Origin of the sequence: Streptomyces sp. PA03-3a, assembly GCF_033792735.1 — a bacterium.
Taxonomy (GTDB): Bacteria; Actinomycetota; Actinomycetes; order Streptomycetales; family Streptomycetaceae; genus Actinacidiphila.
The window spans coordinates 1-45250 of record NZ_JARAVM010000048.1; the positions used below are offsets into that span (position 1 = coordinate 1).

The 45250-nt window shown below is 72.9% G+C and carries 42 protein-coding genes; 30 read left to right on the forward strand and 12 right to left on the reverse strand.

Annotated elements, in window-relative coordinates; genetic code table 11:
• The 3 genes from PV342_RS36535 to truA form a co-directional block, all read left to right on the forward strand.
• A partial coding sequence (locus PV342_RS36535) for a DNA-directed RNA polymerase subunit alpha C-terminal domain-containing protein (protein WP_500320464.1) occupies positions 1–454 on the forward strand: 454 nt, incomplete at its 5' end.
• 81 nt (positions 455–535) lie between these two features.
• Positions 536–1039 (forward strand): 50S ribosomal protein L17, encoded by a 504-nt coding sequence (rplQ, locus tag PV342_RS36540; protein ID WP_018562760.1) that lies wholly within the window; start codon positions 536–538, stop codon positions 1037–1039.
• Positions 1040–1111: 72 nt separating this feature from the next.
• Positions 1112–1969 carry a tRNA pseudouridine(38-40) synthase TruA gene (gene truA / locus PV342_RS36545; protein ID WP_018562761.1) on the forward strand — a complete coding sequence of 286 codons (858 nt, stop codon included), beginning with the start codon at positions 1112–1114 and terminating at the stop codon, positions 1967–1969.
• A 28-nt stretch (positions 1970–1997) separates the two neighbouring features.
• Here the strand turns inward: truA and PV342_RS36550 are convergent, their stop codons facing one another.
• Positions 1998–3848, reverse strand: a complete 1851-nt coding sequence (locus tag PV342_RS36550) for a hypothetical protein (protein WP_500320466.1) — start codon at positions 3846–3848, stop codon at positions 1998–2000.
• Positions 3849–3874: 26 nt separating this feature from the next.
• A complete protein-coding gene (locus tag PV342_RS36555; RefSeq protein WP_400809616.1) occupies positions 3875–4915 on the reverse strand; it encodes a hypothetical protein in 1041 nt (346 codons plus the stop codon).
• A gap of 66 nt (positions 4916–4981) precedes the next feature.
• Here PV342_RS36555 and PV342_RS36560 point away from each other — a divergent pair, with 66 nt between their 5' ends.
• From PV342_RS36560 to glmM, 4 genes are all read left to right on the forward strand, one after another.
• A complete protein-coding gene (locus PV342_RS36560; RefSeq protein ID WP_026251682.1) occupies positions 4982–6604 on the forward strand; it encodes an ATP-binding cassette domain-containing protein in 1623 nt (540 codons plus the stop codon).
• Between the two features lie 278 nt (positions 6605–6882).
• Positions 6883–7329 carry a 50S ribosomal protein L13 gene (gene rplM, locus PV342_RS36565; protein WP_018562765.1) on the forward strand — a complete coding sequence of 149 codons (447 nt, stop codon included), beginning with the start codon at positions 6883–6885 and terminating at the stop codon, positions 7327–7329.
• Positions 7330–7369: 40 nt separating this feature from the next.
• A complete protein-coding gene (gene rpsI, locus PV342_RS36570; protein ID WP_018562766.1) occupies positions 7370–7870 on the forward strand; it encodes a 30S ribosomal protein S9 in 501 nt (166 codons plus the stop codon).
• Positions 7871–8016: 146 nt separating this feature from the next.
• Positions 8017–9375: a phosphoglucosamine mutase gene (gene glmM / locus PV342_RS36575; protein WP_018562767.1), complete on the forward strand. Its 1359-nt coding sequence runs from the start codon at positions 8017–8019 to the stop codon at positions 9373–9375.
• Positions 9376–9386: 11 nt separating this feature from the next.
• On the opposite strand, the gene PV342_RS36580 is transcribed toward glmM, so the two are convergent.
• From PV342_RS36580 to PV342_RS36590, 3 genes are all read right to left on the reverse strand, one after another.
• A complete protein-coding gene (locus PV342_RS36580; RefSeq protein WP_400809620.1) occupies positions 9387–10334 on the reverse strand; it encodes a DUF389 domain-containing protein in 948 nt (315 codons plus the stop codon).
• A 28-nt stretch (positions 10335–10362) separates the two neighbouring features.
• Positions 10363–11364, reverse strand: coding sequence for a type I pantothenate kinase (gene coaA, locus PV342_RS36585; RefSeq protein ID WP_018562769.1), 1002 nt, complete (start codon positions 11362–11364; stop codon positions 10363–10365).
• Between the two features lie 147 nt (positions 11365–11511).
• Positions 11512–14073: a YfhO family protein gene (locus PV342_RS36590; RefSeq protein WP_500320471.1), complete on the reverse strand. Its 2562-nt coding sequence runs from the start codon at positions 14071–14073 to the stop codon at positions 11512–11514.
• A gap of 371 nt (positions 14074–14444) precedes the next feature.
• On the opposite strand from PV342_RS36590, the gene PV342_RS36595 reads away from it, so the two are divergent.
• The 10 genes from PV342_RS36595 to PV342_RS36640 all read left to right on the forward strand — a co-directional run bounded on the left by PV342_RS36595 (position 14445) and on the right by PV342_RS36640 (position 24216).
• Positions 14445–15419 carry a glycosyltransferase family 2 protein gene (locus tag PV342_RS36595; RefSeq protein WP_400799223.1) on the forward strand — a complete coding sequence of 325 codons (975 nt, stop codon included), beginning with the start codon at positions 14445–14447 and terminating at the stop codon, positions 15417–15419.
• The gene (locus tag PV342_RS36600; protein WP_018562772.1) at positions 15419–15811 is read left to right on the forward strand and encodes a GtrA family protein; all 393 of its coding nucleotides are present in this window, start codon (positions 15419–15421) and stop codon (positions 15809–15811) included. Before PV342_RS36595 ends, PV342_RS36600 begins: the two co-directional genes overlap by 1 nt.
• A gap of 120 nt (positions 15812–15931) precedes the next feature.
• Entirely contained in the window at positions 15932–17779 is a 1848-nt protein-coding gene (gene glmS, locus PV342_RS36605; protein WP_400799219.1) for a glutamine--fructose-6-phosphate transaminase (isomerizing), read from the forward strand.
• Positions 17780–17786: 7 nt separating this feature from the next.
• Entirely contained in the window at positions 17787–18155 is a 369-nt protein-coding gene (locus PV342_RS36610) for a holo-ACP synthase (protein ID WP_018562774.1), read from the forward strand.
• 187 nt (positions 18156–18342) lie between these two features.
• Positions 18343–19815, forward strand: coding sequence for an NAD(P)H-hydrate dehydratase (locus tag PV342_RS36615; protein WP_500320474.1), 1473 nt, complete (start codon positions 18343–18345; stop codon positions 19813–19815).
• Positions 19816–19895: 80 nt separating this feature from the next.
• Positions 19896–20900, forward strand: coding sequence for a L,D-transpeptidase family protein (locus tag PV342_RS36620; protein WP_361011442.1), 1005 nt, complete (start codon positions 19896–19898; stop codon positions 20898–20900).
• Positions 20901–20935: 35 nt separating this feature from the next.
• Positions 20936–22072 (forward strand): alanine racemase, encoded by a 1137-nt coding sequence (gene alr, locus PV342_RS36625; protein WP_386991402.1) that lies wholly within the window; start codon positions 20936–20938, stop codon positions 22070–22072.
• Between the two features lie 32 nt (positions 22073–22104).
• Complete coding sequence (locus PV342_RS36630) at positions 22105–23385, forward strand: alpha/beta fold hydrolase (RefSeq protein WP_329186191.1); 1281 nt, start codon at positions 22105–22107, stop codon at positions 23383–23385.
• Between the two features lie 11 nt (positions 23386–23396).
• On the forward strand, positions 23397–23921 hold the full coding sequence (gene tsaE / locus PV342_RS36635) for a tRNA (adenosine(37)-N6)-threonylcarbamoyltransferase complex ATPase subunit type 1 TsaE (RefSeq protein WP_386991404.1): 525 nt from the start codon (positions 23397–23399) through the stop codon (positions 23919–23921).
• A gap of 124 nt (positions 23922–24045) precedes the next feature.
• The gene (locus PV342_RS36640; RefSeq protein ID WP_018562780.1) at positions 24046–24216 is read left to right on the forward strand and encodes a hypothetical protein; all 171 of its coding nucleotides are present in this window, start codon (positions 24046–24048) and stop codon (positions 24214–24216) included.
• A 103-nt stretch (positions 24217–24319) separates the two neighbouring features.
• On the opposite strand, the gene PV342_RS36645 is transcribed toward PV342_RS36640, so the two are convergent.
• Positions 24320–24862, reverse strand: coding sequence for a L,D-transpeptidase (locus PV342_RS36645; protein WP_018562781.1), 543 nt, complete (start codon positions 24860–24862; stop codon positions 24320–24322).
• A gap of 164 nt (positions 24863–25026) precedes the next feature.
• On the opposite strand from PV342_RS36645, the gene tsaB reads away from it, so the two are divergent.
• The 5 genes from tsaB (at position 25027) to PV342_RS36670 (ending at position 28347) form a co-directional block, all read left to right on the forward strand.
• Entirely contained in the window at positions 25027–25680 is a 654-nt protein-coding gene (gene tsaB, locus PV342_RS36650) for a tRNA (adenosine(37)-N6)-threonylcarbamoyltransferase complex dimerization subunit type 1 TsaB (RefSeq protein ID WP_400799204.1), read from the forward strand.
• A 17-nt stretch (positions 25681–25697) separates the two neighbouring features.
• A complete protein-coding gene (rimI, locus tag PV342_RS36655; protein WP_179280217.1) occupies positions 25698–26192 on the forward strand; it encodes a ribosomal protein S18-alanine N-acetyltransferase in 495 nt (164 codons plus the stop codon).
• Entirely contained in the window at positions 26185–27297 is a 1113-nt protein-coding gene (gene tsaD, locus PV342_RS36660) for a tRNA (adenosine(37)-N6)-threonylcarbamoyltransferase complex transferase subunit TsaD (protein WP_500320478.1), read from the forward strand. The genes rimI and tsaD overlap by 8 nt, the downstream gene beginning before the upstream one ends.
• A complete protein-coding gene (locus PV342_RS36665) occupies positions 27294–27554 on the forward strand; it encodes a hypothetical protein (protein ID WP_018562785.1) in 261 nt (86 codons plus the stop codon). Before tsaD ends, PV342_RS36665 begins: the two co-directional genes overlap by 4 nt.
• A 139-nt stretch (positions 27555–27693) precedes the next feature.
• The gene (locus PV342_RS36670) at positions 27694–28347 is read left to right on the forward strand and encodes an HAD family hydrolase (protein WP_329186184.1); all 654 of its coding nucleotides are present in this window, start codon (positions 27694–27696) and stop codon (positions 28345–28347) included.
• A 6-nt stretch (positions 28348–28353) separates the two neighbouring features.
• Here PV342_RS36670 and PV342_RS36675 read toward each other — a convergent pair whose 3' ends face one another.
• Complete coding sequence (locus PV342_RS36675) at positions 28354–29550, reverse strand: THUMP-like domain-containing protein (protein WP_500320480.1); 1197 nt, start codon at positions 29548–29550, stop codon at positions 28354–28356.
• 335 nt (positions 29551–29885) lie between these two features.
• Here PV342_RS36675 and groES point away from each other — a divergent pair, with 335 nt between their 5' ends.
• Together groES and groL are read left to right on the forward strand one after the other, a co-directional pair.
• Positions 29886–30194 carry a co-chaperone GroES gene (gene groES / locus PV342_RS36680; protein WP_018562788.1) on the forward strand — a complete coding sequence of 103 codons (309 nt, stop codon included), beginning with the start codon at positions 29886–29888 and terminating at the stop codon, positions 30192–30194.
• Between the two features lie 124 nt (positions 30195–30318).
• Complete coding sequence (gene groL / locus PV342_RS36685) at positions 30319–31947, forward strand: chaperonin GroEL (protein WP_089229067.1); 1629 nt, start codon at positions 30319–30321, stop codon at positions 31945–31947.
• A 66-nt stretch (positions 31948–32013) separates the two neighbouring features.
• Here the strand turns inward: groL and PV342_RS36690 are convergent, their stop codons facing one another.
• From PV342_RS36690 to PV342_RS36700, 3 genes are all read right to left on the reverse strand, one after another.
• The gene (locus PV342_RS36690) at positions 32014–32799 is read right to left on the reverse strand and encodes an SDR family NAD(P)-dependent oxidoreductase (protein WP_400799194.1); all 786 of its coding nucleotides are present in this window, start codon (positions 32797–32799) and stop codon (positions 32014–32016) included.
• A gap of 10 nt (positions 32800–32809) precedes the next feature.
• A complete protein-coding gene (locus PV342_RS36695; RefSeq protein ID WP_386991415.1) occupies positions 32810–33469 on the reverse strand; it encodes an MOSC domain-containing protein in 660 nt (219 codons plus the stop codon).
• Between the two features lie 68 nt (positions 33470–33537).
• Complete coding sequence (locus tag PV342_RS36700) at positions 33538–34593, reverse strand: aminotransferase class V-fold PLP-dependent enzyme (RefSeq protein WP_500320483.1); 1056 nt, start codon at positions 34591–34593, stop codon at positions 33538–33540.
• Between the two features lie 84 nt (positions 34594–34677).
• On the opposite strand from PV342_RS36700, the gene PV342_RS36705 reads away from it, so the two are divergent.
• Positions 34678–35604 (forward strand): LysR family transcriptional regulator, encoded by a 927-nt coding sequence (locus PV342_RS36705; protein WP_500320485.1) that lies wholly within the window; start codon positions 34678–34680, stop codon positions 35602–35604.
• Between the two features lie 68 nt (positions 35605–35672).
• Here the strand turns inward: PV342_RS36705 and PV342_RS36710 are convergent, their stop codons facing one another.
• Complete coding sequence (locus PV342_RS36710) at positions 35673–35987, reverse strand: WhiB family transcriptional regulator (RefSeq protein ID WP_018562793.1); 315 nt, start codon at positions 35985–35987, stop codon at positions 35673–35675.
• A 470-nt stretch (positions 35988–36457) separates the two neighbouring features.
• Between PV342_RS36710 and PV342_RS36715 the strand changes: the two genes are divergently transcribed.
• From PV342_RS36715 to PV342_RS36730, 4 genes are all read left to right on the forward strand, one after another.
• Complete coding sequence (locus PV342_RS36715; RefSeq protein ID WP_003948568.1) at positions 36458–37069, forward strand: response regulator transcription factor; 612 nt, start codon at positions 36458–36460, stop codon at positions 37067–37069.
• A 240-nt stretch (positions 37070–37309) separates the two neighbouring features.
• Entirely contained in the window at positions 37310–37924 is a 615-nt protein-coding gene (locus PV342_RS36720; protein WP_500320487.1) for a sigma-70 family RNA polymerase sigma factor, read from the forward strand.
• Positions 37925–38023: 99 nt separating this feature from the next.
• Positions 38024–39526 carry an IMP dehydrogenase gene (gene guaB / locus PV342_RS36725; protein WP_018562795.1) on the forward strand — a complete coding sequence of 501 codons (1503 nt, stop codon included), beginning with the start codon at positions 38024–38026 and terminating at the stop codon, positions 39524–39526.
• Between the two features lie 108 nt (positions 39527–39634).
• Complete coding sequence (locus PV342_RS36730; protein WP_018562796.1) at positions 39635–40756, forward strand: GuaB3 family IMP dehydrogenase-related protein; 1122 nt, start codon at positions 39635–39637, stop codon at positions 40754–40756.
• Positions 40757–40828: 72 nt separating this feature from the next.
• On the opposite strand, the gene PV342_RS36735 is transcribed toward PV342_RS36730, so the two are convergent.
• Positions 40829–42064, reverse strand: coding sequence for a nucleotide sugar dehydrogenase (locus tag PV342_RS36735; protein ID WP_400799179.1), 1236 nt, complete (start codon positions 42062–42064; stop codon positions 40829–40831).
• 1284 nt (positions 42065–43348) lie between these two features.
• Here PV342_RS36735 and PV342_RS36740 point away from each other — a divergent pair.
• Positions 43349–45055 (forward strand): glycerol-3-phosphate dehydrogenase/oxidase, encoded by a 1707-nt coding sequence (locus PV342_RS36740; protein ID WP_361011484.1) that lies wholly within the window; start codon positions 43349–43351, stop codon positions 45053–45055.
• The last annotated feature ends 195 nt before the right edge of the window (positions 45056–45250 follow it).

Here is a 45250-nt window from a genome sequence, read left to right on the forward strand (position 1 = left end):
CAAGCTGGTGGTCGATGTCGAGACCAAGCCCGCGATGCGTCCGCGTGACGCGGTGGCCTCGGCCGGCAAGACCCTGGTCGAGCTGTTCGGTCTCGCCCGCGAGCTGAACGTCGACGCCGAGGGCATCGACATGGGCCCGTCCCCGACGGACGCCGCCCTGGCGGCCGACCTCGCGCTCCCGATCGAGGAGCTCGAGCTCACCGTCCGTTCCTACAACTGCCTCAAGCGCGAGGGCATCCACTCCGTGGGTGAGCTCGTGGCGCGTTCCGAGGCCGACCTGCTCGACATCCGCAACTTCGGTGCGAAGTCGATCGACGAGGTCAAGGCGAAGCTGGCCGGCATGGGCCTGGCCCTGAAGGACAGCCCGCCCGGATTCGACCCGACCTCCGCCGCCGACACCTTCGGTGCGGACGACGACGCCGACGCCGGCTTCGTCGAGACCGAGCAGTACTGATCAGACTGCCCCTGGGCGTCCGCCCGGGGGGCCCTGACACCGGTACCTGACACGGCCGGTGCAGATCAGAGGAGAAACACCATGCCGAAGCCCGCCAAGGGTGCCCGTCTGGGCGGCAGCGCCGCGCACGAGCGTCTGCTTCTCGCGAACCTCGCGAAGTCGCTGTTCGAGCACGGCCGCATCACCACCACCGAGGCCAAGGCGCGCCGTCTGCGTCCGGTCGCGGAGCGCCTGATCACCAAGGCGAAGAAGGGCGACATCCACAACCGTCGCCTGGTGCTGCAGACGATCACGGACAAGAGCATCGTCCACACGCTCTTCACCGAGATCGCCCCGCGGTACGAGAACCGCCCGGGTGGTTACACCCGCATCACCAAGATCGGTAACCGTCGCGGCGACAACGCGCCGATGGCCGTCATCGAGCTGGTGGAGGCGCTGACCGTGGCCCAGCAGGCCACGGGCGAGGCGGAGGCCGCGACCAAGCGCGCGGTCAAGGAGGCCGAGACCAAGACCGAGGCCCCGGCCGAGGACAAGGCCGAGGCTGAGGCCACCGAGGCTCCGGCCGAGGAGTCCAAGGACGCCTGACGTCCCAACCGGACGGGCCCGCACCCAGATCGCTGGGGGCGGGCCCGTCCGCGTGTTTGAGAGGATCTGCGGGTGAGTGTGGCGAGCGATGACGTGGAGCCCGGCTACGTCCGGGTGCGGCTGGACCTGGCGTACGACGGGGCCGAGTTCTCGGGGTGGGCGAAGCAGCGCAGCAGGCGGACCGTGCAGGGGGAGCTGGAGTCGGCCCTCCAGACGGTGCTGCGGCTGCCCGATCCGGTCGACCTGACGGTCGCCGGGCGTACGGACGCCGGTGTGCACGCCCGGGGCCAGGTCGCGCACGTCGACCTGCCGGAGGAGGTCTGGGAGCTGGAGGGCGGCAAACTGCTGCGCCGGCTGGCCGGACGGCTGCCCTGGGACGTACGGGTGTGGAGGGTCTCCCGGGCCCCGGCCGGCTTCGACGCGCGCTTCTCGGCGATCTGGCGCCGCTACGCCTACCGGGTCGGCGACCACCAGGGCGGGGTGGACCCCCTGCTGCGGGGGCACGTGCTGTGGCACGACCGGCCGGTGGACGTCGACCTGATGAACGAGGCGGCGCGCAGGCTCCTCGGCGAGCACGACTTCGCGGCCTACTGCAAGAAGCGGGAGGGCGCGACGACCATCCGCACCCTCCTGGAACTGCACTGGGAGCGGGACGCCTCGGGGCTGGCCGTGGCGACCGTACGGGCGGACGCCTTCTGCCACAACATGGTGCGCGCCCTGGTCGGGGCGATGCTGCTGGTCGGCGACGGCCACCGGCCGGCCGGCTTCCCCGGGGAGGTCCTGGCGGGACGGGTGCGGCACTCGGCGGTCAACGTGGTGCGGCCGCACGGGCTGACCCTGGAGGAGGTCGGCTACCCGGCGGACGAACTGCTGGCCGCGCGCAACCGCGAGGCCCGCAACATGCGCACCCTGCCGCTGCCGCGCGCCTGAGGGGCGGGCCCGGCGGGGCCCGCGCCGCTCATCTGCGGCGGTGCAGTGCCGTGACCACCTGGGTGAGGACGTAGCCGGAGCCCAGGGAGGTCAGCACCAGGGGGACCGGGCGGAGCCGGTCGTGGAAGGCGCCCCACCAGGAGAGGCAGGCGGCGGGGGCGAGTAGCAGCAGGTACAGCGCCCGGGTCGCCCACCAGCGGCCCGGCAGGCGCACCGCGGTGCCCCGCGGGGGGAGCGGCATCGCGCCGTCCTCCGTGGTGAGGGTGTCCCTGACCCCGGAGAGGAAGCCGCGGGGGGCGAGGACCCGGGCGCCGGGCAGCCCGTCGAGCGCCGCGGGACGCTCCCCGAAGCCCTCAGGCAGCGCCGGCAGGCCCAGTGCCGTCACCGTGTCCGCGAGCCGCCGCCCGGGGGCGTCCATGCCGCGCAGCAGTGCGGTGAGGGGCCGTGTGTCGCGGACGCCGTAGGCCGTGGCGAGGGCGGCGGCCGTGGCACCGGCGGCCTCCAGGGACGGTACGGGCGCCCCCGGCGCCCATTCGTGCGCGGCGACCTTCCTGCCCTTGGCGTACAGCGTGATCCCGTACCGGTCGCCCGAGCGCTGGAGGACGACCGCGGGCCACTTCTCGCCCGCCGTGAACAGGTCGACCGCCCCCGCCAGGCTGCCCTCGCCGGTCAGCTCGACATGCGTGAAGCCCGCTCCCGCCGGGGCCAGCCGCAGCCCGGTCCGGCACAGCAGCGCCGCCTGTGCGACGGCGGTCAGGGACGCGGACGCCACCGCCAGGGTGCGCGGCGCCCAGTCGGTGGCGTCGGCGGGGACGGGGACGGCGGGCGGGGCGGAGAAGAACGGCGTGCGGGTGGCGACCTGCATCCGCACCCCGGTGCGGAAGTCCAGGAACTCCTGGCGGGGGTCCGCGCCCAGGTGGGCCCAGGGGAGGCTGGTGGCGTGCACGCCGATCTCACGGAAGACGCCCAGGGCCTCCCGCCAGCGGCCCGCGCGCGCCAGCATCAGCGCCAGGTGGTTGCGGAACCCCGCCGCCTCCGGGTCGCCGGGGTCGTACCAACCGGACAGTTCCAGGGCGCGGTCGAGGGCGGCCGTGACGCGGGCCGGCTCGATCACGTCCGCGCCGGAGGCGTCGTCGGCGGCGGGCCCGCCCGCGACGATCTCGTACTCGACGGCGGCGAGCAGCGGCAGCGCGTTGATCTTCGAACCGGGCAGGGCCTCCTCGGCGGCCTGTTCGGCGAAGTCGAACATCTCGCGGTGGGTGCCGTACCACTTGGCGCACAGGTACTGCAGGGCGGAGGCGTGGCAGCCGTAGTGGTGCGGGGCGCGCTCGACGGCCTCGGTCCAGTACGCGTCGAAGATCTCCCGCGAGGACTGCATGCCCCGCGCGTGGGTGAGCGCGACGCGCCACGGCACGGGGTCGGCGGGGTTGAACTCGGCGGCGGCGCCGATCACCGGCACCGCGTCCTTGAGCAGCGTGAAGAAGGCCTTGAACTGCTCCGGCGAGACCTCAAAGGCGCGGGCGCCGCTGCGTATCTCCCAGGCCTGGTGGACGCACAGGTCGGCTTTGACCAGCGCCGCGTCCGGGTCGTCGGGCGCGGCGGCGAGCCAGGCGTCCAGCCAGCCGGGGTTGTGGAGCGCGAACTGCGCCAGTTCGGAGACGTAGGTGTCGCGCAGCTCCCACTGGCAGCCCAGCCGGGTCGCGGACAGCAGCTCCCGGGCGGGCCCGTGGTCGCCGGTGCCGGCCGCGGCGAGCGCGCCGCGCAGCGGGACGCCGGGTACGTCCAGGACGACGGCCTCGTCCGGTGGCAGGCCGGCGCCGACGGCGGCGCCGTGGCGGAGCATGCGGGGCAGGGTCAGCAGCGTACGCAGGGAGGGCATGCCGTTCCGGTCCGGGTGGGGTGGGGTCAGTTGGCCGGTGAGGCGGCCTCGGAGGCCATCGCGGCGTCGGCCTGGTCCCTGCCGCGCTGGACGATGCGGCTGAAGGCGTAGTTGAAGCCGTCCTGGCCGGCCTGCCGGGAGGCGGTGTCGGAGCCGGTGGCCGCGCTGCCGTTCTTGGGGCCGGAGATGGTGAAGTACGCGTAGCGGCCCACGGCGCCGGACTTTGACCAGCACTTCACGGCGTGGCAGAAGTCGGCGACGCCGCCGCCGTTCAGCGGGCGCACGAACTTGTTGTTCTTGGCCAGCTTCTTCGCGGAGGCCTTGTCCTTGAACACGGCCACGCCGACGGTGACCGCGGAGCCACCGCGGGTGTAGGTCACGCGCATCATGCGGGTGCAGCCGTTGCGGGTGAGCGCGGCGGCCAGTGGGCCGGTCGCGGCGTCGGCGCAGTCGCGGTTGTCCTTGGAGGCGGTCTTCACGTAGGAGCGGCCGCCGGAGTAGTCCAGTTTCTTGCCGGGGAAGAGGGTGCCCGCGCCGAGCGGGGCGGTGTCCTTGGCGGCGGTGGAGAGGAAGTCGAGCGGGCCGTAGGTCGGGCCGGGGGAGACCTCGGAGAAGGAGGGCTCGGGGGGCAGGGCGACCTCGGAGGAGGGGCCGGCGGCGGTCACGGTGGGCGAGGGGCCGGGGCTGCCGCCGGAACTGACCACGGCGACCGCGACGATCCCGGCGACGGCGGCGGCGGCGAGGACGCCGCCGCCTATGAACAGCAGCCGGCGGCGTCTGGCGCCGGCCTCCGCCTCGTCGGCGAGCGCCGACCAGTCCGGCTCCTCGGCGACGCGCGGTGCGGACTGCGGCTGCGCGGGGCCCCGGGTGCCCTGGCCGGGCTGCGGTGGCGACCAGTCGGCCGGCGGGGTCCAGGCAGGCTGCTGGGCCTGGTGGTCGGGGCCCCCTACGACCTGGCCGCGGAGTACCTGGCGCTGTTCCCCGGGGGTGCCCGGGACGCCTTGCTGTCCCGGCGGTGCGGTCCATCCCTGGTTCGGGTTGTACGGCTGCTGCGGCCCGTCAGTCATGGCGCGGAGTCTATAGAGGAGAAAACCCGTTTGGCGGCCGGCGGCCGCGCTACGACAATCCACTGCATGGGACATGTGGACGTTGCGCATCTGGAGTACTACCTGCCGGACGGCCGGGTGTTGCTGGGCGACGTCTCCTTCCGGGTGGGCGAGGGCGCCGCGGTGGCCCTCGTCGGGGCGAACGGCGCCGGCAAGACGACCCTGCTGCGGCTGATCTCCGGCGAGTTGAAGCCGCACGGCGGCACGGTCGCGGTGAGCGGCGGACTGGGTGTCATGCCGCAGTTCGTCGGCTCGGTGCGGGACGACCGGACCGTGCGGGACCTGCTGGTGTCCGTCGCGCCGCCGCGCATCCGCGAGGCAGCGGCGGCCGTCGACGCCGCCGAGCTGGAGATCATGGCGCAGGACGACGAGGCCGCCCAGCTGGCCTACGCGCAGGCGCTCAGCGACTGGGCCGAGGCCCGCGGCTACGAGGCCGAGACGGTCTGGGACATGTGCACCACGGCGGCGCTGGGCGTCCCGTACGAGCGGGCCCAGTGGCGCGAGGTGCGGACGCTGTCGGGCGGCGAGCAGAAGCGGCTGGTGCTGGAGGCGCTGCTGCGCGGCACCGACGAGGTACTGCTGCTGGACGAGCCGGACAACTACCTCGACGTCCCCGGGAAGCGCTGGCTGGAGGAGCAGCTGCGGCAGACCAGGAAGACGGTGCTGTTCGTCTCCCACGACCGGGAGCTGCTGGCGCGCTCCGCCGAGAAGATCGTCAGTGTGGAACCGGGGCCGGCCGGCTCGGACGTGTGGGTGCACGGCGGCGGCTTCGCCACGTACCACGAGGCGCGCCGCGAACGCTTCGCCCGCTTCGAGGAACTGCGGCGGCGCTGGGAGGAGGAGCACGCCCGGCTGAAGAAGCTCGTACTGACCCTCCGTCAGCAGGCGGCGATCAGTCCCGACATGGCGTCCCGCTACCGGGCCGCGCAGACCCGGCTGCGGAAGTTCGAGGAGGCGGGGCCGCCGCAGGAGCCGCCGCGCGAGCAGGACATCCGCATGCGGCTGTCCGGCGGGCGGACCGGCCTGCGCGCCGTCACCTGCGTGCGGCTGGAGCTGACCGGGCTGATGAAGCCGTTCGACCTGGAGGTCTTCTACGGGGAGCGGGTGGCCGTCCTCGGTTCGAACGGCTCGGGCAAGTCGCACTTCCTGCGGCTGCTGGCGGGTGACACCGGCGTGCGGCACTCGGGGGAGTGGAAGCTGGGCGCGCGGGTCGTGCCGGGGCACTTCGCGCAGACGCACGCGCATCCCGAGCTGATGGGGCGCACCCTGGTCGACATCCTGTGGACCGAGCACGCGCGCGACCGCGGCAAGGCGATGTCGGCCCTGCGGCGCTACGAGCTCGACCGGCAGGGCGACCAGCGCTTCGACCAGCTGTCGGGCGGGCAGCAGGCGCGCTTCCAGATCCTGCTGCTGGAGCTGGCGGGCGCGACGGCGCTGCTGCTGGACGAGCCCACCGACAACCTCGACCTGGAGTCGGCGGAGGCCCTGCAGGAGGGGCTGGAGGCGTACGACGGGACCGTGCTCGCGGTCACGCACGACCGCTGGTTCGCCCGCAGCTTCGACCGGTACCTGGTCTTCGGCGCGGACGGCCTCGTCCGGGAGGTGCCGGAGCCGGTGTGGGAGGAGGCGCGGGTCGTGCGGGAGCGGTGACCGGGGGGGCAGGGCCACGGGCGGAGGGACGGGCGGGGCGACGGGCGCGGGCGCGCCCCGCACCGGCTGTTTTGACCCGAACGGGCAGGCGCGGGTATTCTGCAGGTTCGTTATGCGTACTGGCTTGCTCGTTCTCACGTGAGAGGCCGTTACGCCGGTCCACCGGGCCGATGACCAGCGTTCGCCCGCGGTATGCGTCGCCGCAGGCGACAGGGCTGTCGTGATCGTCCGGGTGGCCTTGTCAGTACCCACTCACTGAAGAAGCGAAGGCTACGACCGTGCGTACGTTCAGCCCCAAGCCCGGCGATGTCCAGCGCCAGTGGCACGTCATTGACGCGCAGGACGTCGTCCTGGGCCGTCTGGCGTCCCAGGCCGCGTCCCTCCTGAGGGGCAAGCACAAGCCGATTTATGCGCCTCACGTCGACACGGGTGACTTTGTCATCATCATCAACGCCGACAAGGTGCACCTCTCCGGCAACAAGAAGCAGCAGAAGCTCGCCTACCGCCACTCGGGCTTCCCGGGCGGTCTGCGCTCCGTCCGCTACGACGAGCTGCTCGACAAGAACCCCGAGAAGGCCATCGAGAAGGCCGTCAAGGGCATGCTGCCCAAGAACAGCCTGGGCCGCCAGATGCTCTCGAAGCTGAAGGTGTACGCGGGTGCCGAGCACCCGCACGGCGCCCAGCAGCCGGTTCCGTTCGAGATCAGCCAGGTCGCGCAGGGCTAGTCCCGGCCACCACCGACACAGAAAGCATCTGAGGAGAATCGTGGCCGAGACCACCCCTGAGACCCCTCTCGTCGAGGACGGCGAGATCGTGGAGACCATCGAGATCCCGGAGGAGTACACCTCCGAGTCCCTCGCCTCCCGCTTCGGCGAGCCCCAGCCGGCCGCCGGCACGGGTCGCCGCAAGGAGTCCATCGCCCGCGTCCGGATCATCCCGGGCTCCGGCAAGTGGACGATCAACGGTCGCACCCTGGAGGAGTACTTCCCCAACAAGGTGCACCAGCAGGAAGTCAACGAGCCGTTCAAGATCCTTGAGCTCGACGGCCGTTACGACGTCATCGCCCGCATCAACGGCGGCGGCATCTCCGGCCAGGCCGGTGCGCTGCGCCTGGGCGTCGCCCGTGCGCTGAACGAGGCGGACGTGGACAACAACCGCGGCCCGCTCAAGAAGGCCGGGTTCCTGACCCGCGACGCGCGTGAGATCGAGCGCAAGAAGGCCGGTCTGAAGAAGGCCCGCAAGGCGCCGCAGTACAGCAAGCGCTAAGCATCAGGCGCGCGCTGCACTGCACGTACGCCCCGGAGGCACTTTGTGCGTCTCCGGGGCGTACGCATTCCGGGGGGTATAGGCGTATAACCGGATGAACGCCCGACGGGTACGGGGCGGAGCACGGCAACATCTCGGAGGAAAACGTGGGACGACTCTTCGGTACGGACGGCGTGCGCGGTGTCGCGAACGCGGACCTGACGGCTGAGCTGGCGCTCGGACTGTCGGTCGCGGCGGCGCATGTGCTCGCCGAGGCGGGAACGTTCGAGGGCCACAAGCCGGTGGCCGTGGTGGGACGGGACCCGCGGGCGTCCGGAGAGTTCCTGGAGGCCGCTGTGGTGGCCGGGCTCGCCAGCGCCGGCGTGGACGTGCTGCGGGTGGGCGTGCTGCCGACCCCGGCCGTGGCCTATCTCACCGGCGCGCTCGGCGCGGACCTGGGCGTGATGCTCTCCGCGAGCCACAACCCGATGCCCGACAACGGCATCAAGTTCTTCGCCCGGGGCGGTCACAAGCTCGCGGACCAGCTCGAGGACCGCATCGAGTCCGTCTACGACGAGCACCGCACCGGTGCCCCCTGGGACCGCCCCACCGGGGCCGGCGTGGGCCGTGTGCGCGAGTACGACGAGGGCTTCGACCAGTACGTCGCCCACCTGATCGCCGTCCTGCCGAACCGCCTGGACGGCCTGAAGATCGTCCTGGACGAGGCCCACGGTGCCGCGGCCCGTGTCTCGCCCGAGGCCTTCGCCCGGGCCGGCGCCGAAGTGATCACCATCGGCGCCCAGCCGGACGGCCTCAACATCAACGACGGCTGCGGCTCCACCCACCTGGACCTGATCAAGGCCGCCGTCCTCGACCACGGCGCGGACCTCGGCATCGCCCACGACGGCGACGCCGACCGCTGCCTGGCCGTGGACCACCAGGGCAACGAGGTCGACGGCGACCAGATCCTGGCCGTGCTGGCCCTCGCCCTGCGCGAGGCGGACCGGCTGCGCAAGAACACGGTCGTCGGCACCGTCATGTCGAACCTGGGCTTCAAGCTCGCCATGGAGCGCGAGGGCATCGAGCTGATCCAGACCGGCGTCGGCGACCGCTACGTGCTGGAGTCGATGAAGGAGCACGGTTACGCGCTCGGCGGCGAGCAGTCCGGCCACGTGATCATCCTCGACCACGCCACCACCGGCGACGGCACCCTCACCGGCCTGATGCTGGCCGCCCGGGTCGCCGCCACCGGCCGTTCGCTGGCCGAGCTGTCCGCCGTCATGGAGCGGCTGCCGCAGGTCCTGATCAACGTCCGGGACGTCGACAGGAGCCGCGTCGAGTCCTCCGCCGAGCTGTCCGTCGCCGTGGCCGAGGCGGAGGCCGAACTCGGTACCACCGGCCGGGTGCTGCTGCGCCCCTCCGGCACCGAGCCGGTGGTCCGCGTCATGGTCGAGGCCGCCGACATCGACCACGCCCGCTCCGTGGCGAGCCGGCTCGCCGACGTCGTGAAGTCCGCGCTCGGCTAGAACGGCACGGCTCAGGAAGCCCGCGACACCGAACGCCGCCTGCGCTGCATCGCCCAGAAGCCTTTCTGGGCGAGCAGCGTCAGGACGCCCGCGATGACGATGCCCGCCAGGTTGACGCCCAGCTGCACCGACGAGCCCCACAGCTCGTGGTAGTCGCCGTAGGACAGGGCCAGGGCGGCGTTGGCGGCCGCCGGGACGGTGGTCACCGAGATCGCGACGCCGACCAGGGCGCCGGATTTGGCGGAGGTCAGCGAGAGGATCCCGGCGATCCCGGCGAGGAAGGCCACCGCGAAGGAGCTGGCGTCCGGCTGCCAGATGAAGGCGGTCGACGGATGCGGCGCCGTGAAGTCGTCCACGCTGAAGACGCCGAGGGCGTCCATCAGGTAGTTGAAGCCGCCGGTGAGCACCATCGCCACCGGGAAGCCCACCACCAGTGCCGTCAGAGAGCGCCGGGCCAGACGCCCGTGGCGCTGGACCAGGCCGGTGCACACACCCGCCAGCGGCCCGAATTCCGGGCCCACCACCATCGCGCCGACGATCAGGATCGCGCTGTCCAGCATCACGCCGCAGGCCGCCAGCATCGTCGCCAGGGCCAGGAACGCCAGATAGGTGACGGTGAGGGTGGACTCCTCATGGGTCGCGTCGGTCAGCGACTCCCACAGCACGGCGTCCGCGCCCTCACCGGGCGCCTCCTCCTCGGCCCGGTCGGCGTTGCGCGACAGCGACAGGTCGATGTGCTCCACCGCGATGGAGCCCGCCTCGGCGACGCCCGTTCGCCGCAGGGCCGCCAGCAGTTCGTCACCCGCCTCGCGCGCTACGTCGCACATGACGATGTCCCCGCGCGGGTTGCGGGCCGCGCCGGGCAGCACCGCGACGTGGGTGGCGCCGACGGTTCCCTCGACGAGGGCGAGGACTTCGTCGGTGCTCTCCTGCGGGACGATCATCCGAAGATGCAGCATGCGGGGCAGGCTACCCCCGGCCGCCGGACTACAGCTTGCGCAGGGAGAGCTTCTGGACCTTGTGGTCGGGGCCCTTGCGCAGGACCAGGGTGGCCCGGCCGCGGGTCGGGAGCACGTTCTCCAGCAGGTTGGGCTGGTTGATGGCGCGCCAGGTGTGGCGGCCGTACTCCATGGCCTCCTGCTCGGAGACCTCGGTGTAGCGGTGGAAGTACGACAGGGGGTTCTGGAAGGCGGTCTCGCGCAGCTTGCGGAAGCGCGCCAGGTACCACTGCTCGATGTCCTCGGTGCGCGCGTCCACGTACACGCTGAAGTCGAAGTAGTCGGCGAGCGCGACCCGGGTGCGGCCGTCCTTGCCCGGCAGGGCGGGCTGCAGGACGTTCAGGCCCTCGACGATGAGGATGTCCGGCCGCCGGACCACCAGCTCCTCGTCCGGCACGATGTCGTAGATCAGGTGCGAGTAGACGGGCGCGCGCACCTCGTCCTTGCCGGCCTTCACGTCGGCCACGAAACGCGTCAGGGCGCGCCGGTCGTACGACTCGGGGAAGCCCTTGCGGGACATCAGCCCGCGGCGCTGCAGCTCGGCCTTGGGCAGCAGGAATCCGTCGGTGGTGACCAGTTCCACCCGCGGGTGCTCCGGCCAGCGGGCGAGCAGCGCCTGCAGGATGCGGGCGGTGGTCGACTTGCCGACCGCGACGCTGCCGGCGACGCCGATGACGAAGGGCGTACCGGTCTGCGAGCCGTGGCCCTCGCCGGTGTCGTCGAGGAAGGTGTTGACCGCGCCGCGCAGGCCGTGGGTGGCGCCGACGTAGAGGTTGAGCAGTCGTGACAGCGGCAGGTAGACGTCGATCACCTCTTCCAGGTCGATGACGTCGCCGAGGCCGCGCAGCCGCTCGACCTCTTCGGCGGTGAGCGGCAGCGGCGTGCGGTCGCGCAGCGCACTCCACTCGGCCCGTGTCAGGTCGACGTAGGGAGTCGCCTCCGACCTGGGCCGGTGGGCGCTTTGGGGCATCGAGGAGACCGGTGAGATCACAGTCCATTGTTAACGGAGTTTGAACGGGACGGCGGAGTGGGGTGCGTCACGCGGCGGCCACCAGGGCGGATCGCGCGTCAGGCATCCCATGTCGTGGTGGCGGGCGCCGTCGGCCGACGGCGCCCGCCACCACGGCGGCATGCGGCCCTATGCCGAAGTCGCCCTCTGCACGGGCCTGGCGGCCGGGGGCTCGGACGGCTCGTCCGGGGCCGGCTGCCCTCGCCGGCTCCTGAGCCGGCGCAGCAGCACCGGCCAGGCCAGGCCCAGCAGCGACACCCCGGCGGCCGCCGAGCCCAGCCGCAGCCCCGGCGGTCGGAAGTCGCAGCTGATCCGAGTGGTGTTGCCGTCCAGTGGCACCGAGATCAGGCCGAGGTAACTGCCGGCCGGCTTCTCCTCACCCTCGCCCGCGGCGCACTGCCAGCCGGCCGTCCGCGGGACGGCGATCACGGCCGTGCCCGTACTCCCGGCGGGCAGTTCGGCTTCCAGACCGCTGCTGCCGACCTGGACGCTGGTGGCCGCGGTGGCCTTGAGCCGCTGTGCGGCGGCGGCGAGCCTGGCCGGGTCCATGCAGCCCACCGGCTGCTCGGGGAGCACACCTGACTGGGCGGCGTGCAGCTCGACGGTGAGCGGGGCCGTCCCCGCGGCCGTGCCGAGCCGTCGCATCGCGGCTCCCAACTGCGCCGGTTGGCCGCGGAACTTCGCGGCCGGTCCGCCCGGGAGCTGCGCGGTCCCGGTGTACGCGGGGGCCCACAGGTACACCTCGCTGCCGGACGGGCAGGAGAAGGTGAGCCGGTCTGTGGCCCCTGCACCGGCCGCGCTCCCCCCGGGGAGCCGGTAGCCGTGGTCGCGGGTGCGGGCGACGGCGTGGCCGTCGGCCGGGCTGACCGAGACGCCGGGCAGGGTGTAGACCTGCGCGCCGAGCAGCTGTTCCTGGTTGCGGAAGGCCGACCGGCCGAAGGCAGGCGGGTGCTCCGACGGCCGCACGGTGACCAGCGGCGGCACGTCCCTGCGGGTGACCGTCATGGTGTCGGGGTGCACCCGGGCGCCGACCGAGAAGATGGTGTCCGTGACCGAGTTGTCCAGGCTCTGCGGCGAACGGCCGAGCGCGGACCAGCCTGCGCCCAGGGAGAACAGGGTCCGGCTGAGAGCGACCGAGGTGAGGCTGCTGTAGTACTGCGCCCCCTGCCCGCCGACGACCAGCGGATCGTTGCCGGTGCTCTGGGGGATGCCGGGGTCGGTGCGGTACCGCGGCCAGCCGTCCGCCTCGGCGACCAGCCTGCTCTGCTGCTCCTGGTACTCCCCCCACACCGGATGGCTGGGGAACCTGCTCTGCCGCGCCCGGACCGCGTAGTCCGTACTGATGGTGGCTTGTCCGAGCTGCGACCCCACGAGCAGTACGACCGCGAGCGCCACCAGGAACCGGCGGTGGCGGCGGGCGGTCAGGCCCAGCAGCACCACGGCGCCCGCCGCGGCCGCGGTGCCCGCGACCAGGGTGGGCACCGTCCAGTCGCTGATGAACTCGCTCCGCATGGCGCCCGCGGTGATCAGCGCCAGCGTGCCCAGGCCGGCGAGCAGCGGCCGGAAGCCCGGTACACCGTGCGCGAAGGCCTGCCAGGCGGCGATCACCAGCAGTCCGCTGAAGATGAACGCCTGCCGGTAGGCGCTGCCGTTGGGCGTGCTGAAGGCATGCCAGGCCAGATGGGTGGGCCCCCACTGCATGGACGCCACCATCCCTACCACCAGCAGGGTCCACACCAGACGCACGCGTGCGGCTACCGCGCCGTTGAACGGCAGACACAAGGCGAGGAGCAGTACCGCGGTACCCACGTAGACGGCGGGATCCATGGAGCTGTAGGTGGCGGGGAGCATCCGGGCGAGTACGTCCGTCCAGTCCCGGGGGGAGAACTCCCTGACCGATCCGGGGTACGCGTGCCGGGTGCCGAGCGCGATGGTGAACAGCAGCGGCGCGGACAGGCCGATGCCGAGCGCCGTGGTGAGTGCGGCGCGCAGTACGGCCGCGCAGCGCTCTCTCAGCGTGGTGTCGCTGATCAGCAGCTGGGCGATCAGTACCAGGCCGGCGCCGATGGTGGCCATGTACGCCGTGTAGAAGTTGGAGATCCAGACCAACGCGACCAGTGCCGTGCCGAGCAGTCGGCGACGGCCGTGTCGCGCCCACTCCCCGACGAGGCACAGCAGCGGGAATCCGATCAGTCCGTCCAGCCACATGGGGTTGATCGCGCCCTGGGAGAGCGACCAGCCGCACAGCGCGTACCCGGAGCCCAGGACCGCCGCCACCCAGCCGCGGCCGCGCCTCAGGGAGAGCAGCAGCCATGCCATCGCGGCTGCGGCAAGGGCCAGTTTCAGCACGGTGATCGCGTAGAGCGCCAGGTCGATCCGGTCCCTCGGGAAGAGCACGACCAGCAACGAGAGGGGGCTGCCCAGATAGGTGCCTACGTCGGGCAGCGAGCTGGAGCCGTAGCCGGACTGCCAGTTGACCAGCAGGCCGCCGTCCGTGCGGCCGTGCAGGAGGTCCCACAGCCAGGTGTGGAAGGGGACGAACTGGTTGGCGAGGTCGATCACACTGCGGGAGCGGGGTCCGAAGGGGAAGCTCCGGGCCAGCGCGTCACCGGCGCAGACGGCCACGGCGGTGAGCAGCGCGGCAAGTCCCGCGGCACGCTGGCGGTCCCTGTCCGGCGTCCGGATTGACATCTGGCCCCTTTCCCTCCCGACGGTCTTCCGGAATAACGTCCGCCGTTTATGCGACCGCGCACGTACGAAGACCGGACCGATCGCCCGAAAATCGGTCTGACCTCGGGGATGCTAGCAGCACGAATCAAACCGCCGAGTCCGCTCCGGATCGCACTGTGGCAGGGTGACGACGTGCGGAGTGCCGGGCCGGCCGAAGGTGTCGGTGCCCTTGTTCAATAAGTGGACGTGCTTTCGTTACCCGCCGCACATCCTCGGCGGGTACACAGGGCAACCTGTCGGTCCGTCGGGCCGCTTTCGCCGCCGCCCGCGTAAATGGACTCGTGTTAGGGTCCCTGCGCACTTGGCCCAGTAGCACGCTTGGAGCGAGAAGCATGCTCATATCCGTCGTGGTTCCGTGCTTCAACGAAGAGGACGTCATAGCCCGCTTCCATGATCATCTGGTCATGGAACTCGCGATGATCGGCCATGACTTCGAAATCGTCTACGTGGACGACGGAAGCCGGGACCGGACTCTCTCCATCCTGGAGCAGCTGGGCGACCGGGACGGCCACGTGCGCTTCGTCTCCTTCAGCCGCAACTTCGGCAAGGAGGCGGCCATGCTGGCGGGACTGCAGCACGCCTCGGGCGATGCCGTCGTCATCATGGATGCGGATCTGCAGCACCCCCCCGAGCTCATACGGCGCATGGTCGACCTGCACGCCGACGGTTACGACCAGGTCATCGCCAAGCGAACCAGGGAGGGTGACCGGGTCACCCGGACGATCGCCGCCCGTGCCTACTACCGGGTCATCAACCGCCTGGTCGACGTGGAACTGGTCGACGGGGTCGGTGACTTCCGGATGCTCTCCCGTCGCGCGACGGACGCGGTGCTCGAGCTCACCGAGTACAACCGCTTCTCCAAGGGCCTCTTCGCCTGGGTGGGATTTCCGACCGCCACTTTCGAGTACCAGAACGCCGTACGCGAGCAGGGCCGCAGCAAGTGGACGTTCGGCAAGCTGCTCAACTACGGACTCGACGGCCTGCTGTCCTTCAACAACAAGCCGCTGCGCATCGCGCTGTATCTCGGAATGCTGCTGCTTTCCGTCGCCTTCGCGTATGCCGCATGGATTGTCGGTGGCGCGCTGGTTAACGGAGTGAGAACTCCTGGATATGTCACGCTCGTGGTGGCCATCACGGCGCTGTCGGGTGTGCAGATGGTCATGCTGGGAGTGGCCGGTGAATATGTCGGCCGAATTTACTACGAGGTCAAGCGGCGCCCGCACTATCTGGTGAAGGCGACCAACGTCGCCTTGGTCCAAACCGGGAGCCGGAACGCGCCGGAGGTGCGGAAGGAACTGGTCCGCTGATGCTCGGCCAGCTCATCCGGTTCGGGATGGTGGGAGTCGCCAATACCGGCGTCTACTACGGCCTGTACCTGCTGTTTCTGCTGCGGCTGCCGTACGTGGCGGCGCACGTCCTGGCCTTTGTGCTCAGCATGATCGGTTCGTACTTCCTGACGACCTGGTTCACCTACAGGACCCGGCCGAGCTGGCGCACGTTCCTGCTCTTCCCGCTCACCAACGTGGCCAACTTCGTGATCACCACCGGGGGTCTCTACCTGCTGGTCGACGTGCTGCGGGTGGGGAGCTGGTTCGCGCCGCTGATCGCCTCGGCGGCGGCTGTGCCGGTCACCTTCGTGGTCTCCCGCATGATCATGGTCCGGCCGGGGGCGGAAGCGGTCGGTGGCCAGGCGGCGTGACACACGGCGCCGCTCGCGAGGCGTCCCCGTGATCACCAGGACGTTCGGACCCGTGGGAAATTCCGATTTCGGGCAGGCTCCGGCAGGTCCGGGCGCCGGTCGGACCGTAGGCTACGGCGCATGTGCGGAATCGTTGGATACGTGGGCGGCCAGTCCGCCCTCGACGTTGTCATCACGGGTCTGAAGCGGCTCGAGTACCGGGGATACGACTCGGCGGGCGTCGCCGTCCTCGCCGACGGCGGCCTGGCCTCGGCGAAGAAGGCGGGCAAGCTGGCCAACCTGGAGAAGCTGCTGGACGAGCGCCCGCTGCCGGCCGGCCTCGCCGGCCTCGGGCACACCCGCTGGGCCACCCACGGCGGACCCACGGACGCCAACGCGCACCCGCACCTGGACAACGCGGGCCGGGTCGCCGTCGTCCACAACGGCATCATCGAGAACTTCGCCGCCCTGCGCGCCGAACTCGCCGAACGCGGCCACGACCTGCTCTCGGAGACCGACACCGAGGTCGTCTCCCACCTCCTCGCCGAGGCCTACTCCTCCACCGGGGACCTGGCCGAGGCGATGCGCCAGGTCTGCGGCCGCCTCGAAGGCGCCTTCACGCTGGTGGCCGTGCACGCCGACGAGCCGGACGTCGTGGTCGGCGCCCGTCGCAACTCCCCGCTCGTCGTGGGCGTCGGCGACGGCGAGAACTTCCTCGCCTCCGACGTCGCGGCCTTCATCGCGTACACCCGCGACGCCATCGAACTCGGCCAGGACCAGGTCGTCGAGCTGCGCCGCGAGGGCGTCACCGTCACCGACTTCGAGGGCAAGCCCGCCGACGTCCGGCCGTACCACATCGACTGGGACGCCTCGGCCGCCGAGAAGGGCGGCTACGACTACTTCATGCTCAAGGAGATCGCCGAGCAGCCCAAGGCCGTCGCGGACACGCTGCTGGGCCGGATCGACGCGAGCGGCCTGCTCACCCTCGACGAGGTGCGCATCCCCGCCACCGTGCTCCGCGAGATCGACAAGATCGTCATCGTCGCCTGCGGCACCGCCTTCCACGCGGGCATGATCGCCAAGTACGCGATCGAGCACTGGACCCGCATCCCCTGCGAGGTCGAGCTCGCGAGCGAGTTCCGCTACCGCGACCCGATCCTGGCCCCCCGCACGCTGGTGGTCGCGATCAGCCAGTCCGGCGAGACCATGGACACCCTGATGGCCCTGCGGCACGCCCGCGAGCAGGGCTCCAAGGTGCTGGCCATCTGCAACACCAACGGCTCCACCATCCCGCGCGAGTCGGACGCGGTGCTCTACACGCACGCCGGCCCCGAGGTCGCCGTCGCCTCCACCAAGGCGTTCCTCACCCAGGTCGTCGCCTGCTACCTCGTCGCCCTCTACCTGGGCCAGGTGCGCGGCACGAAGTGGGGGGACGAGATCCTCGCCGTCATCCGCGAGCTCTCCCAGATCTCCCGCCAGGTCGAGCAGGTCCTGCAGACCATGGAGCCGGTCCGTGAACTGGCCCGCTCCCTCAAGGACAAGAACACCGTCCTCTTCCTCGGCCGCCACGTGGGCTACCCCGTGGCCCTGGAGGGCGCGCTCAAGCTCAAGGAACTCGCCTACATGCACGCCGAGGGCTTCGCCGCCGGCGAGCTCAAGCACGGTCCCATCGCGCTGATCGAGGAGGACCTCCCGGTCGTCGTGGTCGTGCCGTCGCCGCGTGGACGCTCGGTGCTGCACGACAAGATCGTCTCCAACATCCAGGAGATCCGGGCCCGCGGCGCGCGCACCATCGTCATCGCGGAGGAGGGCGACGAGTCCGTCGTCCCCTACGCCGACCACCTGGTGCGGGTCCCGCAGACCCCGACGCTGCTGCAGCCGCTGGTCACGACCGTGCCGCTGCAGGTCTTCGCCTGCGAACTGGCCACGGCCCGCGGGAACGAGGTCGACCAGCCGCGGAACCTCGCGAAGTCCGTCACGGTCGAGTGATCACGCCGTGATCATCGGGGTGGGCATCGACGTCGCGGAGATCGACCGCTTCGAGCAGTCCCTGGAGCGCACGCCCGGCCTGGCGGAGCGGCTCTTCCTCCCCGGCGAGCTCCACCTCCCCAGTGGGGCCCGCCGGGGCGGCGCCTCCCTCGCGGCGCGGTTCGCCGCGAAGGAGGCGGTGGCGAAGGCGCTGGGGGCGCCCGGAGGGCTGCACTGGGCGGACGCGGAGGTCGTCACGGAGGATTCGGGGCAGCCGCGGCTGGTCGTCCGGGGGACGGTGGCGGCCCGGGCGGAGCAGTTGGGGGTGCGGACGTTCCACATCTCCCTCAGCCACGATGCGGGGGTCGCGTCGGCGGTGGTCATCGCGGAGGGCTGACGGGCGGACCGGCCGGGCGCCGCCTTCCCGTCCGCAGCCGGCCGCTGTGCGCCCGCAGGGCACGGGACGAACCCGCACCCACCCACCGGCGCCGGGACGAGCAGGCGAAAGACCCCGACAGCGGCCACGGCGCACCCGCGCCCACAGACGGCGCGCAACCACAGCCCCGCGGTGGGAACATGGCCGCATGCGGGTGGCGTACAGCGTGGAGACCGTACGGGCGGCGGAGCGGGCGCTCATGGCGCGGGTTCCGGAGGGGGCCCTGATGCAGCGGGCGGCGGCCGGCCTCGCGGCGGCGTGCGCGAACGCGCTCGGCGCCGGGGGCGGGGTCTACGCGGCCCGCGTCGTCGTGCTGACCGGGAGCGGGGACAACGGCGGCGACGCCCTGTACGCGGGGGCCCGCCTGGCGCGGCGGGGGGCGGGGGTGACCGCCGTCCTGCTGGCGCCCCAGAAGGCGCACCGCGGCGGCCTGGCCGCCCTGCGCGCCGCGGGCGGCCGTGCCGTCACCGCGGAGGACGTGGACGCGGTGGCCCTGGTCCACCGCGCCGACCTCGTGCTGGACGGCATCGTGGGCATCGGCGGCAAGGGCGGCCTGCGTGCCGAGGCGGTGCCGCTGGCGGAGGCCGCGCACGCGTCCGGGGCGGTCGTGGTCGCCGTGGATCTGCCGAGCGGTGTGGACGCCGACACCGGCGAGGTCCGGGGCGCGGCGGTGCGCGCCGACATGACGGTGACGTTCGGCACGTACAAGCCGGGCCTGCTCGTGGACCCGGCCGCCGGGCACGCGGGAGCCCAGCGCCTGGTCGACATCGGCCTCGGCCCCGACCTGGCCGGCACCCCGCCCGACCTGGAGGCGCTGCAGCACGCCGACGTCGCCGCCCTCCTGCCGGTCCCGGAGGCCGAGAGCGACAAGTACCGGCGCGGGGTGGTCGGCGTCGTCGCGGGCTCGGAGCGCTACCCCGGGGCCGCGGTGCTCGCGGTGGCCGGGGCGCTGCGCGCCGGCGCGGGGGCGGTGCGGTACGTGGGCCCGGGGGCGCAGGCCGTGCTGGCCCGCTTCCCGGAGACGCTGGTGTCGGCGGGGCCGCCGCACAAGGCCGGCCGGGTGCAGGCCTGGGTGGTGGGCCCGGGGCTGGGCGACGGGCCGGAGGCGCGGCGCGCGGTGGACGACGTGCTCGCCTCGGACGTGCCGGTGCTCGTGGACGCGGACGGCCTGCGGCTGCTGGGCCGGGCCGTGGTGCGCTCCCGCACCGCGGGCACCGTGCTGACCCCGCACGCCGGGGAGGCGGCGGCGCTGCTCGGCGTGGCCCGCGAGGAGGTGGAGGCGGCGCGGCTGGACCACGTGCGGCGGCTGGCCGACGCCTTCGGGGCGACGGCGCTGCTGAAGGGCTCCACGACGCTCGTCGCGTCACCGGAGCCGGGGGTGCCGGTCCGGGTCAACCCCACGGGGACGTCCTGGCTGGCGACGGCGGGCAGCGGTGACGTGCTCTCCGGGATCACCGGGTCCCTGCTGGCCGCGGGGCTCGCCCCGCGTGACGCGGCCTCGGTCGGCGCCTACCTGCACGGAATGTCGGCGCGGGTCGCCGCGGGCCCGGTGGGTGCGCCGGTCGCCGCGCACGACGTGGCCGCCGCCCTTCCCGGTGCCTGGCGCGACATCAGGTCCTGAGCCGCCGTCAACTGGGCGAAACGGGTGGAGTCCGCCGACGCTGCGTTCCACAGGGCGGCCGCGGGTCAATTTGTGTGTTCATGGGAACGTATGCCAGAAGTAGGGCCCGGCTGCTCACCGCGGCGGTGATCGCCCTGGCGGCACTCGGTGCGCACACGACGGCCGTCGCGGACGACGGCGACCGGCCGGTGCCGGTCGACCGGCTCGTGCCCGGGGTCCCCTTCGGCCCGGTGGCCTCCCGTCAGGTCGACACCCCCGACCAGGGCGCCCCGCCCCGCCGGATCGGCATGCCGGCCGCCGAGCCCCAGCGCAGCGCCGCGCCCGCCGAGGACGAGGACGAGGACTGGGTGGACCCGCAGCTGGTGGAGTTCGTGCCGGCCGAGGACGTCGAGCGGGCCCGGAAGTTCCAGGAGGAGCGGGCGGCGGCGGAGGAGAACGAGGACCCGTACTACGACGAGGGCGACGGGGAGAACCCCGAGCCCGGCGAGTACTGCACCTCCTTCACGGGCCCCTACCAGCGCGAGGCGGAGAAGCGGCTGCGGCTGCCGGTGAACGGCAGCCAGTCCGCGGCCGACTGCGCGGAGATCCGCCGCTTCCAGAAGTCCAGGGGCATCGTTCCCGCCACCGGCTTCGCGGGGCCCACCACCTGGGGTTACCTCCGCCTCGACGAGGCCACCAGGAAGGGCCCGAACGCCTCGCGCCGGTGCCCGGCCCCGGCCCGGGGCAAGCGCATCGTCTGCATCGACCTCAACCGCCAGCTGCTGTGGGTGCAGAGCAGCAGCACCAAGGTCGTCTTCGGCCCGGTCGCCATCCGCAGCGGCCGCAAGGGCTATCTCACCCGCACCGGCCGCTTCTCCGTCTACTGGCGACACAAGAACCACGTATCGGACATCTACGACGCCCCGATGCCGTACAGCCAGTTCTTCAGCGGCGGCCAGGCGATGCACGCCACTCCCGGAAGCGTCTACAAGGCGCCCGGATCGCACGGCTGCATCAACCTCTCCAACCGCAACGCGCGCCTGCTGTGGAACGTCCTGAAGATCCAGGAGGCGGTGTACGTGTGGGGAGCCAAACCCGCCACGTGACGGTGGAACAGGCCCGGCCTGAGACACTGGGCGCGATGGATGAGACGAATCTGCGCGCCCAGGCCACGGTCGACCTCGCCGCCCTGCGGTCCAACGTCGTGGCGCTGCGCGCCCGCGCGCCCCGCTCCGGGCTCATGGCCGTGGTCAAGGCGGACGCTTACGGCCACGGGATGGTGCCGTGCGCCAGGGCCGCCCTGGAGGCGGGCGCCGGCTGGCTCGGCACGGCCACGCCCGATGAGGCGCTGGCCCTGCGCGCGGCCGGGATCACGGCCCCCGTGCTGTGCTGGCTGTGGACGCCGGGCGGCCCCTGGCGGGCCGCCGTGGAGGCGGACGTCGACGTGACGGTCAGCGCGCTGTGGGCGCTGCGGGAGGTCTCGGAGGCGGCCGCAGCCGCGGGCCGTACCGCGCGCGTCCAGCTGAAGGCGGACACGGGCCTGGGCCGCAACGGCGCCCAGCCCTCGGAGTGGCCCGACCTGGTCGCCGCCGCCCGGGCCGCCGAGGCGGAGGGACTGGTCAAGGTCACCGGGCTGTGGTCGCATTTCGCCTGCGCCGACGAGCCCGGTCACCCCTCCATCGCGGCGCAGCTCGCCGTCTTCCGGACCGCCCTGGAGACCGCGGAGCGCGCCGGACTGCGCCCCGAGGTCCGCCACATGGCGAACTCCCCGGCCACCCTGACCCTGCCCGAGGCGCACTTCGACCTGGTCAGGACCGGCGTGGCGATGTACGGGATCTCGCCGGTCCCGCAGGTCGGCGGCCCGGCCGAGTTCGGGCTGCGGCCGGTGATGACGCTGTCGGCGCGGCTGGCCTCGGCCAAGCGCGTCCCCGGGGGCCACGGTGTCTCGTACGGGCACCACTACACGACGCCCGGCGAGACCACCCTCGCCCTGGTGCCGGTCGGGTACGCCGACGGCGTCCCGCGGCACGCCTCGGGCACCGGCCCGGTGCTGGTGGCGGGCAAGTGGCGGACGGTCGCCGGGCGGGTGGCGATGGACCAGTTCGTGGTCGACCTCGGGGGCGACCGCGCCGACGCCGGTGACGAGGCGGTACTGTTCGGCCCCGGTGACCGCGGCGAGCCGACCGCCGAGGACTGGGCGCGGGCGGCGGGCACCATCGCGTACGAGATCGTCACTCGGATCGGGTCCCGGGTGCCGCGCGTCTACGTGGGTACGTAAACGCGTAGCCGAGGGGAAGCAGCGGTACGACCATGACGGAGAGCGGTAAAGCGACGGGGGCGATCGAGGCGGTGGCCGAGGCGGCCGCCGCCTCCGGGCGCTGGCAGCGCGCCGGGATCGTCGGCGCGGCCATCGGAGTCGTGGCGGCGGGCGCCGCCGCCGGTGTGGCGCTGGAGCGGGCCACGGTCGGCCGGGGCATGCGCAAGCGCGCCCGGCTCGCCCTCGACCTGGCCGGGCCCTACGGCTCGCTGCGCGGGATGCCGGGCCGGGCCGTCGCAGAGGACGGCACCGAGCTCTACTACGAGGTCGAGGAGGCGGAGCCGGCGGTGGCCGACGCGGCCGCGCCGCCGCGCCGCTGGCAGTTCTTCCGCCGCGGCGGTCAGGCACCGCCGCTGACCGTGGTCTTCTGCCACGGCTACTGCCTCAACCAGGACTCCTGGCACTTCCAGCGCGCCGCGCTGCGCGGGGCGATACGCGCCGTCTACTGGGACCAGCGCAGCCACGGCCGCTCCGGCCGGGGCAAGGACCAGGAGGACGGCGGGCCCGCCACGATCGACCAGCTCGGCCGCGACCTGAAGGCGGTCCTGGACGCCGCCGCGCCGGAGGGCCCGCTGGTGCTCGTCGGGCACTCCATGGGGGGCATGACGGTCATGGCCTTCGCCGACCAGTTCCCCGAGGTGGTCGCCGAGCGGGTGGCCGGCTTCGCCTTCGTCGGCACCTCGTCCGGCAAGCTGGCCAGCGTGACGCTCGGCCTGCCGGCGGCGGGCGCGCGGGCGCTGCGGGCGCTGGCGCCGGGGGTGCTGCGGATCCTGGGCACCCAGGTCGACCTGGTGGAGCGGGGGCGCCGGGCCACGGCCGACCTCTTCGCCGGGATCATCAAGCGCTACTCCTTCGGCTCCGACGTGGACCCGGGCGTCGCGCGCTTCGCCGAGCGGATGATCGAGTCGACCCCGATCGACGTGGTCGCGGAGTTCTACCCGGCCTTCACCGAGCACGAGAAGAGCGAGGCCCTGGACGTGCTGGACGGCCTGCCCGGGCTCGTACTCGCCGGGGACAAGGACCTGCTGACGCCGAGTGAGCACAGCCGGTCCATCGCCGAGCGCCTGCCGGACACCGAGCTGGTGGTGGTGCCCGGTGCCGGGCACCTGGTGATGCTGGAGCACCCCGAGCTGGTCAGCACGCACCTGGCCGCGCTGCTCGCCGAGGCGGCCGACGCCTCGCGCGCCCCGGTCCCGCAGGCGCTGCGCGAACTGGCGGTACCGCCGCAGGCGGGGCCGGGCAGGGCGGACCGGGTGGCCTCCGGCGGCGCGTAGCATTCGGGCACATGGGCATGGAAGCCATCGGCATGGAAGCGATCCGGGTCACGGTCAAGACCCCTGAACAGATGCGCGAACTGGGGCGCCGCCTCGCGCCGCTGCTGCGCGCCGGAGACCTCGTCGTCCTCAGCGGTGACCTGGGCGCGGGCAAGACCACGCTGACCCGTGGCCTCGGTGAGGGCATGGGCGTCCGGGGCGCGGTGACGTCGCCGACCTTCGTGATCGCGCGGGTGCACCCCCCGCTGTCCGGCGGTCCGGCCCTGGTGCACGTGGACGCGTACCGGCTCTCAGGCGGCCTCGACGAGATGGAGGACCTGGACCTCGACGTCTCGCTGCCGGAGTCGGTGGTCGTGGTCGAGTGGGGCGAGGGCAAGGTCGAGGAGCTCTCCGACGACCGGCTGCAGCTGGTGATCCACCGCGCGGTGGGGGAGGTCGCGGGGAACGGGCAGGAGGACCACGACGTGCGCGAGGTCGTCGTCACCGGCGTCGGCGCACGCTGGGCCGGTGCGGACCTGGCGGGGCTCGGCGTCTGAGCGCGTAACCGTTCCGACAAGGTGTCGGGAAGATGTTGCGTGCGGCACGTCCCACGTGTTCTTCTGGAGTCCAGGAGCGGGTTAGGGCTGCCTAACCCGACCCCGTCGGACCCAGGAGGCATCCATGTCGGCCCACACGGCCCCGGAGCCGGAGCCGGGTTACTCGGTGCAGGCGCTGCTCGCGGCGTCCGCGGCGGCGAACGCGGTGTGCACCCCGCCGGGGGAGCACGACGAGCCGGAACCGGACGCGACACAGGACGAGCCCACGACGCGGCCCCAGGCGGACGCGGCCTGAGCGGGAGCGATCCGCGCCCGGGCCGGAGTGGCCGGGCGGTGGGAGGCGGGGTGCCCGCCTCCCGTCGCACCAGCCCCGGGGGCGTTCACTCTTCCGGGGGAAATCAGCGGACGACGACGATCTTGCTGCCGATCGTCGCGAACTTCCACAGCGCCGCGCCGTCCTTCCGCTTCTCGCGGATGCCGCCGGTCTGCTGGCCCGGGGGCGGGGCGTCGGGCAGAGAGCCGTCCTTCGCCGCGCTGAAGCCGATCACCACGCTGTCCACCGTGGTGAACCGCACCACGTTCTCGACGGCCACACCGTCGCCGCCGACGCCGGAGGCGCTGCGGGAGGCCACGGTGTAGGTGCCGGGGGCGGGGTCGACGGTGCCGGGGACGACCACGTAGGTGGTGCGCGCCTTCCCGTCCTCGCCGACCAGCCACACACGGTCCGCGCGGAGCGAGTACACGACCCTGGTGCCGCTGCCGGAGGCCGGGGGGAGTTCGTTCTTCCTCTCCGGCGAGGGCGAGGCGGAGGCCGCAGCGGTGGTGCCGGCGCCGTCGGCGGCCGCGGGGCGGACGTCCTCGGGCATCTCGTCGGCGGAGCTGGAGGCCTGGACGGCGAGTACGCCGACGGCGGCCAGGGCGGCTGCGGTCAGTCCGGTCACGATCGTCCCTGAACCGATCCTTGCCACGGCTTTCCTCCGGAGGTGGGCGTCACGCTGGGTTGACGTTAGCAGCCGTGCCGCACGGCGACGGGAGCGCCGTCCCGGGCGGCGGCGGCGCCCCCGTCCTGGCGGGGCCACCCCGGTGAACGCCGTAGGCTGAACGCGTGCTGCTGCTTGCCTTCGATACCGCAACCCCCGCCGTGACGGTCGCCCTCCACGACGGCCGGCGCGTGCTCGCAGAGTCGACGGAGATCGACGCGCGACGGCACGGGGAACTGCTGATGCCCGCCGTGGACCGCGTGCTGCGGGAGGCCGGGACCGTGCTGGGCGACGTGACCGGGATCGTGGTCGGCGTCGGCCCCGGCCCGTACACGGGGCTGCGCGTCGGACTGGTGACCGCGGTCTCCTTCGCCGACGTCCTCGGCGTCCCCGTCCACGGGATCTGCACCCTCGACGGACTGGCGTACGCCGCCGGCGTCCAGGGGCCGTTCGTCGTGGCCACGGACGCCCGCCGCAAGGAGGTCTACTGGGCCCGGTACGAGAGCCCGCGGGCCCGGGTGACCGACCCGGCCGTGGACCGGCCCGGCGACATCGCCGACGAGGTCGCGGGCGTGCCCGCGGTGGGCGCGGGCGCCGCCCTCTACCCCGAGGTCTTCACCGACGTCCGGCCGCCCGCCGACCAGTCCGCCGCCGCGCTGGCCGCGCTCGCCGCCGTGAAGCTGGCGGACGGCGAGGAGTTCCTCCCCCCGCTGCCGCTCTATCTGCGCCGCCCGGACGCCCAGGTGCCCGCCGGCTACAAGGCGGTCCTGCCGAAGTGACCGCGGTGATGCGCGAGATGCGCTGGTGGGACCTGGACCCGGTGATGGAGCTGGAACACGGGCTCTTCCCGGACGACGCGTGGTCGCGAGGGATGTTCTGGTCCGAACTGGCCGACGCGCGGCACCCGTCGGCGACCCGGTACTACGTCGTGGCCGAGGACGGCACCGGACGGGTCGTCGGCTACGCGGGCCTGGCCGCCGTCGGCGGCACCGGCGACGTGCAGACCATCGCCGTCGCCACCGACCAGTGGGGCACCGGCCTCGGCGCCCGGCTGCTCGCCGAACTGCTGCGCCGGGCCACCGCCTTCGAGTGCCACGAGGTACTGCTGGAGGTGCGCGTCGACAACGTCCGGGCCCAGCGGCTGTACGCCCGCTTCGGCTTCGAGCCGATCGGCTTCCGGCGCGGCTACTACCAGCCGGGCAACGTCGACGCCCTCGTGATGAGGCTCGGCGAGCTGCCCGCCTCCCCTGACGTACCGGGACTACAAGGAACAGAGACCACCCATGGCTGACGAGCCCCTTGTCCTCGGCATCGAGACGTCCTGCGACGAGACCGGTGTCGGCATCGTGCGCGGGCACACCCTGCTCGCCGACGCGGTCGCGTCCAGCGTCGACGAGCACGCCCGCTACGGCGGCGTCGTGCCCGAGGTCGCCAGCCGCGCGCACCTGGAGGCGATGGTCCCCACGATCCAGCGCGCGCTGAAGGAGGCCGGCGTCGCCGCCTCCGACCTCGACGGGATCGCCGTCACCGCGGGCCCCGGGCTCGCGGGCGCCCTGCTGGTCGGCGTGTCCGCGGCCAAGGCGTACGCCTACGCGCTCGGCAAGCCGCTGTACGGGGTCAACCACCTCGCCTCGCACATCTGCGTCGACCAGCTGGAGCACGGGCCGCTGCCCGAGCCGACGATGGCGCTGCTGGTGTCCGGCGGCCACTCCTCGCTGCTGCTGGCCCCCGACATCACCGGCGACGTGCGCCCGCTGGGCTCCACGATCGACGACGCGGCGGGTGAGGCCTTCGACAAGGTCGCCCGGGTGCTGGGCCTCGGCTTCCCCGGCGGCCCCGCCATCGACCGCGCGGCCCGCGAGGGCGATCCGGCCGCGATCCGCTTCCCCCGCGGCCTGACCGGCTCGCGCGACCCGGTCTACGACTTCTCCTTCTCCGGCCTGAAGACCGCGGTGGCCCGGTGGATCGAGTCCAAGCGCCGGGAGGGCGTGGAGGTGCCGGTCGCCGACGTGTCCGCGTCCTTCCAGGAGGCCGTCGTCGACGTCCTCACCCGCAAGGCGATCCGGGCCTGCAAGGACAACGGCGTCGACCATCTGATGATCGGCGGCGGCGTCGCGGCCAACACCCGGCTGCGCTCGCTGGCGCAGGAGCGCTGCGAGGACGCGGGGATCCTCCTGCGTGTGCCGCGGCCCAAGCTGTGCACCGACAACGGCGCCATGGTCGCGGCCCTCGGCTCGGAGATGGTGGCCCGCGGCCGGCCGTCGTCCACCTGGGACCTCCCGGCGGACTCCTCGCTGCAGGTCACGGACGTGTCCGTGCCCGGGCACACGCACGACCACCACGTCCACGACCACGACCACGTCCACGAGCTCAGCAAGGACAACCTCTACTCGTGACCGTCGCCCTGATGTGGGAGGCCCGCGCCGTCGAGGGGCGCGGGCCCGACCTTCTGGCGTGGGCCCGCTCGCGGCAGCTCTCGCCGGCCCCGCTGCGCCGGGAGACCTTCTCCGCCCCGCAGGACCGGGTCCTGGTCATCACCTGGTGGGACGCCCCGTACGACGCCCCGCTGCCCGAACTCCCCGAACCGGACGAGGGGCTGGCCCGGCGGGCCGTCCACCGCTGGCGCTTCGAGTCGGTGGCGGAGGGGACGTAGGCCCTGGTCAGGGGAGTGCCGGTCGTATGATGAGTCCGGCGTCGATCGCAACCGGGTTTCTGTCGTGGCGTCCCCGAGCAGGCGTCCTGCCGGACGGCCGGTGTCCGGGAGGCGTTCCGGCAGGTGGCGAGAAGACCCGATGACCGACTCCGGCTGCGCCGTCCTCTTCGATCTCGACGGCGTCCTCATCGACAGCCGGCGGGCGATGCGGCAGGCGATCCTCGACGTCGCCCGCGCGGCCCTCGGCGAGCAGGTGGACGAGAGCCGCCTGCCGGCGGGGCTCGACCACCTTCCGCACCACGAACACCTGGCACGGCTCGGCGTGACCGACGAGGAGACCGTGTTCGGGACCGCCTGGGAGGACGCGCTCGCGCTCGCCACGTGGGGCGCGTCCCCGTTCCCGGGCGCCGCGGGCCTGCTGCGCGACCTCGCGGCCTCCGGCACGGCGATCGGGGTGGTGACGATGCAGCCCGCGAGCCGGGTGGCGCGGCTCGTCCCCGCGGAGCTGTCCGCGCACTTCGGCGTGGTGGTCGGGTGGGGCGACGCGGCGCCGAAGCCCTCCGGGGAGGGGATCCTGCTCGCGCTCGACCGGCTCGGGGTGCCGCCGGGGCGCGCCTGCTTCGTGGGCGACAGCCCTTCCGACGTCGCCGCCGCGGCCGCCGCCGGGGTCCCTTCGATCGGCGCGCTCTGGGGATACACCGGCCCCGCCCTGGGGAACTGCGGGCCCACCGCGCTCGCCGGTGCCCTCTCCGACCTGCCGGGCCTCGTGGGGAGCCTTCTGGGGCCCGCGTAGCCGCCGTCAGGCGCGTGCGGGGCCGCTCGTCCCGGCCGGGCTGCCCAGCAGCATGCTCGGGGCGCCCGCGACGCGGGTCAGGAAGACGGTGGCCGCGTGCGGGCCCTGGGGCTTGACCCGGCGGCGCACCTCCTCCGGTTCGACGGCCGAGCCGCGCTTCTTCACGGTCAGCACGCCGACCTCGCGTTCGCGCAGCAGCGCCTTGAGCCGCTTGAGGTTGAAGGGCAGCACATCGGTGATCTCGTAGGCGGTCGCGTACGGCGTGGTGTGCTGCTCGTCCGAGGTGACGTAGGCGATGGTCGGGTCGATCAGCCCGCCGCCGACCCGCGCCGCCACGTCGGCCACCATGTGGGCCCGGATGACCGCGCCGTCCGGCTCGTACAGCCACCGTCCCACGGGGCGCACCTGCGGGTCGGGGAGCCCGGCGGCGGGCAGCGTGGCCCCCGACGGCAGGAGGGTCGCGCGGCGGGTGCCCGGCGCGGTGCCGAACCACAGCACGGCCTCCTTCACGTCGCCGTGGTCGGAGACCCACTCCGCCTCGGCGTCCTCCGGCACGGCCTCGTGCGGGATGCCCGGCGCCACCTTCAGGGCGGCCAGCGGCGCCTTCCGTGCCGCCGCGACCGCCCACGACAGGGGCGGGGAGTACGCCTCGGGGTCGAAGATCCTGCCGCGCCCGCCGCGCCGGGCCGGATCGACGAAGACGGCGTCACAGCCGTCCGCGGCGATCTCCGTCACATCGGCGCAGCGCACCTCGATCAGACCGGCCAGCCCCAGCGCCTCCGCGTTCGCCCGCATCACCGCGCAGGTCAGCGGGGAGCGGTCGACCGCCAGCACCTCCACCCCGGCGCGGGCCAGCGGGACGGCGTCCCCGCCGATCCCGCAGCACAGGTCCGCCAGCCGCCGCACCCCGAGGGCGGCGAACCGCTCGGCACGGTGCCGGGCGACGGAGGCCCGCGTCGACTGCTCGACCCCGTCGGGCGTGAAGTACATCCGGTAGGCGTCCTCGCCGAACTTCACCGCCGCCCGCTGCCGCAGCCGCGCCTGCGTCAGCGCGGCCGCCACCAGCCCGGCGTCGTGCTCCCGCCGCAGCCGCGTCGCGGTCGCCAGTTCGGCGGCGCGGTCGTAGTCCCGCAGGGAGGCCAGCAGCGACTGCCCCTCGTCGGTCAGGAGAGCCGAGAACGCGTCAAGATCCACGCCGTCCATTGTCCCGCGGCGCCGCGGCGCGCCGGACCGGCCGGGCGCACGCGCCCGCGGGTGAGCGGAACCGCCGCCTCCGCCGTGCCGCGCCCGGGGTGTGCCGGGCCCGGAACCGTACGTCCGAGCGCACCGTTCCCCGGGTGGAGAGCGGCTCGTACGGCGCGGCGTTGGCACTCCGCTTGACCGAGTGCTAAGCGCGTCCTAGTCTCGGACCTGGCACTCAGCCATGCCGAGTGCCAACACAAACGCGACGGGCAGGTCCGGCACCCGCGACGACGGGCCTACCAGGTCGCCACCCAGACAGACACTCCCGTGAGCCCTTTGAAGGGGGAGGTCGGATCGTGACGACCGCCAGCACCAAGGTTGCCATCAAGCCGCTCGAGGACCGCATCGTGGTCCAGCCGCTGGATGCCGAGCAGACCACCGCCTCCGGCCTGGTCATCCCGGACACCGCCAAGGAGAAGCCCCAGGAGGGCGTCGTCCTGGCCGTCGGCCCGGGTCGCTTCGAGGACGGCAACCGCATCCCGCTCGACGTCAAGGTCGGCGACATCGTGCTGTACAGCAAGTACGGCGGCACCGAGGTCAAGTACAGCGGCGAGGAGTACCTCGTCCTCTCGGCTCGCGACGTCCTCGCGATCGTCGAGAAGTAGAACCGGCGCCGCTCTTAACCGAGAAATGCCGTGACCACGCCCCGGGCACACCGAGTCCACGCACGGACCGGGGACCCGGGGCGCGGTCTTTGACGAGAACCCAAAGACGAGGAAATCCGCCGGTATGGCCAAGATCCTGAAGTTCGACGAGGACGCCCGTCGCGCCCTCGAGCGTGGCGTCAACAAGCTCGCCGACACCGTGAAGGTGACCATCGGCCCCAAGGGCCGCAACGTCGTCATCGACAAGAAGTTCGGCGCCCCGACCATCACCAACGACGGTGTGACCATCGCGCGTGAGGTCGAGATCGACGACCCGTACGAGAACCTCGGTGCGCAGCTGGTGAAGGAGGTGGCGACCAAGACCAACGACATCGCGGGCGACGGCACCACCACCGCCACCGTGCTGGCCCAGGCGCTCGTCCGCGAGGGTCTGCGCAACGTCGCCGCCGGCGCCTCCCCGGCCGCCCTGAAGAAGGGCATCGACGCCGCCGTCAAGGCCGTCTCGGACGAGCTGCTCGCCACCGCCCGCCCGATCGAGGGCAAGGAGGACGTCGCCGCCGTCGCCGCCCTGTCCGCCCAGGACAAGCAGGTCGGCGAGCTGATCGCCGAGGCGATCGACAAGGTCGGCAAGGACGGTGTCATCACCGTCGAGGAGTCCAACACCTTCGGGCTGGAGCTGGACTTCACCGAGGGCATGGCCTTCGACAAGGGCTACCTGTCGCCGTACTTCGTGACGGACCAGGAGCGCCAGGAGGCCGTCCTGGAGGACCCGTACATCCTCATCACCCAGGGCAAGATCTCCTCCATCCAGGACCTGCTCCCGCTGCTGGAGAAGATCCTGCAGGCCGGCGCCTCCAAGCCGCTGCTGATCATCGCCGAGGACGTCGAGGGCGAGGCCCTGTCGACCCTGGTGGTCAACAAGATCCGCGGCACCTTCAACGCGGTCGCGGTCAAGGCCCCCGGCTTCGGCGACCGCCGCAAGGCCATGCTCGGCGACATCGCCACCCTCACCGGCGGCACCGTCGTCGCCGAGGAGGTCGGCCTCAAGCTCGACCAGGTCGGCCTGGACGTGCTCGGCACCGCCCGCCGCGTGACCGTCACCAAGGACGACACCACCGTCGTCGACGGCGCCGGCGAGTCCGCGGAGATCAGCGGCCGGATCAACCAGATCAAGGCCGAGATCGCCGCGACCGACTCCGACTGGGACCGCGAGAAGCTCCAGGAGCGCCTCGCCAAGCTGGCCGGCGGCGTGTGCGTCATCCGCGTCGGCGCGGCCACCGAGGTCGAGCTCAAGGAGAAGAAGCACCGTCTGGAGGACGCCATCTCCGCGACCCGCGCCGCGGTCGAGGAGGGCATCGTCTCCGGTGGTGGCTCCGCGCTCGTCCACGCCGTCAAGGTGCTCGACGACAACCTCGGCAAGACCGGCGACGAGGCCACCGGTGTGGCGGTCGTCCGCCGCGCCGCGGTCGAGCCGCTGCGCTGGATCGCCGAGAACGCGGGCCTGGAGGGCTACGTCATCACCTCCAAGGTCTCCGAGCTGGAGAAGGGCCACGGCTTCAACGCCGCGACCGGCGAGTACGGCGACCTGGTGAAGTCCGGCGTCATCGACCCGGTCAAGGTCACCCGCTCCGCCCTGGAGAACGCCGCCTCCATCGCCTCCCTGCTCCTCACCACCGAGACCCTCGTGGTGGAGAAGAAGGAGGAGGAGCCCGCCGAGGCCGGTCACGGTCACGGCCACGGCCACTCCCACTGAGCTGGACCGCGAAGGCCCCCGTTCCCGCCCGGGAACGGGGGCCTTCGGGCTGCCGGGGGACCGGCCTCAGTCGCGGGGGTAGGCAGGCCCGAAGCGCCGCCCCGCCTTCGCCGAGAACCGGCCGAGCGCCCCGCTCGGCGCCAGCCGGGCCGCGGCCACCGCGGCCTTGTAGCGGGGGTCGGGCACGCTGAGGGAGCGGCCGCGGGCCAGATCGCGCAGGGCCGCGGCGACCACCTTGTCGGCGTCCAGCCACGCCCAGGAGGGGATGGCGCCGGTGTCCATCCCGGCCCGCTGGTGGAACTCGGTGCGGACGAAGCCCGGACACAGCGCCATCAGCCGCACCCCGGTGCCCGCGAGCTCCCGGGCCACGCCCTGGGTGAAGCTGACGACCCACGCCTTGCTCGCCCCGTACGTGCCGCGCGGCAGGAAGGCCGCCACCGAGGCCACGTTGACCACGAAGCCGCGCCCGCGCTCCCGCATGGCCCCGGTCGCGGCGGAGGTCAGCCGCAGCACCGCCTCGCAGTGCACCTTGAGCATGGTCAGCTCGTCGGCCATCGGCACGTCGCCGAAGCCGCCCCGGTTGCCGAAGCCCGCGTTGTTGACCAGTACGTCCACGGGGCGCTCGCGGTCCCGCAGCCGTGCCTCGACCGTCTCGATGCCCTTGTCCGCCGACAGGTCGGCGGGCAGCACCTCCACGGTCACCCCGTACGCCTGCCGCAGCTCCCGCGCGCACTCCTCCAGCCGCTGCCCGTCGCGGGCGACCAGGACCAGGGCGTGACCGTCCGCCGCGAGCCGGCGCGCGAACGCCGCGCCGATCCCCGCGGTGGCTCCCGTGATCAGTGAAGTCGTCATGCCCCGCAGGCTAGTGAGCCCCCGTGCGTCCGCGGGCCGCGGCGCGCACATCCTGCGGGAGCGCTTCCGCCGCCGTCAGCCGGGGGAGCAGCGCGGGCTCCAGGGTGACCGCGCGGAAGGTCAGCGCGACCGTGACCTCGTGGTCCGGGCGGTGGACGACCTCGACCGGGTCGCCGGCCCGGATCTCACCGGCCTCGGCGACCCGGAGGTAGGCGCCGGGCAGCGCGGCCCGCGTGAACGTCCTGATCCAGCCGCCCTGTTCCAGCCAGCCCTGGAAGGTGGCGCAGGGGATCCGCGGGCAGGACACCTCCAGGACGGCGCCGCCCGGGCCGCCGATCCGCCAGCGCTCGCCGATCAGGGCCTCGTTGACGTCCAGCCCCGAGGTGGTCAGGTTCTCCCCGAACACGCCGTTGCGCAGCGACAGGCCGAGCCGGCGTTCCCAGGAGTCGAGGTCCTCGCGGGCGTAGGCGTAGACGGCCTGGTCGGAGCCGCCGTGGTGCGCCACGTCGTACACCCGGTCGCCGGCGAGGCCGACCGAGCCGGTGCCCTTCGGGCCCGGTGCGGTCACCGCCACCGGGCCCTCCACCGGGTGCTTGTCGATGCCGGTCGTCCCGGTCGTCTTCCACGGATTCGGACGGGGCCGGCCCACGTTCACCGAGAGCAGCTTCATCCTGCGACGGTACGGCGCCCGCCCGGCGCCCGGCGAGGTGTTTTCCGGCGGCCGGGGCAAGGGCGAACCTAGCCCGCGAGCACGCGCAGCAGCCGGTCCACGTCCGCCTCGGTGTTGTACAGGTGGAAGGCCGCCCGCAGGTTCCCCGCACGGGCCGAGACCCGGATGCCGGCGGCGGCCAGCCGCTCCGCCGCGTCGCCCAGGCCCGGGACGGCCACGATCGCCGAGGCCGCCGCGCCGGACGGCACGGGCTTGTGGCCGAGCCGCAGCAGACCCGCCCGGAAGCGCTCGGCCAGCGCGACGTCGTGGGCGCCGATGGCCTCGACGCCCAGTTCCTCGACCAGTGCCAGCGAGGCCGCCCCTGCCAGGTACGGCAGCAGCGGCGGCATCACGTCGAACCGCCGGGCGGACCCTGCGAGGTGCGCGACCGGCCCGTAGCAGTCGCCCCACGGGTCCTCGGCCGCGAACCAGCCGGCGAACTGCGCCGACAGCCCGTCCTCGGCGCCCTCCCGCACGGTCAGGAAGGACACCCCGCGCGGGGCGAGCAGCCACTTGTAACCGCCGCACACGACGTAGTCGAGGCCGTCCGCGCGCAGCGGCAGCCAGCCGACCGCCTGCGTGGCGTCGACGAGCACGCGCGCGCCGTGCCGGGCCGCGGCCTCGCGGACCGCCGCGAGGTCGGCGACCCGGCCGTCCGCGGACTGCACCGCGCTGACCGCGACGAGGTCGGTTTCGGGACGTACGGCGTCGGCGACGCCCTCCAGGGGCACGGCATGCACCGTGACGTCGGCGCGGGAGGCGAAGGGGTTGACGAGCGAGCTGAAGTCGCCGTCGGCCAGCACCACTTCGGCCCCGGCGGGGAGCGCCGCGGCGATCATGCCGACATGTGTGGTGACCGAGGAGCCGACCGCGACGCGGTCGGCGGCGACCCCGGTGAGCCGGGCGTAGGCGGCGCGGGCGGCGCCCAGGGCGCGCTCGTCGCGCACCCAGTTGTCGGTGCCGTCGGACCAGGCGGCCACGGCGGTGCGCAGCGCCTCGACGGCGCGGAGCGGGCCGATGCCCGACGAGGCGGTGTTGAGGTAGCTGATCCCGTCGTCCAGCGCGAATTCCCCGGTGATGTCCATGGCTCCTCAGCCTGCGCCCAGGACTGCCCCAAGTCCACCATCGATCACCGAACGCGACCCCCAAGGAACACTTATGCTCGGAGCGTGTTCGAGGCCCGCCACCTTCGTGTGCTGCGCGCCGTGGCCCGCTCCGGCTCGCTGTCGGGCGCCGCGCGGGAGCTGGGCTGCACCCAGCCCGCGGTCAGCCAGCAGATGAAGGCGCTGGAACTTGCCGCGGGCACCCCGCTGCTGGTCCGCGGTGGGCGGACGACCCGGCTGACCGAGGCGGGCGAGGCGCTGGCCCGGCACGCGAGCGGCATCCTCGCGGGGCTGGCCGCCGCCGAGGAGGAGGTCGCGGCCATCGGGGGCCTGCGCGCCGGGCGGGTGCGGATGGTGTCGTTCCCGAGCGCGGGCCCGTCCCTGGTGCCCACCGCGCTGGCGGCGATGCGCGCCGCGCACCCGGACGTACGGGTCACGCTGGCCGAGGCGCAGCCGCCGCGAGCGGTGCAGATGCTGCGCGCCGGGGAGTGCGAACTGGCGCTGGTCTACCGCTACGCGGACGACGCGGGCGGGGAGGACGCGGCCGCGTGGGAGGGGTTCCTGGTGCGGCCGTTGCTGACCGACCGGCTCTTCGCGGTGCTGCCGGCCGGGCACGCGCTGGCGCGCGCCGGCGGCGGCCCGGTCCGGCTGTCCGACCTCGCGGACGAGGCGTGGATCGCGGGCTGCCCGTACTGCCGCCGGCACCTGGTCGAGCTGTGCGGGCGGGAGGGTTTCGAGCCGCGCATCGACTTCGCCACGGACGACTACCCGGCGGCGGTCGGCCTGGTGGCGTCGGGAATGGGCGTCTCGGCGCAGCCCGGCCTCGCGCTGGAGGCGGTGCGGCTGCGCGGGGTGGCCGTGCGCGAACTGTGTCCGTCCGTAGGCCGGGACGTGGCCGCGCTCACGCTGCCCGACCTGGCTCAGGTGCCGGCTGTCGACATGATGCTGGGCCGGCTGCGGCTGGCCGCTCTGCGCGACCCGTCGGCGGTCTGAGTGCCCGGCACCGCGGGCACCCCGCCGTTTGTGGTGAAACGTTTCCTCGTCGGCTGACGTCCGGTGCGTCAATGACCGCCGGTGGCGTGCGAGCTCATGACCCGGTTGCGGGACCGGCCCATCATCTCCTCGCGCTCGTCCTCGGTGAGTCCGCCCCAGACCCCGTAGGGCTCGCGGACCGTCAGAGCGTGCGTCGCGCACTCGGCGCGGACGGGGCAGCGCATGCACACCTCCTTGGCCGCCGCCTCACGCGCGCTCCGGGCGGCACCGCGCTCTCCCTCGGGGTGGAAGAACAGGGAGCTGTCGACGCCGCGGCAGGCGGCGACGAGCTGCCAGTCCCAGAGGTCGGCGTTCGGGCCCGGGAGGCGGGAGAAGTCTGCCATTGCTCATCTCCTCGAGAGGTGGGCTGCAGGGACACCGTCCAGGCGCGAAGCTCTGGGAAGGTGCTGTCGACGGTACATCTACTGTCGAAGTAGATGTAAATATGATTCATCACAAAATCGCCAACGAACTCCCGCCATGCGGGTAAAAAGCCTCCAAACAGGCAAAATCTGACATTGCCCCCCGGTCGGCGGCGGCCCTGTGCTGCAAGCGGGCGCCCGTTGTGCCGGTTTTTGAGGCTCGGTGAACCCTTGCGACCTGCGACGTTGCTGATCCGTGTCGGTCCGGGCACGGAGAGTGCGGGAGTCGCCCGCCAAACTCCGTAACTCTTTCGAGTGAGGGTCGTTGAAGGTGCGGAAGTGGTTGGCGGTCGAACTAATCGGGCAGGCGCCCGAGGCCGTCATCCCCACCGGTGAACGATTCGTACAGCCTGGAGGCTCAACGTGACGCGGATCAGCTGCGGAGGACGGTCATGACTTCCGTTCTCGTCTGCGACGACTCCCCGCTTGCCCGAGAGGCCCTGCGCCGCGCGGTTGCGACCGTGCCCGGCGTGGAGCGTGTGACGACCGCGGCCAACGGCGAGGAAGTCCTCCGCCGCTGGGGCGCCGACCGCTCGGACCTCATCCTCATGGACGTCCGGATGCCCGGCCTCGGCGGCGTCGAGACCGTACGGCGGCTGCTGTCCGCAGACCCCGGCGCCCGCATCATCATGCTCACGGTCGCCGAGGACCTGGACGGCGTGGCCCTCGCGGTCGCCGCCGGTGCCCGCGGATACCTGCACAAGGACGCCTCGCGCGCCGAGTTGCGGGCCACGGTCACCCAGGCGCTGGCCGACCCGACCTGGCGGCTCGCCCCGCGCCGGCTGCGCTCGGCCGAGATGGGCGCCGCCCCGACCCTGACCGCCCGCGAGATCCAGGTGCTGGAGGGCATGAGCCACGGCCGCTCCAACGCGGAGATCGGCCGCGAGCTCTTCCTCTCCGAGGACACCGTCAAGACGCACGCGCGACGCCTCTTCAAGAAGCTCGGCGCCTCGGACCGGGCCCACGCGGTGGCGCTCGGCTTCCGCTGGGGCCTGGTGCGCTGAGGGGCCGATGAGCTGTGGGGCAGCTGTGCGGCTGCCCCGCTCGTACCGGTTTCCGCGCCGAGGGCGCATGCTTGAGGCATGGACTCTCGGGGAAACGGTCGGGCGGGGCGGCGGGTGCATGACATGACTACGGCCGGTGCGGCCCCTCGAAACGCTCCGCACGGCACTCCGCATAACGCTTCGGAGCACAACCACGGGTGTGAGCCCACGGAGCGGCCCGCGGCGATGCACTATGGACGGATGCGCGACGAGGCCACCGGCAATGAGACAGCCATAGGGGCACTCGTACGTCGAGCCGTGGACGGCGACGAGCAGGCGACGCACGATCTGCTCGCCCATGTGCACCCACTCGCCCAGCGCTACTGCCGTACCAGGCTGTCGCGGCTGCCGGGTGACGCGCGCCACTTCGTGGATGACCTCGCCCAGGAGGTCTGCCTCGCGGTGCTGTGCGCCCTGCCCCGCTACCGGGACCAGGGCCGGCCCTTCGAGGCCTTCGTCTTCGGTATCGCGGCACACAAGGTCGCCGACCTCCAGCGGGCCGCCATGCGCGGTCCGGGCTCGACGGCCGTGCCCTCCGAGGAGATGCCCGAGCAGCCGGACGACTCACTCGGGCCCGAGGAGCGGGCGCTGCTCAGCAGCGACGCGGAGTGGGCGAAGAAGCTGCTCGCCAACCTCCCGGAGCACCAGCGGGAGCTGGTGCTGCTCCGCGTCGCCGTGGGCCTCACCGCGGAGGAGACCGGTCAGGTGCTCGGCATGTCGCCGGGCGCCGTCCGGGTCGCCCAGCACCGCGCGCTGTCCCGGCTGCGGGCGCTGGCGGAGGAAGCGGCCGCGGGCGCCCCCGGGTTGAGCGCCTAGTCCACCCCCGCCCGGCCCCCTCCCCGGGGGCGGAATTGGTTTCCCGCGGGAGCCATTAGCATTGAACATCTCGCCGGGCAAGACCATGGGGAAGGTGTCATGACGCTGAACGCCGACGGAGTAGCCGACAAGTTCGGGCTGCTCGGACTCACCTACGACGATGTGCTGCTGCTCCCAGGTGCGTCGGACGTCGTGCCGAACCAGGTCGACACCCGCTCGAAGGTCTCCCGGAACGTCAGCGTGAACATCCCGCTGCTGTCGGCGGCGATGGACAAGGTCACCGAGGCGCGGATGGCCATCGCGATGGCCCGCCAGGGCGGTGTGGGCGTGCTCCACCGCAACCTGTCCGTCGAGGACCAGGTCAACCAGGTCGACCTGGTGAAGCGGTCCGAGTCCGGCATGGTGACCGACCCGATCACCGTCCACCCCGACGCCACCCTCGCCGAGGCCGACGCCCTCTGCGGCAAGTTCCGCATCAGCGGCGTCCCCGTCACCGACGCCTCCGGCAGGCTGCTGGGCATCGTGACCAACCGCGACATGGCCTTCGAGAGCGACCGCTCCCAGCAGGTCCGCGAGGTCATGACGCCGATGCCGCTGGTCACCGGCAAGGTCGGCATCTCCGGCGTCGAGGCGATGGACCTGCTGCGCAAGCACAAGATCGAGAAGCTGCCGCTCGTCGACGACGAGGGCCGCCTCAAGGGCCTGATCACGGTCAAGGACTTCGTGAAGGCCGAGAAGTACCCCAACGCCGCCAAGGACGCCGAGGGCCGCCTGCTGGTCGGCGCCGCGGTGGGCGTCGGCGACGAGTCCTTCGTCCGCGCCCAGCGGCTGGTCGAGGCCGGTGCCGACTTCCTGGTCATCGACAGCGCGCACGGCCACAGCCGCGGCATCCTCGACATGGTCGCCAAGGTCAAGGCCAACATCAAGATCGACGTGGTGGCCGGCAACGTCGCCACCCGCGACGGCGCCCAGGCGCTGATCGACGCGGGCGCCGACGGGATCAAGGTCGGTGTCGGCCCCGGCTCCATCTGCACCACCCGCGTGGTCGCCGGTGTCGGCGCCCCCCAGGTGACGGCGATCTACGAGGCCTCCCTGGCGGCCGGCCCGGCCGGCGTCCCGCTCATCGGCGACGGCGGCCTGCAGTACTCCGGCGACATCGCCAAGGCCATCGCGGCCGGCGCGGACACCGTCATGCTGGGCAGCCTCCTCGCGGGCTGCGAGGAGTCGCCGGGCGAGCTGCTCTTCATCAACGGCAAGCAGTTCAAGTCGTACCGCGGCATGGGTTCGCTCGGCGCGATGCAGTCGCGCGGGCAGGCCCAGTCCTACTCCAAGGACCGGTACTTCCAGGACAACGTGCTCTCCGAGGACAAGCTCGTCCCCGAGGGCATCGAGGGCCAGGTGCCCTACCGCGGCCCGCTCTCCGCGGTGGCCCACCAGCTCATCGGCGGTCTGCGATCCTCCATGGGATACGTCGGCTCCGCGACGATCCCCGAGCTCAAGGAGAAGGGCCGCTTCGTGCGGATCACCGCCGCCGGGCTCAAGGAGAGCCACCCGCACGACATCCAGATGACCACCGAGGCGCCGAACTACCACGGGCGCTGACGGTACGAGCGGACGATCCGGAGCCCGCGGCCCCGTACGGCCGCGGGCTTCCGCCTGCCCTGCCTGGGATACTGGACGGGCAGGCCACGAAGGAAAGGCATAGCGACAGTGACTGAGATCGAGATCGGGCGGGGCAAGCGCGGCCGCAGGGCATACGCATTCGACGACATCGCCGTCGTCCCGAGCCGCCGTACGCGAGACCCCAAGGAGGTCTCGATCGCGTGGCAGATCGACGCCTACCGCTTCGAGCTGCCTTTCCTCGCGGCCCCGATGGACTCCGTGGTCTCCCCGGAGACCGCGATCCGCATCGGCAACCTCGGCGGGCTCGGCGTGCTCAACCTCGAGGGTCTGTGGACCCGCTACGAGGACCCCGAGCCGCTGCTCGCCGAGATCGCCGAGCTGGACGACGCCACCGTCACCCGGCGGCTGCAGGAGCTCTACGCGGCGCCGATCAAGGAGGAGCTGATCGGGCAGCGCATCAAGGAGGTGCGCGACGCCGGTGTGGTCACGGCCGCCGCGCTCTCCCCGCAGCGCACCGCGCAGTTCTCCAAGGCCGTGGTCGACGCGGGCGTGGACATCTTCGTCATCCGCGGCACGACGGTCTCCGCCGAGCACGTGTCGGGTTCCCACGAGCCGCTCAACCTGAAGCAGTTCATCTACGAGCTCGACGTCCCGGTCATCGTCGGCGGCTGCGCCACCTACACCGCCGCGCTGCACCTGATGCGCACCGGTGCCGCGGGCGTCCTCGTCGGCTTCGGCGGCGGCGCCGCCCACACCACCCGCAACGTCCTCGGCATCCAGGTGCCGATGGCGACCGCGGTCGCCGACGTGGCGGCGGCCCGCCGCGACTACATGGACGAGTCCGGCGGCCGCTACGTGCACGTCATCGCCGACGGCGGCTTCGGCTCCAGCGGCGACCTGCCCAAGGCGATCGCCTGCGGCGCCGACTCGGTGATGATGGGCTCCCCGCTGGCCCGCGCCACCGACGCGCCCGGCCGCGGCTTCCACTGGGGCATGGAGGCCACCCACGAGGAGCTGCCGCGCGGCAAGCGCATGAACCTCGGCACCGCCGGCACGACCGAGCAGATCCTGCTCGGCCCCTCCCAGGCGCCCGACGGCTCCATGAACTTCTTCGGCGCGCTCCGGCGCGCGATGGCCACGACCGGCTACTCCGAGCTGAAGGAGTTCCAGCGGGTCGAGGTCACGGTGTCGCCAACGCACCACCGCTGACCGCCGCCGGGCCGCCACGGCACGGCACGGGGCTCGGACCGCCACCCGCGGTCCGGGCCCCTCGGCGTCCCCTCACAGCCGTGCGGCCGCCCCGACCGGGGTGGCCCCGCGGGTGTCCAGCATCAACTGGGCCTTCACCGCCAAGCCTTGCATGTCGTAGGTGCGGTGGTGCTGGAGCAGGACCGTCAGGTCGGCGTCCGCCGCGGCCTCCCACAGCGAGTCGGCGCGGGGGACCGGGCGGTCCAGCACCCGCCACTGCGGGGCGTACGGGTCGTGGTAGCTCAGCTGCGCCCCCAGTTCGAGCAGGCGGCCGCCGATCTCGCCGGCCGGTGAGCGCTCCTGGTCCGGCAGGTCCGGCTTGTATGTCACGCCCAGCAGCAGCACCCGCGCCCCGCGCAACGACTTGCCGTGCTCGTTCAGCAGGGCCGCGGCGCGCTGCACCACGTAGCGCGGCATGCGGGCGTTGACCTCCTGCGCGTACTCGACCAGACGCAGCGGATGGCCGGGCACCCGGCCCTGGTACGGCGGATGCCCGGGGTCCAGCGGCATGGTGTGGCCCCCGACCCCGGGGCCGGGGCGGAAGGCCTGGAAGCCGTGGGGGCGGGTCTCGGCGCACCGGATGACGTCCCAGACGTCCACGCCGATGTCGTGGCAGAACACGGCCATCTCGTTGGCCAGCGCGATGTTGACGTGCCGGTAGTTCGTCTCCAGCAACTGCACCGCCTCCGCCTCGCGCACGCCCCGGGCCCGGACGATCCGCTCGGTGAACCGGCTGTAGAAGACGGCCGCGGCCTCCGTGCACGCGGGGGTGAGGCCGCCGATCACCTTCGGTGTGCCGGGGTGCCGCGCCGGGGCGTACGCCAGGTGGAAGCCGTGGCCGGCCCGCAGTCCCGACCCCTCCTCCAGCAGCGGACGCAGGAAGTCCTCCGTCGTGCCCGGGTACACCGGCGACTCCAGGACCACCGTGCTGTGCGGCCGCAGTTGCCCGGCCAGCGCGCGGGCCGCCTCCGCCAGCGCCGTCAGGTCCGGCTCCCCGCGCTCCCCGGGCGGGGTCGGCGCGCACAGCACGGCCGCCCGCGCACGGCCCAGGGCGGCCGTGTCCGCGGTCGCGCGGAAGCCCCCCGCGAGCATCCGCCGCACGTCGGCGGCGGCCAGCGCGCCGCAGGGCACCCGGCTGCCGGCGTTGATCGCCTCCACCACGTGCTCGTCCGGGTCGTACCCGATCACCCCGAGGCCGGCGGCGCTGGCCGCCTGCGCGAGGGGCAGGCCGGCGTGGCCGAGTCCGATGACAGCGAGGTCTGCGGGCATGGGGGTCCTCTCCTGCGACGGGGGGCGTCCTGGTACCCAAATGGCGCGAAATCAGGCTAACCAGACAGGTAGCTGATATGACTGCACGCCACGCGGTCCGGGGTGCCCGGGGTGCCCGGGGTGACCGGGGTCGGTTGTTGCGGCGCGTTGTTGTGTGCGGGTTGGTTGCGCCTGCGGCGGGCGGTTCGCCCGCCCGCCCTCCCGATTGCCCGGCCCGGTTGGTGCGGGCCTGCGCGCGTGCGTAGTGGGCCGGGGGCGGGGCCTCCGGGGCTGGGCATTCTGTACCGCATATTTATGTGCATGGCGGGCACCTGCGCTCGGTGCCCCGGGTGCCGCACAACACATACACGTCAGCGTCCAGAACGCCCACCCTCCCCCAGCCTTCGGCCGGGGGTGCCCCCACCTCCCCCGCCCCCTCCGTATCGTTCGGCGACCAACGCCGGTGGGGGGATGGGGCCAACCCCTCCCCGCACCGCTGGAAGCTGGCTCCAGCGGGGGGTCCCCCCGGCCGGAGGCCGACAGGATGCGAGCACCGGTGGCCGGGTGCAGCTCCGGCGGGACGGCCGGCGCGACCCGCCCACCGTCGCTCGCAGGGCGTGTGTCATGGCGACGCCAAGCAGGCGGCAGATCATGACGATTGCCGAGGTAGTGACGCACCCCGGCCTCCGGCGGCCGGCTGACCCGCAGCCAGGTTCAGGCGTGGGACGACACCAACCGCACCGAATGAGGCCGCCCCTGGCCCAAGGCCGAGGGGCCCCGGCTACCGCTGGAAGGTGGCCCCCCGCGGAGGTCCTGACGGCCGGTGGGGGTTCAGATGGACGCGTGCGGCAACCCCTGACCGCCTCCTCACCACCCTCCGGCCGTCAGCCGCCCACGGATACGGAGGGGGCGGGGGAGTTGGGGGCACCCCCGGCCGAAGGCTGGGGGAGGGTGGATGTTCTGGACGCTGCGGGATATTTGTGTGCGGCACAGGCGGCACCAATCCGGACCGCCCGCCATGCACGTAAATAACCCAGTCCAGGACGTGCAGCCCCGGAGGCCCCGCCCCCGGCCCACCACGCACGCCGCGAGGCCCGCACCAACCGCGCCGGATGGGGGTCCCCCCGGCCGAAGGCTGGGGGAGGGCGGGAGGGCGGGGGAGAAACCCCAACCGCAAGCACAACGGACCCGCACACGACAACCGGCCCGGCGAAGCCCGACGTGCCGCGCGTCACGACACGGGTAACGATCGTGGGGACGGGGAATGCGCTCAGGCGCGACCCCGCGTCACGACGGGAGGCCAGGATGCTGACGGCGACACTGGGACCGGCGGAGCGTTCCTCCGCGCTCGCCCGGATGGCGGAACAGGAACTCGACGTACTCGTGGTGGGCGCGGGCGTCGTGGGCGCCGGGACGGCGCTGGACGCCGCGACGCGCGGGCTGGCGACCGGCATCGTGGAGGCCCGCGACTGGGCGTCCGGGACGTCGAGCCGGTCGAGCAAGCTGATCCACGGCGGGCTGCGCTACCTGGAGATGCTGGACTTCGCCCTGGTCCGGGAGGCCCTCAAGGAGCGCGGTCTGCTGCTCCAGCGCCTGGCGCCGCACCTGGTGAAGCCGGTGCCGTTCCTGTACCCGCTGCAGCACCGGCTCTGGGAGCGCTTCTACGCGGGTGCCGGTGTGACGCTGTACGACACGATGGCGCTGTCCTCCGGGCACGGCCGCGGCCTGCCGCACCACCGCCACCTGAGCCGCAAGAGCGCGCTGCGCGTGGCGCCGTGTCTGCGGAAGGAGGCCCTGGTCGGGGCGCTGCAGTACTACGACGCGCAGATGGACGACGCCCGGTACACGATGACGCTGGTCAGGACGGCCTCCGCCTACGGCGCGCTGGCCGCGAACCGGGCCCGGGTGATCGGGTTCCTGCGCGAGGGCGAGCGTGTGGTGGGCGCCCGGGTCGAGGACGTGGAGGCCGGGGGCGTCTACGAGGTGCGTGCCCGGCAGATCGTGAACGCCACCGGGGTGTGGACGGACGACACGCAGGCGCTGATCGGGGAGCGCGGGCAGTTCCACGTGCGGGCGTCCAAGGGGATACACCTGGTCGTGCCGAAGGACCGGATCCACTCCGCGACGGGGCTGATCCTGCGGACCGAGAAGAGCGTGCTCTTCGTGATCCCGTGGGGCCGCCACTGGATCGTCGGGACGACGGACACCGACTGGAGCCTGGACAAGTCGCACCCCGCCGCCTCCAGCGCCGACATCGACTACCTGCTGGAGCACGTCAACTCGGTGCTCGCCGTGCCTTTGACGCGGGACGACGTGGAGGGCGTGTACGCGGGGCTGCGCCCGCTGCTGGCGGGGGAGTCGGAGGCCACCAGCCAGCTGTCGCGCGAGCACACCGTGGCGCACCCGGTACCGGGCCTGGTGGTGGTGGCGGGCGGCAAGTACACCACGTACCGGGTGATGGCCAAGGACGCGGTGGACGCGGCCGTGCACGGCCTGGCGCACCGCGTCGCGGAGTGCGTCACCGAGGAGGTCCCGCTGGCCGGCGCGGAGGGGTACCACGCCCTGTGGAACGCGCGGGCCCGGATCGCGGCGCGCACCGGTCTGCACGTGGCGCGGATCGAGCACCTGCTCAACCGCTACGGATCGCTCTCCGAGGAACTGCTGCAGCTGATCGAGGACGACCCCTCATTGGGCCGCCCGCTGGCCGGGGCCGACGACTACCTGCGCGCGGAGGTCGTCTACGCCGCCTCGCACGAGGGGGCGCGGCACCTGGACGACGTGCTCACCCGGCGCACCCGTATCTCCATCGAGACCTTCGACCGCGGCACGCTCAGCGCCCGTGAGGCCGCCGAGCTGATGGCGCCCGTCCTGGGCTGGGACAAGGAGCAGGTGGAGAAGGAGGTCGAGCACTACGAGAAGCGGGTCGAGGCCGAGCGGGAGTCCCAGCGGCAGCCCGACGACCAGACCGCTGACGCGGCCCGGCTGGGTGCCCCGGACATCGTCCCGCTGTAGCCGCCGCCGGTACGCCGGGTGAGGCGTGGGCCACGGCCTTGACGGGTTCCGTGGCCCGGCCGGATATCGTTCCTTCTCGTACGTGGCAGGAAGGGGCGCGCGATGTCCGACCTCGGACGCCTGGTGGCCGGGAGGTACCGGCTGGTGGAGCGGATCGGCCGTGGCGGTATGGGCACGGTGTGGCGGGCCGAGGAC

Bases quoted from the DNA above. Each gene is read 5' to 3' on its own strand.
- PV342_RS36550 (WP_500320466.1), bottom strand. From the start codon at position 3,848: ATGCCCTCCCTGCGTACGCTGCTGACCCTGCCCCGCATGCTCCGCCAC.
- PV342_RS36560 (WP_026251682.1), top strand. From the start codon at position 4,982: ATGGGACATGTGGACGTTGCGCATCTGGAGTACTACCTGCCGGACGGC.
- PV342_RS36690 (WP_400799194.1), bottom strand. From the start codon at position 32,799: ATGACGACTTCACTGATCACGGGAGCCACCGCGGGGATCGGCGCGGCG.
- PV342_RS36700 (WP_500320483.1), bottom strand. From the start codon at position 34,593: ATGGACATCACCGGGGAATTCGCGCTGGACGACGGGATCAGCTACCTC.
- PV342_RS36670 (WP_329186184.1), top strand. From the start codon at position 27,694: ATGACCGACTCCGGCTGCGCCGTCCTCTTCGATCTCGACGGCGTCCTC.
- PV342_RS36640 (WP_018562780.1), top strand. From the start codon at position 24,046: ATGTCGGCCCACACGGCCCCGGAGCCGGAGCCGGGTTACTCGGTGCAG.
- PV342_RS36740 (WP_361011484.1), top strand. From the start codon at position 43,349: ATGCTGACGGCGACACTGGGACCGGCGGAGCGTTCCTCCGCGCTCGCC.
- PV342_RS36675 (WP_500320480.1), bottom strand. From the start codon at position 29,550: ATGGACGGCGTGGATCTTGACGCGTTCTCGGCTCTCCTGACCGACGAG.
- PV342_RS36720 (WP_500320487.1), top strand. From the start codon at position 37,310: ATGCGCGACGAGGCCACCGGCAATGAGACAGCCATAGGGGCACTCGTA.
- glmS (WP_400799219.1), top strand. From the start codon at position 15,932: ATGTGCGGAATCGTTGGATACGTGGGCGGCCAGTCCGCCCTCGACGTT.
- PV342_RS36735 (WP_400799179.1), bottom strand. From the start codon at position 42,064: ATGCCCGCAGACCTCGCTGTCATCGGACTCGGCCACGCCGGCCTGCCC.
- PV342_RS36710 (WP_018562793.1), bottom strand. From the start codon at position 35,987: ATGGCAGACTTCTCCCGCCTCCCGGGCCCGAACGCCGACCTCTGGGAC.
- PV342_RS36715 (WP_003948568.1), top strand. From the start codon at position 36,458: ATGACTTCCGTTCTCGTCTGCGACGACTCCCCGCTTGCCCGAGAGGCC.
- PV342_RS36615 (WP_500320474.1), top strand. From the start codon at position 18,343: ATGCGGGTGGCGTACAGCGTGGAGACCGTACGGGCGGCGGAGCGGGCG.
- PV342_RS36695 (WP_386991415.1), bottom strand. From the start codon at position 33,469: ATGAAGCTGCTCTCGGTGAACGTGGGCCGGCCCCGTCCGAATCCGTGG.
- tsaD (WP_500320478.1), top strand. From the start codon at position 26,185: ATGGCTGACGAGCCCCTTGTCCTCGGCATCGAGACGTCCTGCGACGAG.
- PV342_RS36580 (WP_400809620.1), bottom strand. From the start codon at position 10,334: ATGCTGCATCTTCGGATGATCGTCCCGCAGGAGAGCACCGACGAAGTC.
- rplQ (WP_018562760.1), top strand. From the start codon at position 536: ATGCCGAAGCCCGCCAAGGGTGCCCGTCTGGGCGGCAGCGCCGCGCAC.
- tsaE (WP_386991404.1), top strand. From the start codon at position 23,397: ATGGGCATGGAAGCCATCGGCATGGAAGCGATCCGGGTCACGGTCAAG.
- PV342_RS36595 (WP_400799223.1), top strand. From the start codon at position 14,445: ATGCTCATATCCGTCGTGGTTCCGTGCTTCAACGAAGAGGACGTCATA.
- PV342_RS36590 (WP_500320471.1), bottom strand. From the start codon at position 14,073: ATGTCAATCCGGACGCCGGACAGGGACCGCCAGCGTGCCGCGGGACTT.
- PV342_RS36630 (WP_329186191.1), top strand. From the start codon at position 22,105: ATGACGGAGAGCGGTAAAGCGACGGGGGCGATCGAGGCGGTGGCCGAG.
- groL (WP_089229067.1), top strand. From the start codon at position 30,319: ATGGCCAAGATCCTGAAGTTCGACGAGGACGCCCGTCGCGCCCTCGAG.
- guaB (WP_018562795.1), top strand. From the start codon at position 38,024: ATGACGCTGAACGCCGACGGAGTAGCCGACAAGTTCGGGCTGCTCGGA.
- alr (WP_386991402.1), top strand. From the start codon at position 20,936: ATGGATGAGACGAATCTGCGCGCCCAGGCCACGGTCGACCTCGCCGCC.
- PV342_RS36600 (WP_018562772.1), top strand. From the start codon at position 15,419: ATGCTCGGCCAGCTCATCCGGTTCGGGATGGTGGGAGTCGCCAATACC.
- PV342_RS36555 (WP_400809616.1), bottom strand. From the start codon at position 4,915: ATGACTGACGGGCCGCAGCAGCCGTACAACCCGAACCAGGGATGGACC.
- rimI (WP_179280217.1), top strand. From the start codon at position 25,698: ATGCGCTGGTGGGACCTGGACCCGGTGATGGAGCTGGAACACGGGCTC.
- PV342_RS36620 (WP_361011442.1), top strand. From the start codon at position 19,896: ATGGGAACGTATGCCAGAAGTAGGGCCCGGCTGCTCACCGCGGCGGTG.